53 protein-coding genes and 2 pseudogenes (2 of these 55 only partly in view) are annotated in these 57,671 nt (G+C 64.1%); 26 read left to right on the top strand and 29 right to left on the bottom strand.

Going from position 1 to position 57,671, the window contains the following annotated elements:
* A protein-coding gene (gene xylF, locus ACU8YE_RS13055; protein ID WP_232039918.1) for a D-xylose ABC transporter substrate-binding protein crosses the window boundary here: on the bottom strand, positions 1-128 show its 5' portion. It extends 901 nt beyond the left edge of the window; the window shows 128 of its 1,029 coding nt (coding positions 1-128); it begins with the start codon at positions 126-128; its stop codon lies beyond the left edge, outside the window.
* A gap of 279 nt (positions 129-407) precedes the next feature.
* Between xylF and ACU8YE_RS13050 the strand changes: the two genes are divergently transcribed.
* The gene (locus ACU8YE_RS13050) at positions 408-1,631 is read left to right on the top strand and encodes a XylR family transcriptional regulator (RefSeq protein WP_260801422.1); all 1,224 of its coding nucleotides are present in this window, start codon (positions 408-410) and stop codon (positions 1,629-1,631) included.
* Positions 1,628-2,710, top strand: coding sequence for an aldose epimerase family protein (locus ACU8YE_RS13045; protein WP_446928885.1), 1,083 nt, complete (start codon positions 1,628-1,630; stop codon positions 2,708-2,710). Before ACU8YE_RS13050 ends, ACU8YE_RS13045 begins: the two co-directional genes overlap by 4 nt.
* Positions 2,711-2,762: 52 nt before the next feature.
* Here ACU8YE_RS13045 and ACU8YE_RS13040 read toward each other — a convergent pair whose 3' ends face one another.
* The 7 genes from ACU8YE_RS13040 to ACU8YE_RS13010 all read right to left on the bottom strand — a co-directional run bounded on the left by ACU8YE_RS13040 (position 2,763) and on the right by ACU8YE_RS13010 (position 12,573).
* Positions 2,763-4,190, bottom strand: coding sequence for a nucleobase:cation symporter-2 family protein (locus ACU8YE_RS13040; RefSeq protein ID WP_322019061.1), 1,428 nt, complete (start codon positions 4,188-4,190; stop codon positions 2,763-2,765).
* Positions 4,191-4,568: 378 nt separating this feature from the next.
* Entirely contained in the window at positions 4,569-5,330 is a 762-nt protein-coding gene (locus ACU8YE_RS13035; protein WP_027679301.1) for an RNA polymerase sigma factor FliA, read from the bottom strand.
* 8 nt (positions 5,331-5,338) lie between these two features.
* Complete coding sequence (locus ACU8YE_RS13030) at positions 5,339-6,118, bottom strand: MinD/ParA family ATP-binding protein (RefSeq protein WP_232039922.1); 780 nt, start codon at positions 6,116-6,118, stop codon at positions 5,339-5,341.
* A 13-nt stretch (positions 6,119-6,131) separates the two neighbouring features.
* Positions 6,132-8,051, bottom strand: coding sequence for a flagellar biosynthesis protein FlhF (gene flhF, locus ACU8YE_RS13025; RefSeq protein WP_446928884.1), 1,920 nt, complete (start codon positions 8,049-8,051; stop codon positions 6,132-6,134).
* Complete coding sequence (gene flhA / locus ACU8YE_RS13020; RefSeq protein ID WP_260801417.1) at positions 8,048-10,174, bottom strand: flagellar biosynthesis protein FlhA; 2,127 nt, start codon at positions 10,172-10,174, stop codon at positions 8,048-8,050. The genes flhF and flhA overlap by 4 nt, the downstream gene beginning before the upstream one ends.
* 419 nt (positions 10,175-10,593) lie before the next feature.
* A complete protein-coding gene (gene flhB, locus ACU8YE_RS13015) occupies positions 10,594-11,757 on the bottom strand; it encodes a flagellar biosynthesis protein FlhB (RefSeq protein ID WP_232039925.1) in 1,164 nt (387 codons plus the stop codon).
* Positions 11,758-11,964: 207 nt separating this feature from the next.
* The gene (locus ACU8YE_RS13010; RefSeq protein WP_446928883.1) at positions 11,965-12,573 is read right to left on the bottom strand and encodes a nitrous oxide reductase accessory protein NosL; all 609 of its coding nucleotides are present in this window, start codon (positions 12,571-12,573) and stop codon (positions 11,965-11,967) included.
* A 481-nt stretch (positions 12,574-13,054) separates the two neighbouring features.
* Between ACU8YE_RS13010 and ACU8YE_RS13005 the strand changes: the two genes are divergently transcribed.
* From ACU8YE_RS13005 to ACU8YE_RS12965, 9 genes are all read left to right on the top strand, one after another.
* A complete protein-coding gene (locus tag ACU8YE_RS13005) occupies positions 13,055-14,140 on the top strand; it encodes an FAD:protein FMN transferase (RefSeq protein ID WP_446928882.1) in 1,086 nt (361 codons plus the stop codon).
* A 219-nt stretch (positions 14,141-14,359) separates the two neighbouring features.
* Positions 14,360-16,315, top strand: coding sequence for a TAT-dependent nitrous-oxide reductase (nosZ, locus tag ACU8YE_RS13000; RefSeq protein ID WP_433867809.1), 1,956 nt, complete (start codon positions 14,360-14,362; stop codon positions 16,313-16,315).
* Positions 16,316-16,331: 16 nt separating this feature from the next.
* Entirely contained in the window at positions 16,332-18,950 is a 2,619-nt protein-coding gene (locus ACU8YE_RS12995) for a 4Fe-4S binding protein (protein ID WP_446928881.1), read from the top strand.
* Positions 18,920-20,200 (top strand): nitrous oxide reductase family maturation protein NosD, encoded by a 1,281-nt coding sequence (locus ACU8YE_RS12990; RefSeq protein WP_446928905.1) that lies wholly within the window; start codon positions 18,920-18,922, stop codon positions 20,198-20,200. Before ACU8YE_RS12995 ends, ACU8YE_RS12990 begins: the two co-directional genes overlap by 31 nt.
* On the top strand, positions 20,193-21,101 hold the full coding sequence (locus ACU8YE_RS12985; protein ID WP_322017792.1) for an ABC transporter ATP-binding protein: 909 nt from the start codon (positions 20,193-20,195) through the stop codon (positions 21,099-21,101). Before ACU8YE_RS12990 ends, ACU8YE_RS12985 begins: the two co-directional genes overlap by 8 nt.
* 8 nt (positions 21,102-21,109) lie before the next feature.
* Entirely contained in the window at positions 21,110-21,937 is an 828-nt protein-coding gene (locus ACU8YE_RS12980; RefSeq protein WP_316657522.1) for an ABC transporter permease, read from the top strand.
* Positions 21,934-22,473, top strand: a complete 540-nt coding sequence (locus ACU8YE_RS12975) for a nitrous oxide reductase accessory protein NosL (protein ID WP_260801409.1) — start codon at positions 21,934-21,936, stop codon at positions 22,471-22,473. Before ACU8YE_RS12980 ends, ACU8YE_RS12975 begins: the two co-directional genes overlap by 4 nt.
* A gap of 20 nt (positions 22,474-22,493) precedes the next feature.
* Positions 22,494-22,763: a hypothetical protein gene (locus tag ACU8YE_RS12970; protein ID WP_024978422.1), complete on the top strand. Its 270-nt coding sequence runs from the start codon at positions 22,494-22,496 to the stop codon at positions 22,761-22,763.
* Between the two features lie 2 nt (positions 22,764-22,765).
* On the top strand, positions 22,766-23,116 hold the full coding sequence (locus ACU8YE_RS12965) for a hypothetical protein (RefSeq protein WP_232039934.1): 351 nt from the start codon (positions 22,766-22,768) through the stop codon (positions 23,114-23,116).
* 51 nt (positions 23,117-23,167) lie between these two features.
* Here ACU8YE_RS12965 and ACU8YE_RS12960 read toward each other — a convergent pair whose 3' ends face one another.
* Positions 23,168-23,587, bottom strand: coding sequence for a c-type cytochrome (locus ACU8YE_RS12960; RefSeq protein WP_392397737.1), 420 nt, complete (start codon positions 23,585-23,587; stop codon positions 23,168-23,170).
* Between the two features lie 368 nt (positions 23,588-23,955).
* On the opposite strand from ACU8YE_RS12960, the pseudogene ACU8YE_RS12955 reads away from it, so the two are divergent.
* A pseudogene (locus ACU8YE_RS12955) lies at positions 23,956-24,138 on the top strand (acyltransferase); the annotation flags it as partial.
* 90 nt (positions 24,139-24,228) lie between these two features.
* Here ACU8YE_RS12955 and cheZ read toward each other — a convergent pair.
* The 15 genes and pseudogenes from cheZ to ACU8YE_RS12880 form a co-directional block, all read right to left on the bottom strand.
* Positions 24,229-24,897 (bottom strand): protein phosphatase CheZ, encoded by a 669-nt coding sequence (gene cheZ, locus ACU8YE_RS12950; RefSeq protein ID WP_092972198.1) that lies wholly within the window; start codon positions 24,895-24,897, stop codon positions 24,229-24,231.
* Entirely contained in the window at positions 24,897-25,298 is a 402-nt protein-coding gene (gene cheY / locus ACU8YE_RS12945) for a chemotaxis response regulator CheY (protein ID WP_004627759.1), read from the bottom strand. The genes cheZ and cheY overlap by 1 nt, the downstream gene beginning before the upstream one ends.
* A 148-nt stretch (positions 25,299-25,446) precedes the next feature.
* Positions 25,447-26,583, bottom strand: coding sequence for a protein-glutamate methylesterase/protein-glutamine glutaminase (locus tag ACU8YE_RS12940; protein WP_316869632.1), 1,137 nt, complete (start codon positions 26,581-26,583; stop codon positions 25,447-25,449).
* 139 nt (positions 26,584-26,722) lie between these two features.
* Positions 26,723-27,340, bottom strand: coding sequence for a chemoreceptor glutamine deamidase CheD (cheD, locus tag ACU8YE_RS12935; protein ID WP_037026816.1), 618 nt, complete (start codon positions 27,338-27,340; stop codon positions 26,723-26,725).
* Positions 27,341-27,429: 89 nt separating this feature from the next.
* Positions 27,430-28,311 (bottom strand): CheR family methyltransferase, encoded by an 882-nt coding sequence (locus tag ACU8YE_RS12930; RefSeq protein ID WP_045201945.1) that lies wholly within the window; start codon positions 28,309-28,311, stop codon positions 27,430-27,432.
* A gap of 103 nt (positions 28,312-28,414) precedes the next feature.
* On the bottom strand, positions 28,415-30,325 hold the full coding sequence (locus ACU8YE_RS12925) for a methyl-accepting chemotaxis protein (RefSeq protein WP_446928880.1): 1,911 nt from the start codon (positions 30,323-30,325) through the stop codon (positions 28,415-28,417).
* A 225-nt stretch (positions 30,326-30,550) separates the two neighbouring features.
* Positions 30,551-32,395 carry a methyl-accepting chemotaxis protein gene (locus tag ACU8YE_RS12920; RefSeq protein ID WP_446928879.1) on the bottom strand — a complete coding sequence of 615 codons (1,845 nt, stop codon included), beginning with the start codon at positions 32,393-32,395 and terminating at the stop codon, positions 30,551-30,553.
* Between the two features lie 123 nt (positions 32,396-32,518).
* A complete protein-coding gene (locus ACU8YE_RS12915) occupies positions 32,519-33,010 on the bottom strand; it encodes a chemotaxis protein CheW (protein ID WP_232039940.1) in 492 nt (163 codons plus the stop codon).
* A gap of 79 nt (positions 33,011-33,089) precedes the next feature.
* Positions 33,090-35,267: a chemotaxis protein CheA gene (cheA, locus tag ACU8YE_RS12910; RefSeq protein WP_316869627.1), complete on the bottom strand. Its 2,178-nt coding sequence runs from the start codon at positions 35,265-35,267 to the stop codon at positions 33,090-33,092.
* An 18-nt stretch (positions 35,268-35,285) separates the two neighbouring features.
* Positions 35,286-35,699, bottom strand: a complete 414-nt coding sequence (locus ACU8YE_RS12905; RefSeq protein ID WP_024978410.1) for a response regulator — start codon at positions 35,697-35,699, stop codon at positions 35,286-35,288.
* 25 nt (positions 35,700-35,724) lie between these two features.
* Complete coding sequence (motB, locus tag ACU8YE_RS12900; RefSeq protein ID WP_304540972.1) at positions 35,725-36,672, bottom strand: flagellar motor protein MotB; 948 nt, start codon at positions 36,670-36,672, stop codon at positions 35,725-35,727.
* A 79-nt stretch (positions 36,673-36,751) separates the two neighbouring features.
* Positions 36,752-37,612 carry a flagellar motor stator protein MotA gene (motA, locus tag ACU8YE_RS12895; protein WP_004627779.1) on the bottom strand — a complete coding sequence of 287 codons (861 nt, stop codon included), beginning with the start codon at positions 37,610-37,612 and terminating at the stop codon, positions 36,752-36,754.
* A gap of 519 nt (positions 37,613-38,131) precedes the next feature.
* A complete protein-coding gene (gene flhC, locus ACU8YE_RS12890) occupies positions 38,132-38,692 on the bottom strand; it encodes a flagellar transcriptional regulator FlhC (RefSeq protein ID WP_027679319.1) in 561 nt (186 codons plus the stop codon).
* Between the two features lie 77 nt (positions 38,693-38,769).
* Positions 38,770-39,087 carry a flagellar transcriptional regulator FlhD gene (gene flhD, locus ACU8YE_RS12885; RefSeq protein WP_004627783.1) on the bottom strand — a complete coding sequence of 106 codons (318 nt, stop codon included), beginning with the start codon at positions 39,085-39,087 and terminating at the stop codon, positions 38,770-38,772.
* 860 nt (positions 39,088-39,947) lie between these two features.
* Positions 39,948-40,335: pseudogene (locus tag ACU8YE_RS12880) on the bottom strand (SMP-30/gluconolactonase/LRE family protein); the annotation flags it as partial.
* Between ACU8YE_RS12880 and ACU8YE_RS12875 the strand changes: the two are divergent.
* Complete coding sequence (locus tag ACU8YE_RS12875; RefSeq protein WP_446928904.1) at positions 40,322-40,939, top strand: FlxA-like family protein; 618 nt, start codon at positions 40,322-40,324, stop codon at positions 40,937-40,939. The pseudogene ACU8YE_RS12880 and the gene ACU8YE_RS12875 overlap by 14 nt on opposite strands.
* 153 nt (positions 40,940-41,092) lie before the next feature.
* On the top strand, positions 41,093-42,706 hold the full coding sequence (locus ACU8YE_RS12870; protein WP_232039944.1) for a COG3904 family protein: 1,614 nt from the start codon (positions 41,093-41,095) through the stop codon (positions 42,704-42,706).
* A gap of 9 nt (positions 42,707-42,715) precedes the next feature.
* Here the strand turns inward: ACU8YE_RS12870 and ACU8YE_RS12865 are convergent, their stop codons facing one another.
* Entirely contained in the window at positions 42,716-43,423 is a 708-nt protein-coding gene (locus ACU8YE_RS12865) for a GNAT family N-acetyltransferase (RefSeq protein ID WP_433867801.1), read from the bottom strand.
* A gap of 289 nt (positions 43,424-43,712) precedes the next feature.
* Between ACU8YE_RS12865 and ACU8YE_RS12860 the strand changes: the two genes are divergently transcribed.
* Complete coding sequence (locus ACU8YE_RS12860) at positions 43,713-44,396, top strand: hypothetical protein (protein WP_446928878.1); 684 nt, start codon at positions 43,713-43,715, stop codon at positions 44,394-44,396.
* A 411-nt stretch (positions 44,397-44,807) separates the two neighbouring features.
* On the opposite strand, the gene ACU8YE_RS12855 is transcribed toward ACU8YE_RS12860, so the two are convergent.
* The gene (locus ACU8YE_RS12855) at positions 44,808-45,362 is read right to left on the bottom strand and encodes an NADPH-dependent FMN reductase (RefSeq protein WP_446928877.1); all 555 of its coding nucleotides are present in this window, start codon (positions 45,360-45,362) and stop codon (positions 44,808-44,810) included.
* Between the two features lie 43 nt (positions 45,363-45,405).
* Positions 45,406-46,623 carry a cation:proton antiporter domain-containing protein gene (locus ACU8YE_RS12850; RefSeq protein WP_260801399.1) on the bottom strand — a complete coding sequence of 406 codons (1,218 nt, stop codon included), beginning with the start codon at positions 46,621-46,623 and terminating at the stop codon, positions 45,406-45,408.
* Positions 46,624-46,877: 254 nt separating this feature from the next.
* On the opposite strand from ACU8YE_RS12850, the gene ACU8YE_RS12845 reads away from it, so the two are divergent.
* The 11 genes from ACU8YE_RS12845 to ACU8YE_RS12795 all read left to right on the top strand — a co-directional run bounded on the left by ACU8YE_RS12845 (position 46,878) and on the right by ACU8YE_RS12795 (position 56,755).
* Positions 46,878-47,639 (top strand): CoA transferase subunit A, encoded by a 762-nt coding sequence (locus ACU8YE_RS12845; protein ID WP_446928876.1) that lies wholly within the window; start codon positions 46,878-46,880, stop codon positions 47,637-47,639.
* A gap of 29 nt (positions 47,640-47,668) precedes the next feature.
* A complete protein-coding gene (locus ACU8YE_RS12840) occupies positions 47,669-48,343 on the top strand; it encodes a 3-oxoacid CoA-transferase subunit B (RefSeq protein WP_446928875.1) in 675 nt (224 codons plus the stop codon).
* Positions 48,344-48,352: 9 nt separating this feature from the next.
* Entirely contained in the window at positions 48,353-48,988 is a 636-nt protein-coding gene (locus tag ACU8YE_RS12835; protein WP_446928874.1) for a DsbA family protein, read from the top strand.
* Positions 48,981-49,685: a Crp/Fnr family transcriptional regulator gene (locus tag ACU8YE_RS12830; protein WP_343621259.1), complete on the top strand. Its 705-nt coding sequence runs from the start codon at positions 48,981-48,983 to the stop codon at positions 49,683-49,685. The genes ACU8YE_RS12835 and ACU8YE_RS12830 overlap by 8 nt, the downstream gene beginning before the upstream one ends.
* Positions 49,686-49,845: 160 nt before the next feature.
* Positions 49,846-50,832, top strand: a complete 987-nt coding sequence (locus tag ACU8YE_RS12825; protein ID WP_446928873.1) for a 3-oxoacyl-[acyl-carrier-protein] synthase III C-terminal domain-containing protein — start codon at positions 49,846-49,848, stop codon at positions 50,830-50,832.
* Complete coding sequence (locus ACU8YE_RS12820; protein WP_446928872.1) at positions 50,829-51,842, top strand: NAD-dependent epimerase/dehydratase family protein; 1,014 nt, start codon at positions 50,829-50,831, stop codon at positions 51,840-51,842. Before ACU8YE_RS12825 ends, ACU8YE_RS12820 begins: the two co-directional genes overlap by 4 nt.
* Positions 51,820-52,626: an MBL fold metallo-hydrolase gene (locus tag ACU8YE_RS12815; RefSeq protein WP_446928871.1), complete on the top strand. Its 807-nt coding sequence runs from the start codon at positions 51,820-51,822 to the stop codon at positions 52,624-52,626. Before ACU8YE_RS12820 ends, ACU8YE_RS12815 begins: the two co-directional genes overlap by 23 nt.
* Entirely contained in the window at positions 52,623-53,933 is a 1,311-nt protein-coding gene (locus ACU8YE_RS12810) for a F390 synthetase-related protein (protein WP_446928870.1), read from the top strand. The genes ACU8YE_RS12815 and ACU8YE_RS12810 overlap by 4 nt, the downstream gene beginning before the upstream one ends.
* Complete coding sequence (locus ACU8YE_RS12805) at positions 53,930-54,553, top strand: phosphatase PAP2 family protein (RefSeq protein WP_446928869.1); 624 nt, start codon at positions 53,930-53,932, stop codon at positions 54,551-54,553. The genes ACU8YE_RS12810 and ACU8YE_RS12805 overlap by 4 nt, the downstream gene beginning before the upstream one ends.
* Positions 54,550-55,680 (top strand): sterol desaturase family protein, encoded by a 1,131-nt coding sequence (locus ACU8YE_RS12800; RefSeq protein ID WP_446928868.1) that lies wholly within the window; start codon positions 54,550-54,552, stop codon positions 55,678-55,680. The genes ACU8YE_RS12805 and ACU8YE_RS12800 overlap by 4 nt, the downstream gene beginning before the upstream one ends.
* A complete protein-coding gene (locus ACU8YE_RS12795) occupies positions 55,664-56,755 on the top strand; it encodes an acyl-CoA desaturase (protein WP_446928867.1) in 1,092 nt (363 codons plus the stop codon). Before ACU8YE_RS12800 ends, ACU8YE_RS12795 begins: the two co-directional genes overlap by 17 nt.
* A gap of 22 nt (positions 56,756-56,777) precedes the next feature.
* Here ACU8YE_RS12795 and ACU8YE_RS12790 read toward each other — a convergent pair whose 3' ends face one another.
* Both ACU8YE_RS12790 and ACU8YE_RS12785 read right to left on the bottom strand, forming a co-directional pair.
* Positions 56,778-57,560, bottom strand: a complete 783-nt coding sequence (locus tag ACU8YE_RS12790) for an alpha/beta fold hydrolase (protein WP_446928866.1) — start codon at positions 57,558-57,560, stop codon at positions 56,778-56,780.
* A gap of 60 nt (positions 57,561-57,620) precedes the next feature.
* Positions 57,621-57,671, bottom strand: partial view of a hypothetical protein gene (locus ACU8YE_RS12785; protein WP_027679343.1) — the end only. It continues 201 nt past the right edge of the window; the window shows 51 of its 252 coding nt (coding positions 202-252); its start codon lies off the right edge, out of view; its stop codon occupies positions 57,621-57,623.

The following is a 57,671-nucleotide window of genomic DNA, read 5'->3' as shown; positions in this document are numbered from 1 at the left end:
TCGATACAAAAGCCGATTTCCGGATGCGCCTTGCTGGCGTGCGCCAGCGGCGCTGCAATCGACAGGCTGGCGAGCATTGCACCGCAAAAGGCGGCCCTCAGAACACTACGGCGTTGGTTCGATTTCATGTCTCACTCCATCTTCTATTGTTGGTGGATACCCCTAGGCCGACGGTGCGCGTGGTGCGCCGCAATAGTGATCTCGCCCGGCTCGACGGCCATCGCATGGTGATGCGGCCGCTCAGCACGGGCAATTACGAAATTGCCCAACCGCCCTAACATTTCTTGCCACCCCGCTGCGATCGTCTGACAGCGCCCCACGCAGCCAATAGAATGTGCAAGCGCGCTGCACGCCCCAGCGCTGCAGCCGTTTGGCAACCCCTGCCACCGCGAGCGGCCCGAGCCACCATGCACCGTCAACCGTCCGATCCATCGCAGCACGCGCGCATTCATCGCATTGCGCTGCTGTTCAATGCCAACAAGGTGTATGACCGCGAGATCATCGCGGGCATTGGCGACTACATGCGCTCCACCCGCGTGACGTGGGACTTGTTTCTGGAAGAGGATTTCCGCTGCCGCCTACCCGGCATCGAGCGCTTTGACGGCGACGGCATCATTGCGGATTTCGACGACCCCGCCGTCGCCGAAGCGCTGCGCGGTTGCCCGCTACCGGTGGTGGCCGTCGGCTCATCGTATGAAGATGCAACGCAATACCCGGCAAAGGAGCCGTATGTCGCAACGGACAACGGCAAGCTGGTCGCGCTGGCCTACCGGCACCTGATCGAAGCCGGCCTGCAGCACTTTGCGCTGTACAGCCTGCCCCAGGCGCCAGAGAACCGCTGGGCACAGCAGCGCGAACTCGCCTTTACACGCTTGCGCCGGCAGGACAATCCCACCGCCCCGATCGAGCAGGAGATTTACCGGGGCCTCTCGACCAGCGCGCCGACCTGGCATCAGGCGATCGGTCAGTTGATTGAATGGCTGCGCGCCTTGCCCAAGCCCATCGGCATCATCGCCGTGACGGATGCGCGAGCCCGGCACCTGCTGCAGGCCTGCATGACGGCAGGCTTGGCCGTGCCGGAGGAAGTCGCCATCATCGGCATCGACAACGATCCGCTCACACGCACGCTGAGCCGCATCCCGTTGTCGTCCGTCATTCAGGGCACCGTGGAGATGGGGCGCACGGCCGCACACCTGCTGCATCAGATGCTGGGCGGCGCCCGCCTGGCAGGCCGGCAGATTCTCGTGCCGCCGGTTGGCATCAATGTGCTGGCGTCGTCGCGGCACCAGCCGCTTGCCAGCCCGTATGTCATGCGCGCGCGACATTTCATCCGGCAGTACGCCTGCCAGGGAATCAAGACCGAGCAGGTCGCGGACTACGTCGGTATCTCGCGGTCATCGCTCGAAGAACACTTTCGTCGTGAATTGAATTGCACCGTGCACCAGGAAATCCTTCGCCATAAGCTCGACGCCGCCAAGCACATGCTGGCCAGCCGTGATGTCGCCACCGCCGAGGTGGCGGTGCGCTGCGGCTTTACCTCCCCGCAATACATGCACGCCGTATTCCGACGCGAGCTGGATTGCACGCCACGCGAATACCAGGAACGCACCATCACAGAGGGCCAATCATGAGCATCGCGTCAGCGCTGTCCGCACACGCGCCGCTCGACGGCGCCATCTCGTCAGCAACATGGGGACAACTGCCGGGCGGTGAACCGGTTCGGCTGTTCACGCTGCGCAATGCCTTGGGCATGCGCGTTTCGATCAGCGACCTGGGGGCGACGCTCGTCTCCTGGCAAGCGCCTGACCGCGGCGGGCGCCTGGGCGAGATTCTCCTGAACCACGCGACGCCAGCCGCCTACCTTGAATCACCAGGCTATCTGGGCGGATTGATCGGACGCTGGGCGAACCGGATTGCGGGCGCGCGGTTCACGCTCGACGGCATCGACTACGCCCTCGATCGCAATGAAGGCGGCAATCTGCTCCATGGGGGGGCGAGCGGGTTTCATCGGGCGCTATGGCACGCCGAGGATCACGACGGCGCATTGGTCATGCGGCTCAACTCCCCGGAAGGCGATGCGGGATTCCCCGGCAACGTCGCCGTCCAGGTTCGCTATGCGCTTGACGACGATGGCACGCTGTCGATCGACTACGAAGCCCGGACCGATGCGCCCACGCCGATCAACCTGACAAGCCACGGGTATTTCAACCTGAGCGGCAAGCCCGGCACCGACATCAAGGGCCACATCCTGTCGATCGATGCCGACGCGTATCTGGAAGTCGATGCCAAGCTGATCCCGACACGAACAGCCAGCGTTGCGGGCACGGCGTTCGATTTTCGCCAGGGTGCGCCCATCGGGGTACGGCTGGACTGGCCTAACGCGCAACTCGCGCAGGCCGGCGGGTTCGACCACTGCTTTGTGCTGCGCAATACGGCGCCGGAGGGGCGCTCGCAGGTGCGCCCGGTCGCCCGGCTGTATGACCCCGGCAGCGGGCGCGAATTGACAGTGCTCACCGATCAGCGCGGGCTGCAGTTCTATTCGGGCCACAAGCTGGCCGGCACGCACGCGCTACGCAGCGGCTTATGCCTGGAAGCGAGCGCGTTCCCGAACCAGGTCAACATGCCCGATGCGGAAACGGTCATGTTCCGCCCGGGCCAGGTCTACCGGCAGCACACCGCATACCGCGTGTCGGTTGCTGAAGAAGCCTGAGCGAGACCTGATCCGCAGACCTAAGCCGAGCTGAGGCACGCGGCTTGGATGTTCAATGCGCAGCTGCGGCCGCGCCGTGCATGACTTCGTGCGAACCGCGAATGCCGTTGAACCATGCGTTGAGCACCACGGCCACCAGCGTGCCCATCACGATGCCGCTGTGGGTGATCGGGTGCGTCCAGTCCGGAAAGTGGTGGAAGAACGCCGGCGCCAGCGTCGGCATCATGCCAAAGCCGACCGATACGGCGATGATCAACAGGTTGTGGCGCTGTTGCTGGAAGTCGACCATGCCCAGCATGCGGATGCCGGCTGCGGCCACCATCCCGAACATCACGATGCCTGCGCCGCCCAGCACGTATTGCGGCACGGAAGCCACCACGTAAGACAGCTTCGGAAACAGCCCCAGCACGATCAACAGCAACCCGCCGGCGGCCGCCACATAGCGCGAACGCACGCCCGTGATCGACACCAGCCCGATGTTCTGCGAGAACGACGTATGCGGAAACGTGTTGAACACCCCCGCCACCACCGTCGCCAGACCGTCGGCACGCAGGCCGTTGGTGAGTTCGTTGCGCGAGATGGGCTTGCCCACCACGTGCGACAGCGCGAGGAACATGCCGGTTGATTCCACCAGCGTGATCACGATCACGATGCACATCGACATGATGGCCGACAGCTCGAACTTCGGCATGCCAAAGTGGAACGGCGTCACCAGCGTCATCAGCGGCGCGACGCTGGCGTCGGCCAGCGACACCTTGCCAAACGCCGCCGCCACCAGCGTGCCCGTCACGATGCCAAGCAGCACCGCGATATTGCACAGCAGTGCGTTGCCGAACTTGGTCAGCAACAGAATCGTCACCAGCACGAGCGCTGCAATGGCCAGGCCGAATGGATCGCCGAACGCCGGGTTCGGCACCATGTGCTTCACGCCGTCGACCACCTGCGGAATCATCTGCTGACCGCCCGCGGCCCAGTTGATGCCTACGCTCAGCAGCGAAAAGCCGATCAGCATGATGACCGTGCCCGTCACCACGCGCGGGAACAGGCCCAGCAACCGGCCCATCAGCGGCGCAATGGCAATGCCGAACACACCAGAAACGATGGACGCCCCAAAAATGCCGGGCAGCCCCATGCCGGGCTCTACGCCAATGGCGATCATCGGTGCCACCGCAGCAAATGTGACACCCATCATCACCGGCAGGCGGATCCCGAAGATCAGGAAACCGAGCGATTGGATGAGCGTGCCGATCCCAGCCGCAAACAGGTCGCAATTGACGAGGTACGAGAGATCGCTCTTCGACAGGCCAAGCGCATTGCCGACAATCAGCGGCACGGCAATCGCCCCGGCGTACATCACCAACAGGTGTTGCAGGCCAAGTGCGAACAGACGGGGCAGCGGTAGGAACTCGTTGACGGGATCGGCAACGGTGTCGGCGATTGTCGACGAAGAAGGCGAGGGTTGGCCGGGGGATTGGCGCATTGTCTGTCTCCTGGGGCCGCTCTCGTGTCAATGCCGGGAGCGTGCTTTAGGCGGATGGGGCGGATTCCATCCGCCGGCATTCATGCGGCGTGATGCCGCGTATTTGCCGGAATCTTGGAGGGGCGCCATTTTTCTGTCAACAATTCCATACGTTTTTTGTGTACATATTTTGCGTTCTTAAACGTATGTGCGTCGTCATCCACCTCTTCACGCCTCCACGCGTGCCCGCGTGAACGACGCCCCAAAGAAAAAGCGCGGCCGCGACATGAGTCGCTGGCCGCGCAGTAGAAATACCTGGCAGGTAAAGCTGGAACCGGGAGCCGCCAACAAACCCAGTGAAGCAGAAGGTCTTGTCAGTGGCGCTCAGCAGACCTCAGTTCAGGTCGGCGTCGGCAGCCATGCGCGATCACGTAGGCGCGAGCGGATGCGGGCGATGGCCTGGCTGTGGATCTGGCACACGCGCGATTCCGACACGCCCATCACGGCGCCGATTTCGCGCAGGTTCAGATCCTGCTCGTAGTAGAGGCTCATCATGAGCTTTTCGCGCTCGGGCAGTGCCTCGATGGCGGCGACAACCGATTCGCGCAGGTCGTGGTCCAGCAGCTGGTCCAGCGGCGTGGCGTCGTTCTCGGGCGCGCGGTTCTCGATGAAGGCGTCGGCGTCTTCGCGGTCGAAATCTTCGTAATACAGCAGCTGGCTGCCTTGCAGGTCGACCAGTTGCTTCTGGTATTCGGCCAGCGACATGCCCAGCGCCGCGGCAATCTCGGTCTCGGTGGGCGCGCGGCCCTTCTGCTGCTGCAGCTTCTGGATCGCCTGCTCGATCGTGCGTGCGTTGCGGCGCAGGCCGCGCGGCAGCCAGTCCGAGCCGCGCAGTTCGTCCAGGATCGCGCCGCGAATACGCTGGGCCGCGTAGAACTCGAACTGCACGCCCTGCGTTTCCTCATAGCGCGACAGCGCATCGAGCAAGCCCATCATGCCAGCCTGGATCAGGTCGTCCAGCTCAACGCTGGCCGGCAACTTGACCATCATCTGGTTGGCAATGCGGCGCACCAGTGGTGCGTACGTGGCCATCTCGTCGGACTTGGTCTTGCGACCGGTTGCGGTGTACATATCCATGCCTGCCTTTGACGCTTCGTTCATGCTGCGCCTCAATAAACCAATTCGGCCGCGCGTGCGGTGGCGCCAAGCGTCGGAGTCGCTGTCGACATTGACGTTGCTTGCGCCGATTCATCTGCCGGCTGTGCCGGTGCCCGCGCCGACATGACCACCCGCGACGGCGCATTGCCATCACCGGCTTGGGCCTCGGCGCTGGCCCAGCTCAACATTTCTTCGGCAAGCTGGCGGAAGGCCATGGCCGAAGGCGATGCGGGAAACGCACTCGCCACGGGCTTGCCGAGCGAGAGCGCAAGTTCTACGTGCCGGTCCTCCGGGAGGTAGCCGGCGAAATCGATACGGGTGTTCAGGTACTGGCCCACGGTATTGGCCAGGTTGCCGAACACGCGCACGGCGGAATCCACCGAATGCGCGCCGCACACCACGGTGCGGATGCCAGCGCTGCCTTGCAGCACGGCGGTTTTCTTGAGCAGCGTGTACGCGCTCTTGATGCCTTCCGGACCATCGGAGAAGGTCAGCAGCACGTCGTCGCAGGCTTCGGCCACGGTGCTCAGCGCCCGGGTGCCGAAATGCGCGGCCACGAGCGTCACATCCGCCGTCTCGTCGTACTGCTCGAGCACGCCGGGCATGGCGAGCATGGTCTGGGCGTTCACCACGGCCGTGTCGCGGCCCATGGCGGACAGCGCGATGCGCAGGTTGTCGACAAAGTCATCGACCTGCTCTTCCGCACCGATCACCAGCACACGGCGGGCAGCAGCATGACCGAGCATGCGCCGCAGCCCTGCGGCTTGATCCTTGGCGAATGGCGTCGTCATGGTCGCCCCCTTGTCAGGCGAAATCGAAAGCGGCCAGGCCAGGTTCGCGGTTACCTGAGTTACGCAACACCGCGCCCTGCGCCACCAGCAACGATTCATCCGAATCCAGCGTGAACGACGACTGCTCCGCACCGGCCCGGAACGAGCGATGGATCAGCAGCTTCTTGTTCGGCACCGCAATGTCTTCCGGCACACGCTGGCCGTACGACACGTAGTGCAGCGGCAGGCGGCGGCGGATCATCACGTCCATCGCGTGGCCCACAGAGGCGGCCTCGTCGATCTTGGTCAGGATGCAGCCGGCCAGGTTGGCGTCGCGGTAGGCACCCACCACTTCATCGAGCGTCTTGCCGTTGCTGGCAGCGTTGAGCAGCAGCAGGCGCTTGATCGACGGGCCCACGGCATGCAGCATCGCCATCTGCTCGGACACGGCGCGGTCGCGCTGGCTCATGCCGATGGTGTCGATCAGCACCACGTGCTTCTCGCGCAGGTCGTTCAGCGCCAGGCTCAGGTCTTGCGCGTCTTTCACGGCATGCACCGAGACGCCCAGGATCTTGCCGTAGATGCGCAGTTGTTCATGGCCGCCGATCCGGTAGCTGTCGGTCGAGAGCAGCGCCACGCGCGATGCGCCATGGCGCAGCACGAAGCGCGCGGCCAGCTTGGCGGTCGTGGTGGTCTTGCCCACGCCGGTCGGGCCCATCAGGGCAAACACGCCACCCTGGTCGAGCAGACTGTTTTCATCCGACACGGTGCTCAGGTTCTTTTCAATCGCGCGCTGCACGAAGTCCAGCGCCCCCTCATACGAGTCGTGCTGCGGCATGTTCTCCAGCACGTAGCGCGTGAGCTGTGCCGAGAACCCTGCGTTGAGCATGGTCTGGAACAGGCGCGTACGCACCGGGTCGCCCAGCTTCACGCCCAGCGAGGCCAGGCTCGACATGGCGTCGTTCAGGGTGCTCTTGAGCGTTTCGATCTCGCCGACCATGCGGCGGGTCATCACGTCGGTCTCGGCACGGATGCTTTCCTTCACGTCGGCCTGGATGGCCGAACGCTGCAGGCTCACGTCATCACGCGCGGCTTCGGGCTTGGCCATTGTGTCCTCCACGCGGACGAAAATGTCGGACGCCTTGTCTGCGTCGGCTTGCGCCTCGATGCGCGCCTTCACGGGCGCTTCGGCCTTCTGCTGCTCGGCGCGAAGATTACGGGCCTGGGCTTCCACGCGCTCGGCAAAGCTGCGCAGCGAAACCGGGCGGTCATCCTGCTCGCGTGCCTGTTCACGTGCCTGCTCGCGACGTGCGGCAAAGCGGGCGGTCGATTCCACCTCCGGCTCATCGTCTTCCACCGCGGTGCGGCGGGCGATGAACTGTGCGGTGCTCGCCAGGGCCTGCGCTGCGGATTGGGCAACCTCGGCATTGGCACGGTCCAGCGACAGGCCGGCCAGCATGCGGGTCGACGCAGCCAGCGCATCTTCTTCGCCGAACGCCACGTCGTCGTCAACACGCGTTTGCAGCGTACGGCCGGCAGGCTTGGCTGCCGGAGCGACTTGAGCGACCGGCGCTGCCGGTGCGTCTTCCTGTGCGGGGGCGCGGCGCGAAGCAATGAAGCGGTTGCGCAGACGGGCCAGCGCGTTCGGTGCCGGGGCCTCGGCCTGCGGGGCCTCTTCAGCGGGTGCCTGAGCGGCAACGACGGCTGCGGTTGCCGCGGCAATCGGGGCGGGCTCGGGAATCGGGGCCGGCGCCATCGGACGGCGCTGCGCCGTCTTGGGTGCCGACGATTGCGTGTCGACCAGCGCATCCACGTGCGAGTCGCATGCCGCGATGATCTCGATGCCACCCGGAATGGCGCGGTTCGACAGGATCAGAGCGCCATCGCCCAGTTGGTCGCGGACTTTGCGCAAGACGTCACGCGACGTCAGTCCGGTAAATCGATGCATTTTCATGCGCGGCCTCCAAGCATGGCGACAACCTTAATCGTTCGGTGATCTGGAATTTCTGCGTGCGACAGCACGCGCAGGCTCGGTGCGGCACGCTTGAACAGGCGGGCAAGCATCGGGCGCAGTGCGGGCGGTACGAGCAGGACGCCCGTCTGACCCATCTGTTCGTGTTGCCGCGACGAGTCCGCAGCCGCTTGCATGAGCGAGTCAGCCAGTTGCGGTTCGATCGGGCCGGCGTTCGAGCCAACGACGCTTTGCAGCAAGATGTTCTCCAGATTCGGGTCAAGCGTGACGACCTGCATTTCGGTCTTGTTCGGGAAGAGCTGCTGGGCAATCGCCCGGCCCAGCGCCACACGCACGGCGGCGGTGAGTTCGGCGGGGTCTTGCGTCCTGCCTCCGTGTTCCGCCAGCGTCTCGACGATGGTGCGGATGTCGCGGATATGCAGGCCTTCGTCCAGCAGGTTCTGCAGCACCTTCTGCACGGTCGCGACGGGCAACAGCTTCGGCACAACGTCTTCGACCAGCTTCGGTGCTTCCTTGCCCAAATGATCGAGCAATTGCTGGACTTCCAAACGGCCGAGAAGCTCGGTGCTATGGGTGTAAATCAACTGATTGACGTGGGTGGCGATGACCGTGCTGCAATCGACCACGGTGTAGCCCTCGGCCTGCGCGCGATCGCGCACATCGGCGTTGATCCACATGGCCGGCAGGCCAAAGGTCGGGTCCACGGTGGGCGTGCCGGGCAGTTGCGTGCCCAGGCGACCACCCAGGCCGCCCATGCCACCGTGGCCGCCCAGGCCGTCCTGGCCACCCGGGTTGATGGCGAGGAACTTGCCCTGCTGCACCTCACCGTGACCGATCTCCACGCCCTTGAGCGTGATGCGGTACGACGACGGGCCCAGTTCCAGGTTGTCGCGGATATGCACCACCGGCGCCAGGAAGCCCATGTCCTGCGTGAACTTCTTGCGGATGCCCTTGATGCGGCGCAGCAGCTCGCCGTCCTGGCTCTTGTCGACCAGCGGGATCAGGCGGTAACCGATTTCCAGACCCAGCACGTCGACCCACGACACGTCGTCCCAGCTCGCCTCGGGCGTATCCACCGGGGCAATGGCCTGCAGCACGGGTTCGACCTCGGGCACTTCGCGCTTCTTCTTCAGGTACCAGCCCAGGTAGCCCAGGCCGCCGCCAAACAGCACGAACGGGATGTGGGGCATGCCCGGCACCAGGCCCAGCAGGCCCAGCACGCCGGCGGTCGTCATCAGCACCATCGGCATGGCAAACAGCTCGCTCGACAGTTGCTGGCCGACGTCCTTGTCGGTGGAGACGCGGCTGACCATGATGCCCGCCGCGGTGGAGATCACCAGGGCGGGAATCTGTGCGACCAGGCCGTCGCCGATGGTCAGCAGCGTGTAGTTGGTGGCCGCGTGGCCCACGTCCATGCCGTGCTGCAGCACGCCCACGGCCAGGCCGCCGACGATGTTGATCAGCAGGATGGCGATACCCGCCACCGAATCGCCCCGCACGAACTTGCTGGCACCGTCCATGGAGCCGAAGAATTCGGCTTCCTGGGCGATCTCCGTGCGGCGCCTGCGGGCTTCGTCTTCGCGGATCAGGCCGGCGTTCAGGTCGGCGTCGATCGCCATCTGCTTGCCGGGCATTGCATCCAGCGTGAAGCGCGCGCTGACCTCGGCAATACGGCCCGCGCCCTTGCTGATCACCATGAAGTTGATGATCACCAGGATGATGAATAGCACGATGCCGACGGTGTAGTTGCCGCCCACCAGGAAGTGGCCGAAGGCTTCGATCACCTTGCCGGCGGCGTCGGGGCCGGTGTGGCCTTCCATCAGCACCACGCGCGTGGACGCCACGTTCAGCGACAGCCGCATCAGCGTGGTGATCAGCAGGATGCTCGGAAACGACGAGAAATCCAGCGGCTTGAGCGTGTGCATGCTGATCAGCAGCACGATGATCGACAGCGCGATGTTGAACGTGAACAGCAGGTCGAGGATGAATGGCGGCAATGGCAGCACCATCATCGCCAGGATCAGGATGATGAGCACCGGGCCCGCGGCGGAGCGGTAGTCGCCCTTGCGCAGGATGTCGGTGACTCGGAGCAGTGCGGCGTTCATTGGCGGGGCGTGCAGCGGGGGGCTTTTCGATGGATGCCATCTTGCCCGGTGAGCCGCCAAATCGAAGACGTGAGAAAGCCGCCCAAAAGGCGGCTTTTCTTTGAAATACCCTCCCACCGGGGGGTGCGGAAGCGGCCATTGGCGCCGATTGGCCGGCATTGCATGCCAAGCGCCCCATGCGCGAGCCTCAAACGGCCGTTCGCGGAGCTAAAAGTGTCGAGCACGAGGCTTTTTGCTCGGCAGCCCGAGTTCTGAACTCGATGCTTGGAGCTTTTTGCTCGGCGATCCGAGCTCGGAGCTCGACGCGTGAGGCTTTTTGCTCGGCCATCCGAGCTCGGAGCTCGACGCGTGAGGTTTTTTGCTCGGCGATCCGAGCTCAGAGCTCGACGCGTGAGGCTTTTTGCTCGGCCGGCGGCGGTTTAAGCGTCTTCGGGCTCGTCGTCCGGGCCGGGCTGTGGCCCCGGGTCCATATCGGCGGGCACCGGCAGGTCGGTCGGGCGCACCGGCACACGGCCGCCCACCTGGTGCAGGCGGCGCAGCTGGTAGACATAGGCGAGCACTTCAGCCACGGCGGCGTACAGCGCTTCGGGAATCTGGTGGCCGATCTCGGTATGGCGGTACAGCGCACGGGCCAGCGGGGGCGCTTCCAGAATGGGAATCTTGTGCTCCGTCCCCAGCTCGCGAATCTTGGCCGCCACCATGTCAGCGCCCTTGGCCAGCACGCGCGGCGCTCCGCCTTCCTTTTCGGAATAGCGCAGCGCCACGGCGTAGTGCGTCGGGTTGGTGACGATCACGTCGGCCTTGGGCACATCGGCCATCATGCGGCGCTGGGCCGCCTGGCGCTGGAGGTTGCGGATGCGGCCCTTGACGTGCGGATCGCCTTCGGACTCGCGGTGCTCCTTGCGCACTTCTTCCTTGGTCATGCGGTGTTTGCGCGCGTATTGCCACAACGACAGCGGCACATCCACGGCCGCCACCAGCATCATAACCGCCGCCATGCAGAGGAAGGCCACGCCGGCCACGTGCAGGGTGTCGCGCATGGCCACGCCCAGGTCCTGCTGCGGCAGTTCGATCAGGTCACCCCGGTAATACCGGACCAGCAACCAGCCCACGCCGGCAATCAGGAACAGCTTGATCAGCAGGCGGGGCAGCTCCATCAGCCCCTCCAGCGAGAACATGCGCGTCAGGCCCTGCAGCTTGAACAGGCGCGAAATATCGGGGGCCAGCGGCTTGAACGAGATGGCCCCGCGCGTGAGCGCCAGCGGCGACAGCGCGGCAATCACCAGCATCAGCATCAGCCCGCCCAGCGCCATGGCCAGCGGCATGAACTGGCCGGTCACGTAGTTCCACTGGTCCTGCCCGCTGGTGTAGTTGTAGCGGTGGAACTCCAGGCAGCGCGCCAGAAAAGATGACGCAGCCCGCACAATCGAATCGCCCATCACCCACAAACCGCCCGCGGACACCGCCGTGAGGGCGAACGAAGCCAGTTCCCGTGATCTGGGAACGTCGCCTTCCTCGCGCGCCTGCTCGAGGCGCCTCGGAGAGGCTGGTTCGGTTTTTTCGAGATCGCTTTCTTCGGACATGCCGGGCGTGCGAGGGGTGGACGGACGCTCGCATTATCCCGCCCCGGTCTGGCCATCGAAGCGCAAAGAAGACGCCTTGAAAGCACGCTTATCGGCAAAAAGCCGTCCCGCGCGGTGGCGATGGCCCCTCTCGAACCCGATCCGCTCGCATGAGCAAGCCGCCCGGTTTGCGGTCGTGCCCCCTGGCTGCGCAAATACACCGCACCCCTATGTGGGGTCTGCTGCGCGATGCATGCGGTGCGGCTCGACATCCTCCAGCCGGTCTGCCGTGATATCCGCCGGATGCACCACCACGCCACCATTTCGCGCGATGAACTGTTGCGCATCCGCCAGATTCCGGAATGCGGGAAGATTGCCGCGCCGCATCGGTCCCAGAGCGGTCGACCCCGACACATAAACGGCCTGCAGTGCCGGAAGCCATCCACCCTCTCCCATGGCATGCACGTAGCTGGCGGCAACTTCCGAGGCCTGTCGCCCGGGTGCATAGCGCTGCAGGTTTCGCAGGTAGATGAACAGGGTCAGCGGTGAATCAAAGAAGTACGCATCGCCATTGGCAAAGATGAGCTGCGCCGCCCACCCGGGAACGCGAGATGGAAACGCCCCACAGACGGGGCAACGCGCGTTGGCTGGAACCGGACGAGGGGCATGTGGCTGCAATCCGGACCGCGGATCGTACGGCACGGCCGGCGCGACAAAGCAGATCTCGTCAGGCAACTTCGGTTCCGCCCGCAGGGCTGCACGTCCCACAAACCACCAGAGAGACCAGAGCGTCCCAAGCAATACAGCCAGTGCCAACAGCGGACGGCGCATCGTCATGACCCGCTCCATCCGCTCGCGCTGGTGCCACAGGCAATGACGGCCCTGAACAGAAGAGGACTGCGGCGAATCACAACTGAAAGCTCCTCCGAAGGTAAGCGGGCGCTGCTTCCCCGCCCACAAAAGACAGATCGACGGCACCGCGGGAGAGGCATTGCCGCATCCCATCGACAATCGCGTCGCCAGCCAACGCCAGGATGACGAGCATATCGACTCTGCCCACCTTCTAAATTGATCGAGGGCATGAATGACTTCTATCTAATTTAAATAGACCCTTCTTACGGCATTGGCATTTCCAATTCCTGCATAGCAAAAAATTATCCAAAAAAAATACCCGACATTGCATTGCGGATAAAAATGCATCTCCAATACTTGATTTGTATCAATTCTAGCCACGGGTATTTCGGCCAATTGATGCGAATCAATCTGTGTCGCAGGCGTAGCGCTACCATCGGCCGCTTCTGACACATGCGGTGAAATCTTGAACCGTTGCACTCCGCCCCTCCGTGGAACCCTGCCGAATATCGGGCTCGCCGGACTGACGCACACGCTGCGCTGGACTGCCAGTCCGGCCGCGAGCGCACCGGCGGCCCAGTACCGATATGCCTTCGACGGCGACACGATGGGCACGACATATCACGTCCGGCTCGCGCTTGCATCGCTTGATGACACGGCATTGCTCGATGCGGCGCGCGCAGCCGTGGATGCGGCTGTACAGGGAGTTGACCAACGCATGTCAACGTATCGGGCGGACTCGGAACTGTCGCAACTGAACCGGTATGCGGGCGGGCGCCCCTTCGCGTTGTCCGCCGACACGATCAGCGTATTGCAGATGGCGAAATCAGTGAGCCTCGCAACGGATGGCGCGTTCGATATCACAGCCGGGAGCTTCGTCAACCTGTGGGGCTTCGGGCCGGAAAAGGCTCAACGTGTGGTAACGCCGTACGAGCTGGCAATGCTCAAGAGCGCAGTCGGCACCGGCGCACTGGAAATCGACCCGCGCACGCGTACCGCCACGAAAGCCGACCCTCGCGTTTATGCCGATCTATCGGCCATCGCAAAGGGTTTTGGTGTCGACCAGGCGGCCATCGCGCTCGACGCGCTTGGCATCTCCGATTACATGGTCGAGGTGGGTGGAGAGGTGCGCGCCAAGGGCCGGCGCCATGACGGGCGCGCGTGGCAAATCGGTATTGAAGAGCCTCAGCGGACGCTACCGCGCCGTGCCCGATTCGTCGTGCCATTGCGCGATATGGCAATGGCAACGTCGGGCGATTACCGCATCTGCTTCGAGCAGGATGGGCAACATTACTCACACGAGATCGATCCACGTACAGGCCGCCCAATCGCCAATGGCCTGACTTCCGTCACCGTGGCCGCGTCGCAGTGTGCGATTGCCGACGCATACGCTACGGCGCTGATTGTGTTGGGCCCCGAGCGCGGCGTCGAGGTTGCCGAGCAACTCGGGCTGGCCGCCTATTTCGTCCTGCGCGATGTGGATGGCCGCCATCAAGACCGGTTGACGACCGCGTTTGCTGCGCTGGGCGGCCGCCCTGCCACAACCACCTGATCCACACCGCAACCCGCACAAAGCGCAACGGCATCGTCACATTCATTCATATCCGAATAGCCTCAATAAAAATAGGTTATTCAAATTTCCAATGGTCAATCGAATAGGGCTCATTTCAATTCATCTCGAATTGATGGGTTTCCCCTGACTTTGATGGCTATCAATAGCAAATTCCTGCGGTTTGTTAATGTGGTTTCCAATTCTGAGGGAGCGTAAGAGATGAGCCAATCCAACAATGATTTTGAGAATCCGATTCCGGTGAGCCCGACACGACGCAGCTTTCTGAACCGGACGGCAGCGGGCCTGGTCGGCGTGGGCCTGTCCGCCGGACTGGCAGCCTGCAACAAAGGCTCGGACAAGGATGCACCTGCGGCGGCGGCTCCGGCCGATGGCAAACCGGGCGCAGCCGGCGGCGTCGACTACAGCAAGTACGAAGTGCCGCCCGGCCAGTTGGACACGTACTACGCGTTCTCCAGCGGCGGCCACTCGGGTGAGGTTCGCATCTACGGTCTGCCTTCGGGGCGCTGCTTCAAGCGCATCCCCGTCTTCAACATCGATTGCCTGGTGGGCTGGGGTATCACCAACGAATCGAAGAAGATCATGGGCACCAACCCGGACGGCACGCTCAAGTACTGGACCGGCGATACCCATCACGTGCATCCGTCCTATACCGACGGCACGTACGACGGGAAATACATCTTCGTCAACGACAAGATCCACAGCCGGCTCGCCCGGGTGCGCATGGACACGATGGAATGCGACAAGATCGTCGAATTGCCGAACGTCCAGGGCTTCCATGGCGTCTTCCCGGACAAGCGGGACCCGGTGGATGACAAGATCAACCACACCACCCGCGTGTTCTGCGGCAACGAGTTCCATATTCCACAGCCCAATGACGGCCGCGACCTGAACGACCCGAAGAAGTATTTCTGCCTGTTCACCTGCGTGGACGCGGAGACGATGGAGCCCCGCTGGCAGGTCAAGGTCGACGGCAACATGGACCTGGTGGCCACGTCGTATGACGGCAAGCTCGCTGCTTCCAACCAGTACAACACCGAAGGCGGCGTGCATTACGAAGAGATGATGTCCGCCGAGCGCGACGCGTGCGTGTTCTTCAACGTGGCACGGATCGAAGCCGCGGTCAAAGCCGGCAAGACCTTCACCATCGGCACCTCGAAAGTCCCTGTCGTGGATGGCACCAAAGCCGCCAACACGGACCCGAAGACCGCGCTGACCTGCTATGTGCCCGTGCCCAAGAACCCGCACGGCGTGAATGCCAGCCCGGACGGCAAGTACTACGCGTGTTCAGGCAAGCTGTCGCCGACGGCAACCCTGATCGAGCACGACCTCGTCTTGAAGTGGTTCAGCGGCGAGCTCAAGGAGCCGCGCGACTGCGTCGTTGCCGAACCCGAGATCGGCCTCGGCCCGCTGCACACCGGTTTTGACAACCGCGGCAACGCCTATACCACGCTGTTCCTCGACAGCCAGATCGTCAAATGGAACCTTGAAGCGGCGATCAAGGCGTTCAAGGGCGACAAGACCGCCGTGCCGGTGGTGGACCGCATCGACGTCAATTACCAGCCGGGCCACGGTTTCACCTCGATGGGCGAAACCAAGGAGCCGGATGGCAAGTTCTTCATCTCGGACAACAAGTTCTCGAAAGACCGCTTTCTGCCGGTCGGCCCGCTGCACCCGGAAACAGCGCAGCTCATCGACATCTCCGGCGACAAGATGAAGCTCGTGGCAGACCATGCGGTCTATTCCGAGCCGCACGACTCGATCGTCATCCGCCGCGACATCATCAAGACGCGTCAGGTCTACAACATCGATGAGTTCCCGCACGCGGTGAAAGACCCGAAGGAGTGCCGCGTCGAGCGCAAGGGCAAGCAGGTGACGGTCTACCTGACCTCGCAGGCACCTGCCTTTGGCTTGCGCGAGTTCACTGTGAAGAAGGGCGATGAGGTGACGATCATCCTCACCAACCTCGACAAGGTGGAGGACTTGACCCACGGCTTCGCCATCCCGAAGTACAACATCAACTTCATCGTGAACCCGCAGGAAACCAAGTCGGTCACCTTCAAGGTCGACAAGCCCGGGGTCTACTGGTGCTACTGCACCAACTTCTGCCACGCGCTGCACCTGGAAATGCGCTCGCGCATGCTTGTTGAGGCGTAAGGGAGAAGGCGGACGTATGAAACACCTGTTCTCACGATTGGCGGTGATTGCCGCCACTTGTGCGATGGACACGTCCGCGCTGGCGGGCATCAGCGGCATGGCTTATGAGGCGCCGCTGCCCGCCGGTTTATCGACCGACCCGAACCTGTGCGCAATGGTGCCCTGCACGGACGTGCTGCCAGGCGCCAACAGCTTCTCCCCGCGCAAGGGGCACCCCCCTTACGTAGAGGGCTATCGCGACGTTGCGGGCAAGCGCCAGCTGGTCGGCTATGCGTTCCTGTCGACCGACATCGTGGACATGCCCGGCTATTCGGGCAAACCCATCATTACCCTGATGGGTATGGATGCGCACGGCGTGATCACGGGCGTCAAGGTCCTGCGACATTCCGAGCCGATCCTTCTGCTGGGCATTCCAGAAACCCAACTGACGCACTTCACCTCGCAATACGTCGGCAAGTTCGTCGGGGGAAGCATCGAGATCGGCAAATCCCACGCCGTGAGCGAGGGCGCCGTCGAACTCGACGCGATCAGTGGCGCGACCGTGACGGTGATGTCCGAGAATCAGGTCATTCTGCGCAGCGGCAAGGCCGTGGCAGAACAGGCCGGCATCATCGCGCCCAAGCGGCGCGCCCAGGCGAAATTCACGCCGGCAAATCAACCGCTGAGCTGGAAGGCACTGCTCGACCAGGGCGCTGTGCAGCGCCTGACCGTTCACCCTGAAGACGTTGGACTCCAAGCCAGCGGCCAGCCTTACGTGGATATGGTGTTCGGTGACATCAGTGCGCCTGTCGTAGGGCGCAGCATCCTGGGCGACGCGAATTACGCATCGCTCATGTCGAGCCTGAGGCCCGGCGAACACGCGATCTTCATCGCGTCGAACGGCACGGAGAGTTTCAAAGGTTCCGGCTTCGTGCGCGGGGGCATCTTCGACCGCATCCAGGTCGCCCAGGATACCGACACCTTCACCTTCCGGGACCTCGATTACCAGAACCTCTACGGCATCCGCGCAACCGGTGCGCCTGAGTATCGCGAATCTGGCATCTTCATCATCCGCAGCCCGGGGTTTTCGTCGGCGTATCCGTGGAAGTTGGTGTTCCTGGCCAACAAGTTGGACGCGGAAACCGGCGCAAAGACATTCACAAGCTTCGACCAGGAATACTGGCTCCCGGCGGATGAGCTGGTTGGCGGGCGGCCGCAGTACGACCGCCCCGCTCCGCCCTGGCTGCAAATCTGGAAGGCGCGCGCCGTCGAGATCGGCCTGTTCGCCCTCCTGTTGATTGGCGCGGGCGCGGTATACGCGTCGCGCGACACGCTGGTGCGCCGCTCCAGGCGCAAGGACAAGCGCTGGGTCTCCTGGCCCAAGTACGCGCTGTGGACCACGAGCATCGGCTTCGCTGGATTCCATCTCATGGCGCAGCCGTCCATCACGCAGGTGCTGACATGGTTCCACGCCATTCTCTTCAAGTGGCGGTGGGATCTGTTCCTGTCCGATCCGTTCATCTTCCTGTTCTGGTGGTTCATCATCATCAGCGTGTTCTTCTGGGGCCGCGGCATGTTCTGCGGTTGGCTGTGCCCCTACGGCTCGCTGAGTGAGATCCTTTACAAGGTGGGGGGCAAACTTGGTCTTGCGCGCTTCCAGTTCCAGTTGCCCAAGGCGCTGCACGACAAGCTCAAGTGGATCAAGTACGGCGTGTTTGCCGGCCTGCTCGGGATGTCGTTCTACTCGATGGGCACCGCCGAGAAGCTGGCGGAGATCGAGCCGTTCAAGACCACGTTCCTGGTCGGCGTCTGGAACCGGACGTGGCCCTTCGTCACGTTCTGGAGCGTGCTGGCTGTCGCCGCCCTGTTCATCGAGCGGCCATTCTGCAAATACCTGTGCCCGCTGGGCGCTTCGCTCGCTATCCCGTCGACGTTCCGGTGGTGGGGTCTGAAACGCAAGCAGGAATGCGGCCCGTGCCGCGCCTGCGAGGCGGGCTGCGGATCGCAAGCCATCGGACGCGACGGCAAGATCGACCAGCGCGAATGCCTGCTGTGCCTGGATTGCATGGTCATGTATTACGACGATCATGCGTGCCCTCCGCTGGTCAAGGAGCGCAAGCACCGCACGAGTGCCGGCTTGAAACTGACACCGATCGGCGCCGACGGCTACTACATCCCGATCCAGCCAGTGCCAAGCGCGCCGCCCAAACCCGCTGCACCGGCGCCCGCTTCGCTGCCGCTGCCTCCGGTAGGCACGCTCGCCCGGTTGCGTCGTGAACTGACTGATCACCTCTTCCCGTGGAACCGGCAATTCCTCAGCCACCCGTTGTTCTTCCGTGCCGCCGGCATTGGCCTGGCCGTGCTGGTCACCTGGGCGTGGCTGCTCGGTGCGGGCGGCAGGCTTGGCGCCGGCATCGTACTGGGCTGGTGGTTGGCGTGGTCCGCCTACGAATGGGTCATGCGCATGGCGTGCAAGCCCTATGTGAAGGAAGGCGCCTGGTGGGGTTACAAGTTGCGTACAGCCTCCTGGGCCGACATGGCTGCCTATGTCGGCATGAAGAACCTGCTGATTGGCGCAGGCCTCTTCCTTGCCATGAAGGGCGTGGGCGTGCTGCCGGCGCTGCAATCCCTGCCCCAACTGAAATGGCTGTACTGACCCGGCTCCTCTGCGCGATCTCGGCACTGCTGGTCTGCACTGCGGCCTGCGGTGCGGAGATTCGCGTGCATGCCGGCAGTTCGATTGCGCAGGCGGTCACGCTCGCGCATGCAGGGGACACCCTCATCATCGAGCGCGGGCGGTATCAAGGCCCGGTCCGGATCGACAAGCCCTTGACCCTGGTGGGCATCGACCGCCCCACCATCAGCGGTGGCCTTGCCGGCGATGTAATCCGCGTCGCGTCGCCGGACGTCACGATGGATGGCCTGATTGTCAGCGACAGCGGCGACGACCTCGGCGCGCAGAACGCCGGCATCTACATCCAGCCCGGCGCCGATCGCGCCACGGTCAGACACTGCGAGCTCACCTACAACCTGTTCGGCCTGTGGATTGAAGGCGTGAAGGATGTGCACGTCGTGGGCAACGTGATTGCCGGCAAGCGCGATTACCCCTCCGCGCAACGCGGCAACGGCATCCAGCTCTACAACACGACGGGTGCGCAGCTCGACGGCAACGAGATCAGTTTTTCGCGTGACGGCATCTATGTCGATGTCTCGCACCACGCGCTGTTTCGTGCCAACCGCATCCACAACGTGCGCTATGGCACGCACTACATGAACTCCAACGACAACGTGTGGGAGGGCAACGAGTCCTACCACAACCGCGGTGGCCTGGCGCTCATGATGACGCGCCGCCAGATCGTGCGCGGCAACCGCGCCTGGGGCAACACCGACCACGGCATCATGCTGCGCACCATCCAGGATTCGGTCATTGAAGACAACGTGGTGTCCGGAAACCTGCGCGGCTTCTTCGTCTACGACGCCGAATACAACGTGCTGAGCAACAACCTCGTCATCGGCAATACGGTCGGCATGCACGTCTGGGCAGGGTCCATTCACAACAAGGTGGACGGTAACGATTTCATCGATAACCAGGAGCAGGTGCGCTACGTTGCCACGCACGACGAGCCCTGGGGCGGGCGCAGCGGCAATTACTGGAGCAACTATGCCGGATGGGACCGCAACGGCGACGGCCGCGGCGACGTGCCCTATCGCGCAAGCGATCTGATGGACCGGCTGTTGTGGCGCTTCCCGAGCGCCAAGCTGCTGCTCAATAGCCCCGCGGTACAGACGTTGAGGCTGATCTCGGAGCAATTCCCGCTGCTGCGCTCACCCAGTGTGGTCGACGCCAGCCCCCGCATGCGTCCACGGGGCAATGATTGGCGCGCGTGGGTGAACAAACATGATTGAAGCGCGGCAACTGGTGAAGCGCTACGGCGAGATCGAAGCCGTAGCGGACGTGAGCCTGACGGTGCATCCCGGCGAGCTATTCGGCCTGATCGGCCACAACGGCGCGGGCAAAAGCACGCTGTTCAAGATGCTCCTTGGGCTGGAGGCGCCCACCGCGGGTGAAGTGCGCATTGGAGGCCAGCCCATGAGCAGTGGGGCCTTCCGATCGGTGCGGCGCAACCTTGGCTATCTGCCGGAAAACGTGGTGTTCTATGACAACCTGACTGGCCAGGAAACGCTGGAATTCTTCGCTGCGCTCAAGCGTGCGCCGCGAACGGATTGCGCGCGCGTGCTGGAACGCGTGGGGTTGTCCCATGCCGCAGACCGCCGCGTGCGCGGCTATTCCAAGGGCATGCGCCAGCGCCTCGGTTTCGCCCAGGCCCTGCTCGGCCAGCCCACACTCCTGTTTCTCGACGAGCCCACCAACGGCCTGGACCCGCAGGGGATTCGCGACTTCTATCGCACCCTGGGCGAACTGCAGGCACAGGGCGTGACCATCGTGCTGACCTCGCACATCCTGTCGGAAATCCAGGAGCGCGTGGGCCGCCTGGCGATCATGAAAAACGGACGCGTGCATGCGCAGGGCACGGTGCAATCATTGCGCGAATCGATGGCCCTGCCGCTGTGGTTCGACCTGCGGCTGACGGGCGGCCCTGAACATGCCGAGCCCGCCCTGCGGCGCGCGCTCGCGGCCGCGCCAGGATGCGAACTGCACATCGATGGATCGCGCGCCACCGTGCTGTGCCCGCGGCCGGCGAAGATGCCATTGCTGCAATCGCTATCCACGCTCGGCGCGACACTTGCCGATCTGCAACTGCGCGAACCCTCGCTCGAGGACGTGCTCCTCGGCCAACCTGCTTGAGGCCGGACATGCAATTGACACTCGAACCCCGGCAGATCGGTATCGTCGTCGCCAAGGAATTCCACGACCGCATCCGCAACCGGTGGGTGCTGGCGGTGACCACCGTATTGACAGCCTTTGCGCTGGTGATCGCCTACTTCGGTGCTGCACAGCAAGGCGAAGTCGGGCTGCGCGGCATGGAAGTCACGATCGCCAGCCTGGTCAGCCTGGTGATCTATCTCGTACCGCTGATTGCGTTGATTCTCGGCTTTGATGCGATCGTGGGTGAGCGCGAGCGCGGCTCGCTGGACCTGCTGCTTTCCATGCCGATCACCCGAGTCGAGCTGCTGCTCGGCAAATACCTCGGCTTAGCGGCCGCGCTGGCGTGCTCCACGATCGTCGGCTTTGGGCTGGTCGGGATACTGTTGGCCGTGAAGCTGCCGCTCGCGGCCATGTATCACTACGCTGGCTTCATGCTCAGTTCAGTGCTGCTGGGCATGGCCTTCCTGAGCCTGGCCCTGTTGGTGTCCGTCGTTGCCGCCGATCGCACGCGCGCAAGCGGTGTCGCCATCGCGTTGTGGTTCTTCTTCGTGCTGGTATTCGATCTGCTGCTGCTCGGCGCGCTGATCGCCACGGGCGGAAAGCTGGGATCTGACGCCCTGCCCTACCTGATGCTGCTCAACCCGGCAGACATCTTCCGCATCCTCAACATCTTCAGCTTTGACGAAGTCCGAACACTCTACGGTCTAGCGACCGTATTCCCCGAGCGCATGGCCGACCCGCTCGTGCTCGGCTCCCTCATGACCGCCTGGATCGTCGCTCCGCTCGCCGTGGCCGCATGGAAATTCCGCAAATGAAACGCACACTGCAACCTCCTCTATCCGCCCTGCGCCGCCGTGCGCGCACGGCCCTGTTCGCCACCGCAATCGTCCTGGCCGGCTGCCAAGGCGCCACCTCTACACCTGATCCGATCGAACTCACGCGGGATACGCCCTGCAGCCTCGACGGCATGACGGTGGCTGACTTCCCCGGCCCGAAGGCGCAGATTTTGTATGACAAGGGCGCCCCTGACGTCTTCTGCGACACCATCGAGCTGTTCTCGATCGTGCTGCGCCCTGAACAACAGCGGCACATGCGCGCCATGTACGTGCAAGACATGGCCAAGACAGACTGGAATACGCCGCAGGGCCACTGGATCGATGCCCGCACCGCGTTCTACGTCGTGGGATCGAAGGCGCGCGGATCGATGGGCGCCACGTTTGCATCCTTTGCCACGCAGGCCAATGCGGACGCCTTCGCTACACGTCAAGGCGGCAAGGTTTACAAGTTCAATGAAATAACGCCCCAAATGGCACAGCTCGACGGTGGCGTACTGAAAGACCACCAGATGTAACCGGCCCCAGAGAACCCGAAATGATCGATTACTTTGCCAATCTACCGCCCGACGATGCCGTTCAGATGGAGCAGCTCAGCCGCTTGTCCTACGAGCTGCGGGAAAGCCGGCGCAAGCTGCTCGAACCCTATGGGGTGAACGACGAGGGGGATCTGCTCGCGCGTATCGCGGCAGCGGACTTGCCGGAGCATCCGGCCTATGAGCATTACCTCGGCTCACTCGCGCTTGCCACCGCCAAACAAGACGTCACCGCTGAACTGAAGGCGCTGCTGGCGCGCATGGGAGGCTGATCATGCACCATCTCGAACTCAAAGAGGCACTGGAGGCGCACTACGGTGCGGTGTTGGCAGAACCTCCGACGCTGTGCCAGGACGCCTTACTGGTCTCGCTCAACAACGGCGTTCTGCTCGAACTGCGTTACCCCGCTGCGTCGGAATACGCAATCGCGTGGCGCTGGGGGGATGCGCAATTGCGCATCGACACCGCGCCGCTGCATCGCACCCTCGCCACCTTCCCGAACCATTTGCACGATGCGTCGGACGTGCTGCGCGAAGATCGCCTGACCCACCCGAGCGCGGAACCCTGGGCCAACGTGCGCGCCGTGATCGATGCCGTGCTGGTCGACCCGCTGTTGCAAGCATAAGCAAACGGCGCTCACCCGGAGCGCCGCCAACCCTGCCCGAGGGCGATGTCGTTACGTCGCCTTCGACGTCATGTAATCCACCCCGGCTTTCACGTCTTCATCGCCGAGCGATGCGTTGCCGCCTTTTGCGGGCATCGTACCCTTGCTGCCCGAGAAGCCGTGCAGCGCATGGTCGTAGAGGGTGTCCTTGCCCTGCGCGATGCGAGGGGCCCAATCGTCCTTCGATTTGAACATCGGCGCGCCGCCGGCACCGGTGCCGTGACACATCGCACAGGTGGACTTGTAGACCTTCTCTCCTTTCTCGACATCGCCGGCGCTGGCCTGGGTTGCCTGCGGCGCAGCGGCTGCTGCAGCCACAGTTGCGGGAGCCGCAGTGGCGGAGGCAGCGGAAGCAGCCTCCTCATTCTTGCTGCATGCCGTCAGCAAGGTGAACCCCACCAGGGCAGCAATGGTTATAGGTCGAATGAGCACGTCGATACCTCGAATCAAAAGGAGTGAGAACAGTGGCCCAAATAGGCCATGACCATGATAAGAATGAATACCGGCTCAGGCCTTGACGCCAATCAGCGCAAGGCTTTGTGGGGCGTTGTAACGTGTCAACTCCCCTACGGCGGTCATGGAAATACCGGCGGGATACCGCTGCACCCGGCACCTTCCTGACGCGCACGTAGCGCGGTCTGGGAATGCCATCGCCGCAGACGGTCACGGCGCCGCACACGTCGTCGTCATCGACGTGTCGCGAGCCATCGGACAAGGCAGCGTATTTGGCGCAGAGGCTGCGATGCATCATGTTCTCAGATGCAGGCCAAGGCTTCGTTCCTACGTCTGCAGGACACTCTCGGGCCGGGCGGGTGATGGTGCACGTGCGGGAACTGCCGATCCCGGCAGGACTCTGCGCGGGCGACAACACCGCCGATGCGGCATTGCGCAGCGAATTTCATCGCTGGCTTGCACAGCTTTGGGAGAGGAAGGACGCGCAGATCGACGCCATGCTGGCGCGCGCTGCGCTGAAGAACCAATGAGGCGATTCGCTCCGTCGCAACTGTCAACGCGAGGCTGACAACACGGAGAAACAGCGCCCCCGCATCCTGCGAGGGGCTGGCAATGCAGGTTCAGAACCCGAGGCTTTCCAGCAGGTCGTCCACCTGTTCCTGGTTGGCGACCACATCCGGATGGTCCGGATTGATCTGCGGGCCGTTGAGCAGCGTCGTGGCAACTTGCGCGGCTTCCACGCGCAGGTGTTCCGGCGCGTTGTCGAGCAGGATGCCGACGAGCTGGCTCTCGATGAGCTGGACAACGTCCAGCACCTTCTTGATCACCTGGCCGGTCAAGTCCTGGAAGTCCTGGGCCATCAGGATTTCCATGAGCTGCTGGTTCGTGTCGCGCGTCTTTTCCGGAACGCTGCGCAGGAAGCCGTTGGTCTGGCCGACGAGCGCGCGAATCTCTTCGTCGCCCAGTTGGCGGTCCATCCACGACTGCCAGCGGTTGACCAGCGCCTCGGCGTCGGACTCCAGCGCGTCTTGCACGGGCCGCGCGGCGTCGATGGCGTTGAGCACGCGGGTGGCCGCCTGCTCGGTCATGTTGGCGATGTAGTTCAGGCGGTCGCGTGCGTCGGGAATGGCCGATGCGGCCTTCTCAACGCCCTTGTCCAGACCCAGCTCGCGCATGCTTTCGCGCAGCATGCGAGTGAGGTGGCCGATGCGCTGGAGCATTTCCGGCATGTCACCGTGGTCTGCGCCTTCTGCGGCAGGTGCCTGGGCGCCATCGTGCATCTCGCTCATCACGCCCCCTTTTCGAGCTTCTCGAAAATCTTGCCCAGCTTTTCGTCCAGCGTGGCAGCCGTGAAGGGCTTGACCACGTAGCCGTTGGCTCCTGCCTGGGCAGCGGCGATGATGTTTTCCTTCTTGGCCTCGGCCGTCACCATCAGCACCGGCAGCTTGCTGATGGCGGTGTTGGCGTCAGCACGGATGCTCTGCAGCATCTGCAGGCCATCCATGTTGGGCATGTTCCAGTCCGAGATCACGAAATCGAACCGGCCTTCCTTGACCTTGGCCAGGCCGGCGGCGCCGTCTTCGGCCTCGTCGACGTTGGCAAAACCGAGTTCCTTGAGCAGGTTACGCACGATCCGGCGCATCGTCGGGAAATCGTCGACGACGAGGAATCGGTACTGGCTCTTGTCCATGGACACAATCTCCGCAAACTAACTGAATTGGGGGGTTTCGGGCTTCCTTGGCAATCTTATCGGCGCCTGGGGCCGATTCTTGAGCGCCGGAATGGTGCGGGGCGCCTGACTGCTGCGCCCCGCAACCAATGTACCCGCAAATATTGCGTTATACCCGCGTCACACGGCCGTGTGCCGACAGCTTGGCCAGCACGTGCGGGCCGATCTGCGACAGCGGCAGGACTTCATGCACGCCGCCGTGTGCCACGGCCTCTTTGGGCATGCCGTAGACCACGCAGGACGCCTCGTCCTGGGCAACGTTATAGGCACCCGCGTTGCGCATTTCCAGCATGCCGACCGCGCCGTCCTTGCCCATGCCGGTGAGGATGACGCCCAGGGCGTTGGCCCCGGCGTTGCGCGCGGCAGAGCGGAACAGCACATCCACGGCCGGGCGATGGCGGTTGACCGGCGGGCCCTGGTCCAGCTCGGTGACATAGTTGGCGCCGCTGCGGCCCAGCGACAGATGCATGTCGCCCGGGGCAATGTAGGCGTGGCCGGGCAGCACACGCTCGCCGTGCACGGCTTCTTTCACGCGGATGCGGCACAGGCCGTCCAGCCGCTTGGCGAACGACGTGGTGAAACCCGCCGGCATGTGCTGCACGATGAGGATGCCCGGGCAATCGGGCGGCATTTCCAGCAGGAAATCCTTGATGGCCTCGGTGCCGCCGGTGGAAGCGCCCACGATGATGAGCTTTTCCGTCGACGAGAAATGGGTACGCGCAGGTGCCGGGGTGGCCGGTGCGTGGTCCGCGCGAACGTGTGCGCCAGGTGCGGATGCAGTTGCTGATCCGGGCATCGCAGCCACGGCAACCGGTGCGACAGTACGCGGACGCAGCTTTGCCCGGGCCGCCGTGCGGATCTTGTCGGCAATCTGGTCGGCGTATTCGTTCATGCCGTCGCGCATGCCCAGCTTGGGCTTGGCGACAAAATCCACTGCGCCCAGCTCCAGCGCGCGCAGGGTGGCTTCAGAGCCGCGCTCGGTCAGCGACGAGATCATGACCACCGGCGTCGGGCGCAGGCGCATGAGCTTTTCCAGGAAGTCGAGGCCGTCCATCTTCGGCATTTCGACGTCGAGCGTGAGCACGTCCGGATTGGTCTGCTTGATGAGGTCGCGCGCGATGATCGGATCGGGCGCCACACCCACCACTTCCATGTCCGGCTGGCTGTTGATGATCTCCTTCAGGATGCTGCGGATCAGTGCGGAATCGTCGATGCACAGCACCTGAATCTTGCGTTTGTCGTTCATGTTCGGGAGCAAGTCTTCTGAATGTTGAGACCGTTGCAAAACGAAGCGAAGCGGTTCTGATGGATCAGCGCCGACGCAGACAGTACAAGTCGTACGGCAAGGCGGCGCGGGGCCGTCAGAATCGTTTTTCAGCGGTCTCCTAGGTAAAGAGTTGGAGGCGGGAGGCTGGCTTTGTCGTGATGGACTTCGACAGCTTGCTGGCGTATTGCGCCTCGCTGTCCAGCTCGGCCGCCGAGTTTTGCGAGCGCAGCTTGCGCACCATGATCTGGCCGGTGGACGGTACGAAATACACCTTGCGCGGGTGCACGTCAAAGAGGTCTTTGGCGGCCACGGTCAGGCCTTCGTTGCGCAGGAATTCGAGCACGAACTTGCCGTTGCGCTCGCCCACGTCGAGCGTGCTCATGCCGGCAAGGACGGCGGCGCCGCCAAACACCTTGATCTCCAGGCGCTCGCGCTTGGCGCCGGCCTTGTAGAGCTGGTTCAGCAGCACTTCCATGGCGTGCGTGCCATAGCGCATGGAGGGCGACAGGATCGATTCGCCTTCGTTGCGCGAGGGCAGCATGAAGTGGTTCATGCCGCCAATGCCGAGGGTCTTGTCGCGCACGCAGGCGGACACGCACGAGCCGAGCACCGTAACCAGCATCAGGTCTTCGGTGGTGACGGAATACTCGCCAGGCAGCACTTTCATGGCGCGCCGCCCGAAGGTGGTGTCGTAATACGCGTGCGTGCTGGCGGACGATTGCGCGAGCGTGGCCATGGCGCCAGCGCTCATGCCGCTGTTCATGCCGCTGTCAGTGCGTACGGCGTCGGCCGCCGATTGCGGGGTCGCGCGTTTGCCGAATTCGATCATCGTGCCCCCATCTTGGCGCGCACCTCGGGCGCGATTTCGTACACGGTCTTGCCGCGCAGCGACCACGCCTTGGTGACCTGCAGGAAGCTCTCCGAATGGCCGGCAAACAGCAGGCCATCGGGTTTCATCACGTCGATGAAATGCTCAAGAATCTTGGCCTGCGTGGGCTTGTCGAAATAGATCATCACGTTGCGGCAGAAGATCACGTCGAACTTCTGCTGCAGCGGCCAATCGCGGTCGAGCAGGTTGATCTGGCGAAAGTCGATCATGGCCTGCAGCTCGGGCCGCACGCGGGCATAGCCCTCCTGCTTGCCGGTGCCGCGCAGAAAATACTTCTTCAGGCGCTCGGGCGACAGGGCCGCGACCCGCTCCATCGGATAAATGCCGGCACGCGCACGGGCCAGCGCGTTGGTATCCACATCAGAGGCAACCACGCTCACCTGGCTGGGCGACATCGAACCAAAGGCTTCGGCCAGCGTGATGGCGATCGAGTATGGCTCTTCGCCCGTCGACGATGCCGAGCACCACACGGTGAACGGCGTGCGCTTGGCCTTGGCGTGCTCGTGCAGGATCGGGAAGTGATGCTGCTCGCGGAAGAACGCGGTCAGGTTGGTGGTCAGCGCGTTGGTAAAGGCTTCCCACTCGTCGGGCAGGTGGCCTTTTTCCAGCGCATCCAGATAGTCGCGGAACGAGCCGAGGTTGACCACGCGCAAGCGGCGGGCCAGCCGGCTGTAGACCATTTCACTCTTGCGGTCGGACAGTGAAATACCGACGCGGCGGTAGATCAGGTCGCGGATGCGGCCGAAATCTTCGGCGGTGAATGAAAACTCACGCGACGCGAGCGTCGGCGAAACTGGCGCCAAATTTTGTGCTGCCATGGATAACTAACCCCGTGTTTGGCGAGTCTTGATGCCCGCTCTCAGTCGTTGGCGGGCACCGTTTCCGCGGGCCGCGCCAAGTTTGCTGTTGGCGAGGCTGGCGTCAGAAGGTGCTCCAGTCATCTTCATCGGCAGAACCGGCGGCGAGCTTGAGGGTCGGGGCAATGGCGGCCTCGGAAATGGCAGCCGAAACGACGGCGGCGGCCACAGGTGCAACCGGTACGTGTGCCTCTTGAGGCGCTTTTTCTTCTTGCGCGGCGGGAGCCTCCAGGGCAGCCTCGGGCGCCGCTGCCGGCTTGGCCGACTTGCGCGACGCCATGGCGCGTGCCACGGAAGGCACCACTTCGGTCTTCTCTGGGCGGATCTCGCTGCGGACGGCCGGTGCCGAAATGGCAGAAACTGCAGAGAGGGCACTCGGCGCCGCCACGGCCAACTCCACCGAGGCATCGGTGCGGAATGTCGCCACGGCATTGCGCAGCAGTTGCGCCTGTTCTTCCAGCGACAGGGCGGCAGCGGCGGCTTGCTCCACCAGCGCGGCGTTCTGCTGCGTGACCTCGTCCATCTGGTTCACGGCCTGGTTGACCTGTTCAATACCGGAGCTTTGCTCGTCCGACGCGGCGGAAATCTCGCCCATGATGTCCGTCACGCGGCGCACGGCCACCACGACCTCTTCGATGACCGTGCCGGCTTCGGCCACCAGGGCCGACCCGTTGCGCACACGGCCGACGGAATCGCCGATCAGCTCCTTGATCTCCTTGGCCGCCGTGGCCGAGCGTTGCGCCAAGCTGCGCACCTCGCCCGCCACCACGGCAAAACCACGGCCCTGCTCGCCCGCGCGCGCGGCTTCCACCGCCGCATTCAGCGCCAGGATGTTGGTCTGGAACGCAATGCCCTCGATCACGCCGATGATGTCGGCGATCTTCTTGCTGCTGGCGTTGATGCCGGCCATGGTTTCGACCACGCGGCCCACCACTTCGCCGCCCTTGACGGCGATGTCCGACGCGCTGCCGGCCAGTTGGCTGGCCTGGCGCGCGTTGTCGGCGTTCTGCTTCACGATGCTGGTGAGTTCTTCCATGCTGGAAGCGGTTTCCTCCAGCGACGAGGCCTGCTCTTCCGTGCGCTGCGACAGGTCTGCATTGCCGGCCGCGATCTGCTTGGTGGCACTGGCAATGGAGTCGGCAGAACTCTTGATGTTGGTGATCGTGCCGGTCAGTTGCTGCTGCATCTGCGCCATGGCGAAAAGCATGCTGTCGTGGTCGCCGGGGCGCGTCTGCACGTGCACGGCCAAGTCTCCGGCGGCAATGCGGCGGGCAATCTCGGCCGCGTACGAAGGCTCGCCACCCAACTGGCGCGACAGCCGGCGTGCAATGACCAGGCCCAGCACGATGCCGAGCAGCGCGCCCGCGCAGGCCATCACAATCATGACCAGGCGCGAGCGCTCCGCGTCGTCACGAGCCTTGACGGTGGATGCGGCAGAGACCTCCTCCACACGCTTGACCATCTTGTCGAGCGTCTTTTCAAACGCGGCGGTGTCATCCAGCAAGCCGACGTTCTCGGCCGTGACGCGGCTGTCGAACTGGGTCGGGTCCAGGCCCTGCTTGTCCATCAGCGCCACGAAGTCGGTCATGCGCTTGCTCCAGACCGGGTAGATCGCATCGACCTCGCGGATCATCTTCTTGCCTTCGTCCGACGTGAACAGCGGGCGCACGTTCTCCACACCGTCTTTCAGGTGCTGCATGCTGTCGGCAATCTGCGTGCTGAGCGTCTTGCGCTCCGTGAGCGTGGTGGCAATCAGCAGCGCCGTCTGCGCACGGCTGGCATGCGCCAGGCTGTTGGCCGCGCTGCCCATCTGCGTGATGGCGCGCATCTGCTTTTGCGCCAGTTCTTCGCTTGCCTTGGTCAACTGCGTGATCGTGTAGATGCCCAACCCGCCAATGGCCGCGCCCATGGCCGCCACGATCAGGAAACCACCGGTAAGTACCGTGGACACCGGCAACCGCTTGATCCAACCCATGTTGTCTACCTCTTCCTGTTTTTTATATGCCCCCTAACCGCTATCGGCCTGTGGGGGACGGCTCTTTAGAACCGCCGTGGGGTCATGCCACTTCAGTGGGGGGTCACCCCGGTTTCAGCAGGCACTAGCCCAGGCAAAAAAAAACCTGCCCCGGAGGGCAGGCTGCACACCACAAACACACACGAGAGAGCTTTCGCGAGCAGCGAAGATCCCGTGCATACATGGTCAAAAGGTTTCCCAGTCGCTATCGTCGCCGCCTGCGGCAACGAGCTTGGGTACGGGCAACTTGGGCGCTGACGCAGCCGCTTTGGTGACGGCAGCGGCGGCGGTGCGCTCGCGTTGTTGTTCTTTGGCGCTGGCCGGCGCTGCAGTTGCAGCCACGGCCTGCGCGATGGGTTCAGCAGTATTGCGTGCGGCGGCCTTCGGCTTGGCGGCACGGCGCGGCACGGCCTTGGCTTTGGGCGCCGGCTTGGCAGCCGCGCGTGCGGCCACCGGCACGGTGGACACTGCGTTTGCCTGTGCACCGGCCGGCGTCCGGAACGCCGCCACAGCCTGGCGCAGACCGCTGGCCTGTTCCTGCAGCGACATCGCGGCGGCGGCGGCTTGCTCCACCAGCGCGGCGTTCTGCTGCGTGCCTTCGTCCATTTGCGTGACAGCCTGGTTGATCTGCTCGATGCCGGCGCTTTGTTCGTCCGATGCGGAGCTGATCTCGCCCATGATGTCGGTCACGCGTTTCACGGCAACGACCACTTCGTCGATGACGCTGCCCGCTTCGGCCACCAGCGTGGTGCCGTTTTCAACGCGGCCAACCGAATCGCTGATCAGCTCTTTGATTTCCTTGGCTGCCGTGGCCGAGCGCTGCGCCAGGCTGCGCACCTCACCGGCCACCACCGCAAAGCCCCTGCCCTGCTCGCCTGCGCGTGCGGCTTCCACCGCCGCATTCAGCGCCAGGATGTTCGTCTGGAAGGCAATGCCTTCAATTACGCCGATGATGTCGGCAATCTTCTTGCTGCTGTCGTTGATGCCGGCCATGGTGTCCACCACGCGCCCCACCACTTCGCCGCCCTTGACGGCAATATCCGAGGCGTTGCCCGCCAGCGTGCTGGCCTGGCGCGCGTTGTCGGCGTTCTGCCGCACGATGCTCGTCAGCTCTTCCATGCTCGACGCGGTTTCTTCCAGCGCCGAAGCCTGCTGCTCGGTGCGCTGCGACAGATCGGCATTCCCGGCGGCAATCTGCTGCGTGGCACTGGCAATCGAGTCGGAGCCGGAGCGCACCTGCCCCACCATCTTCTGCAGGCTTTCCTGCATGCGTTGAAGCGCCTGCAGCAGGCGGCCGGTTTCATCGGCACGGTCCACATGAATGGTGTGCGTAAGGTCGCCCTGCGTGATGTGCTCGGCCTGTTCAATGGCGCGCATCAACGGCAGCGTGATCGAACGGCGCAGCGCCCACGTCAGCAGCCCGCCCACCAGAATGCCGCCCAGCAGCAGGCCGGTGGTAAGAGCGCTCAGCGCGTGGTGCTCGGCCTGGCTGGCTTCGTAGCTGGCTTTGGCCGCGTCCATCTGCAGGCGGTTGAGCGCCGTCACCTTGTCGCCAAGGGGACGGTACAGGGCGGGCATGACGTCCATGACGGTCTTGTTGATGCGCGCTTCGTCGTGCGTCTGCACGGCTTGCATCAACACCTGTGCGCCGTCACGCACGAAGACGTCGCGCAGACCCTGGGCCTCGTCGGCCAGCTTGCGTTCCTCCGCCGTGGTGGGCAGCGCGCGGTAGCGCTTCCAGGCGGCGTCGGACTTGTCGAGGAACATCTTGGCGCGCTCGACCGTTTTCTCCGTGCCGGGCGCATTGGGCGCCATGGCTGCACGATCGAGCACGATGCGGAAGCTCAGGAGGTTGGAATCGGATTCGGCCAATGCCACGGTGCCCGCCAGCTGCACGGCATAGCCGTCCTGCACGCGGGTGTTGGCGTGCTGCATGCCGATGAGGCCCGACACGCCCACGATAACGGCGAGCACACCAATGCCCGCCATCATCAGCCCCAAGCGGAGCCGGATGGTCATTTTGCTGAACATGCTTCCCTCCCCTAACGGCGCCGCACCTGTTGTTACGGTGTCTTGTCGCCCGCCGGGCCCCTTCGGCCCGGCCTCAATCGCTGTGGGCACGTACGCCGCGCCCCAGCCGGATTCATGTCGCGATCAGGCGGCTTCCGCTTCGTCGCACAGTGCCATGTCGGCCGACATCAGCAGGCGCTCGATGTCTACCAGGATCAGCATGCGCTCGTCGATCGAACCCAGACCACGGATGTATTCCGTATCCAGCGCGCCCGAGAACTCCGGCGCCGGCTTGATCTGCTGGCTTTGCAGCGTCAGCACGTCAGACACACCATCCACGACGATGCCGACCACGCGGTCCATCAGGTTCAGGATGATGACGACGGTGTACTGGTTGTACTCGACGCGCTCGAGCTGGAACTTGATGCGCAGATCAACGATCGGCACGATGATGCCGCGCAGGTTGATCACACCCTTGATGAAATCGGGCGCATTGGCAATGCGCGTGACGGTCTCGTAGCCGCGGATCTCCTGCACCTTCAGGATGTCGATGCCGTATTCCTCGCGGCCCAGCGTGAAGGCCAGATACTCTTCCCCGCCGGTGTCTTCGCCGACCACGTGTTTCTTGACTTCCATTGCGGCTCCCCTCGGCCCCGTCGGGCCACTAGATTGAATTCGTTGTGGTGGTGGATCCCACCCTGCCAGGCGTGAACGCTTATGCCGCGGCCATCGCCTCGGTCGAGAAACGACCACCCTGTGCTTCGCCCACCTCGTGCTTTTCGGCACTAACGGCACGCATCGCGTTTTCTGAATGGCCCGCGCGGGTCTCGCGCATCAGCGCCGACACGTCGACGATCAGCGCTACGCTGCCATCGCCCAGGATGGTCGCGCCCGAGATGCCCGGCACGCGGCGGTAGTTCGTCTCCAGGTTCTTGACCACCACCTGTTGCTGGCCGACCAGCTCGTCGACCTGCAGCGCGATCTTCTTGCCCTCCGAATCCAGGATCACGACGATGCCTTCCGACGGATCGGGCAGCGACGGCGTGATGCGGAAGCGTTCGTACATAGGCACCAGCGTCAGGTATTCGTTGCGCACCTTGAGCAGGCGACCGCCGCCCGGCACAGCCTTGATGTCTTCCGGACGCGGTTGCAGCGATTCGGCCACGCACGACAGCGGGAGGATGAACACTTCTTCACCGGTCTTGACCGACATGCCGTCAAGGATCGCCAGCGTGAGCGGCAGCACGATGCGGATCGTCGTGCCCTTGCCCTTCTGCGACTGGATCTCGACGTAGCCGCCCATCGACTGGATGTTCTGCTTGACCACGTCCATGCCCACGCCGCGGCCGGACACGTCCGTCACCTGGTCGGCGGTGGAGAAGCCCGGCGCGAAGATGAGCTGGTTGATCTCGTCGTCGGTCATGTTGTCCGACACGGGCAGGCCGCGCTCGCGAGCCTTCTTGAGGATCTTGTCGCGGTTCAGGCCCTGGCCGTCGTCGCTCACTTCGATGACGATGTTGCCGCCCTGGTGGGCAGCAGAGAGCAGCAGTTGGCCGGTGGCGTCCTTGCCGGCGGCCACGCGGGCCTCGGGCAATTCGATGCCGTGGTCCAGGCTGTTGCGCACCAGGTGCGTGAGCGGATCGATGATCCGTTCGATCAGGCCCTTGTCCAGTTCGGTTGATTTGCCGAACGTCGACAGCTCGACCTGCTTACCAAGCTTGTGTGCCAGGTCGCGCACCAGGCGCGGGAAGCGGTTGAACACGTAATCCATCGGCATCATGCGGATGGACATGGCGGCCTCTTGCAGGTCGCGTGCATTGCGCGTGAGCTGCGACAGGCCGGCAAACAGGCGCTCGTTGAGCACCGGGTCGAAGGCCTGCGCGGTTTGAGCCAGCATGGCCTGCGTAATGACGAGTTCACCCACCAGGTTGATGAGCTGGTCGACCTTTTCCACGCCGACGCGAATCGACGTTTCCGCAGCCACGGCGGGCTTGTGGTCGGCAGCGGCCGGGCGGGCCGGCATGGGGGCGGCGACAGCGGCAACGGCCTGCGCCGGCGCAGCTTCGTTGGCGGCCGGGGCGTGCACTTCCGTCTGCGCGGCGGCGGGCGTCGGTGCAGCAACAACCGGCACAGCGGCTTCGGCCACCGCCGGCGCCGCACCACCCGCGTGCGGCGTGATGACGATCTGATCCGCATCGATGATGAAACAGCTCACCGCGATGATGTCGTCAGCCGTGCAGGTGGTCTGCAGCACGATGTCGCTGTTGCGGCCGGTGCGCGCGTGGCGCAACACGGTGCCCAGATGCTTGAGTTCGGTGACGATCAGCTCGCAGTCTTCGTTCGAGACATTGATGAGCTTGATGTCCAGGCCGCCGTCAATGTCGCCCACGGCGTCGGCCGCAGGCGCTTCAGCCACCACCGGCTCGGGTTCCGGTGCAGCCACCGGTTCGGGCGTCGCCACCACGGGCGCCGCAGCCACCGGCGCGGCGGCAACAGGGGCGCCTTCCTCGGCGGTCAGGCTGTTGAGCTTGGCCACCATGTATTCGAGCGTGGCCGTATCGATTGGGTGCTCTTGCCGGTAGGCATCAAGTTGGCTTTTCAACACGTCTTTCGTTTCCAGGAAAGCATCCACCATGTTTTCGCGCAGCTGCAGGGTACCGGTGCGAGCGCGGTCCAGAATCGACTCCGCCACATGCGTGAGTTCCGTCATGTGCGTGAAACCGAAGGTCGCAGCACCACCCTTGATGGAGTGCGCGCAGCGGAAGATGGCGTTCAGATCATCAGAAGAAGGGTTGGCGACATCGAGGTTGAGCAGCAGCCGCTCCATGTCGACGAGCAGCTCTTCCGCCTCTTCGAAGAAGGCGCCGAAAAACTGGCTAAGGTCGAGGTTCATATCTGTCGTCTCGGTCGTTTAATGCGTCGAAGCAGACCCGTGGGTCTGCGCGTGCCATTCGAGCAACTGCATCACCGAATCGGTCAGCCCATCCGGGTCGAACGGCTTGGGCAGAAAGCCCGTCGCGCCTGCAGCGCGTGCCTGGTCGCGGATGGTGCTGTCAGCCTCGGTGGTCAGCATGAGGATCGGGGTGTCGGCGTAGGCCGGCAGTGTGCGCAGCGCGCGAATGAGGGTCAGGCCGTCCATCGACGGCATCACCTGGTCGGTGATCACAAGGTGGTGGCTGCCCTGGGCGAGCGTGCGTGCGGCTTCCAGCGCGGCGGTGCCGTCGCCGGCTTCCGTCACGACAAAGCCGCACTCGCGCAGGCACGTGGCAATCATGCGGCGGATCGACGTGGAATCGTCCACCACCAGGATGTGTTTCTCGCTCATCGACTGTTTCTCCCCTCGGCGCTCTTTATGGCTTGGCCGCGCTCACTGCATCGGCCACACCCGTGGCACGTGCGGCAGCATCGGTCAGCGTGTCTTTGCCGTCATTGCGCAGGTCGGCCACCGGCTCGACCCCACCCGAGCGCACGGCTTCAGCGGCGCGTGCATTGAGCACGACGATGCTGATGCGGCGGTTGATCGGGTTGTAGATGTTCGTCTTGTCCAGCGGCACCGATGCCTCCAGGCCCACCACGCGGCTGACCTTCTCGGGCTTCATGCCGCCGGCCACCAGTTCGCGTCGCGATGCGTTGGCGCGGTCGGCCGACAGTTCCCAGTTGCTGTAGCCGTGCTGCGTGGCGTATTGCGTGGCGTCGGTGTGGCCCGACAGGCTGATCGGATTGGGCACGTCGTTCAGCGCCGAGCCCAGCTCACGCAGGATCGTGCGCATGTACGGCTGCACCTCGGCGCTGGCGTTGGCGAACATCGGACGGTTCTGCTGGTCGACGATCTGGATGCGCAGGCCTTCGGTGGTCATGTCGATCAGCAACTGGTGCTTGAACTGGCTCATCACCGGGTTCGTCTCGACCATCTCGGCAATCTTCTGCTTGAGCTTGTTCAGCGCCGCATCGTCCGACTCATCGCGGATGTTGCGCTGTCGCTGCACCGTCGGGCTCGGGCTCGGGTTCGGCTGCGGCATGTTCTGCTTGAGCGCGGGGCTGCCCTGCAGGATGCTGGACTGGTCGCCAGAACCGGCGCCACCAAACAGCGCCACCTTCAGCGGCGTGCGGAAGTAAGTTTCAACCGACGAAAGCTCGGCCTTGGTCACCGAGCTGAGCAGCCACATCAAGAGGAAGAACGCCATCATGGCGGTCACGAAGTCGGCGTAGGCGATCTTCCACGCGCCACCGTGGTGGCCGTGTCCGCCTTTCTTGTTGCGCCGAATGACAATGAAGGTCGGCGTGCTGGACTTGCTCATGGTCCGTTCCCGTCGGTGTGTGCTGCGTCGTTAATGGCACGGCTCGGTGGCCATGCTCTGTCTCATATAGGGTTCAGCGCTACGCTGTCTTGGCACCGCGCACGTGGTCTTCCAGTTCGGCAAAGGATGGGCGCTCGGTCGAGAACAGCACCTTGCGGCCGAATTCCACGGCAATGGCCGGGGCGTAGCCGTTCATGCTGGCCAGCAGCGTCACCTTGATGCACTGGAACAACTTGGTCGATTCTTCGGCGCGCTGCTCCAGCAGCGAACCCAGCGGCCCGATGAAGCCGTACGCCAGCAAGATCCCGAGGAACGTGCCGACCAGCGCGGATGCGATCAGCTTGCCCAGCTCTGCCGGCGGCAGGCCGACCGAGCCCATGGTGTGCACCACGCCCATCACGGCGGCCACGATGCCGAAGGCCGGCATGGCGTCGCCCACCTTGGTGATGATGCGGGCCGGTTGTTCGGCTTCGTGGTGGTGGGTGTCGATTTCCTGATCCATCAGCGCTTCGATCTGGAACGGATTCAGGTTGCCGCCCACCATCAGGCGCAGGTAATCGCAGATGAAATCCAGCGCGTGGTGATCGGCCTGGATAGCGGGGTAATTGGCGAACAGCGTGCTTTCGTGCGGGGCTTCGATGTCGGCTTCGATCGACATCATCCCTTCGCGGCGGATCTTGGACAGCACCACGTACAGCAGCGCCATCACTTCCATATAGAGGGCCTTGGTGTACTTCGAACCCTTGAACAGGCCCGGCAGCGCTTTGACGGTGGCGTTGATGGCCTTCTTGTCGTTACCGACCACGAAGGCGCCAATGCCGGCGCCGAAGATGATCAGCAGTTCGGTCGGCTGGAACAAGGGCCCGAGGTGTCCTCCGGCCAGCATGTAGCCGCCGAACACCGACGCGAGAATCACGATGTAACCGATGGCAACTAACACGGGGCGAACTCCTGAATGGGCGATCCTTCGATCAATACAAGAGGGAATAACGGCATCCCCCCGGTTAACTGAAGGCTTGAGCGCCGGGTTTTGCTGCTGCGCGGTGCTCGAAAAACCTGCCGCCGCGCCCTTCTTCACCAAGAACGGCAACAAAACGGGCGGCTTGAGCACCACCTGGCCCAAAGAGCGCTTCCCGGTAGGCCGATCCAAAGAAAAAGGGACGGAAATCGCTTTCCGTCCCCACTTTTTCGTCCGTTTTCTGCGCCCAGCGGCAAAAAAAATGCCGGTCCGCAGTTTCCCGCGACCGGCCTACCCCCTTCCCCTTTTGTCCTGCCTGAGCCCCTGTGCTTTTCCTGCTCTGTGTTCCTTGCTCTTTTGTTCTTTGTATTGTTATCTGCCGATCTTGCCGGCTATTCCCGTATTTCCCGTACTGCTACCCGTATTTCCCGTCCGCCCTTTTTTGACCATCCCCCGGCGGTTCTACAAGTCCCGTATTCCCGTGTTCCTGCAATGCCGTTATCAGGCGTCGATCGTCTTTTCCGCGATCGCATCAACCGGAGCAGCGACGCGCTTTTTCTTTCCTGCGCGTGACGGCGGCTGGCATACACCGCACACGAAATCATGGTGCAGGTCATCTGCGTGGGCCACGAAATGGCCGGTGCAGCGCTTGCACTTCACGGTGTGCAGCATCTTCCCCTCGAAGAACTTCAGCATCATCCACGCACGGGTGATCGAAAGCACCTCTTCCTGTTCGTGGACGTGAATATGTTCCTGGTACAGCTTGTAGGCCGAGATCAGGCGGCGCACACCCGTGCTGCGGCTGTTCTCACCCAGAAAACGATAGATGTTCAGGAAGATCGACGAATGGATGTTCGGCGACCACGTCAGGAACCAGTCTGCCGAGAAGGGCAGCATGCCCTTGGGCGGCGATTCCCCACGGATTTCCTTGTACAGCTTGACCAGACGCTCACGGCTGAGCGTGGTTTCCTGTTCCAGCAGTTGCAGGCGCGCACCGAGCGAAATCAATTCCGCTGCGAGGTGGATCTGCTGAACTTCGTTCATGACGCTGGTGTGACGCATGGCACTGCTCCCGCTTTCGCTTGCTACTCATCCAAAGTGCAATCTCTGAACCCGGCGAAAAGACCGCCGCAAATGGCTCAGCTGATCTGCTCAACCGCCTGACGTGCCAGCAGGATCGACATTTGCGATTGCTGCAGACCCTTGTCACGGTGCGGCTGGGTCACCAGACCCAGGATGGCGTGATCGTCGAAGCGGAAGCGGCACAGCATCATGTTCGTGCTGGCCAGCTTGACGATCTGCGCGGGCGACATCGTCAGCAGGATGTCAGCCAATTCTTCAGAGATGCCGAGGCGAAACAGTGCGGCATCGCGATCCTTGGCCAGCATCTGCTGAGCAAGCATCAAGTAGGTGAGATTCAGTTCGCTGATCTCGGAAACAATGTCTTGCGTGTCCATGTATGTCCCGTCGTGTGCAGTAAAAGTACAACTTGCATCCGATCTCGCATGGTGATGTCCGGTGGCGCTATTTTTTTGCGCCTACCCTCGCCGGGCTGTTCACCAATCCCCACAGATCGGATGTTCCTGCAGTCGGCGCCGTTGCCGGCACTTCCTGCTCCTTCTTACTCACGTCGCTAAAGACATGGCGAAGTTGTTTTCTGTTGAACACATTGTGGGTTTACGTCTGGGCTAAGTAAAGAAGGGGGGACCCCTACGTCAGGGGGGTGAGGTAGTCCGTTCTCTTGTAGGCAATTTTCCTACAAATCTGTTAATAAACGTTGCAAATGAAGCCTTTGCCGACGCAGCGGCCCTGGGTAGACGATGCGCTAAAGCGGGTGTTTGACACGTATTTACCCCAATGAACGGCGAAAGATAGCAATTAAATTGCCTAAAGTTGTCAGAAATCGACAAAGAAGGCGTCGCACTTCTGCGACTGTGAGCATCGGATGCCGGGTTAACCGCTTGTAGGACACTTCTGACCCACTCCTACACGTCGTGTAGGACAGTTCCGACCCATTTTTGGCTGGTTTTGTAGGAACGTTCCTACAGTCAAATGGCGATTTTGTAGGACACCTCCTACCAGTTTGTTTTACTAAAAAAGACACGTCTACTTAAAAAATACAAAAACCAGCGGTGCCACAGGGTTGCCCGAGCTGGAAAGGAAGGGGGCGCCACTTCTTTTGATGCGGAGCAGCAAAAGGTGCTGCATGGCCCTCTGCAGAGCGAAAAAATGCGGGAATTTTGACGATTGGACGGCCACCCTCTTTGTAGGACAGGTGTAGGACAACGTGAGCTGCGGCAACAGCTCACGTGTGTCGTCAATCGTGATGCGGCGCGGTCCAGCGGGCGCGCAATACGGTGCCCGCGGCGGATTCGGTGACGACGAGTGACTGCTCGTCCAGCGCGAATGCAACGCTGGTGGTGGTGCGCCCCCGGCACGACGCGATGCGCGCCAGCGGTTCGCCATCCGGCGAGACGACGGGCGTTGTCGCGCGTCATGGCAACGAACAACGCGGATTCGTCGGGCGTCAGCGCCAAACCGTTCGGGCTCGGGCCATTGGCGAGCAGGTAATCGAGCCGGCCATCCGTGCACAGGCGATACACACGGCCGGTCGGGTCATGCAGGCCGGTCTGGCCTTGGTCGGTGAAATACACATCGCCGTTGCGGGCGACGATCAGATCGTTGAGGCCTGTGTTCTTTCTGGAGAAATCACGTTCTCATACACAGAACATTGAAGATTTTCGAGAATTGTTCGCACGAACGCTAAAGTTTTCCGCCGGCCTTCCGATGAAGGGCGTACTGATCAGCGAGACGGCCATGCAACTTTCTTCCCCTTCCGTATCTACTGCGACCGCCGGCGCATCGGGCAGCGGGAGCAGTTCGGCCGGCGACATCGAGCGCCTGCAGCGCCAGCTCAAGAACCTGCAGAAGTCGATGCAGGATCTGCCCGCGCAGAATCTGCCACCGGATCAGGCCCGCGAGCAGGCACAGTTGCTCAGCCAGCAGATTCAGATCGTGCAGGCGCAAATCGCTCGCCTTCAGGCGCAGAACGGCCTGGAGCAGGCGCAAACCCGGTTGGAAAACCGACACAACGCATCGAAAAGCGCTTCTGGCACAGGCAATACCGACGCAGCGGCCAAGGCCCGCACGACGGACAAAGTGACCGCCTCGTCCACGGCGAGCGATGCCCGTCTGCATACCCGCGAAGCAACGCAGGCTCAGTCCGAGCAGTCAGCGCAGTCAGCGCACCCCGCCAGCGCAGAGGCCATCACGCCGGCCAAGCCACCGCTGGTTTCCGTCAGGGCCTGAAGGCGGCAACGCGGCGACCTGTCCTTGATGGCGCCAGTTGCCGATGCCTGACCACCTCCTTTTCCACCCCCTCCCATCGGGGGGACGCCAGCTTGCGGTGCCGACAGCGACAATCGCCGCGCCGCCATCCTGTGTGCGGCATCGAGAACACGCATGACCTCCGCCGCCAGCGACGCCCTGCCCCCAACCGCCCCCGCCGATCCGCATCCGGAACGCACGCTCTCGCGCAATTTCTTTGCACGCCACTGGCGCGGTGATTACAACCTCGCCCGCTCGTATTGGTTGCACACCGCGCTGATGCAATTTGGCGTGGTGGCGCTCAGCGCCGGCGTCACGCATGCGCTGGCGCATAACGCACCGGCGCGCGCGGCATCGTCGGCGTTGCTCGTGATTTACGTGATGGGGCTGGCGCTGTGGATCTGGGCGGTAGTCGGCACCTGGCGTTCGGCCGATCGAGAACAGGCGCGCAACCGGCGTGCCGGCATGTCGAACCTGTGGCCCTTGATCGCCAAGGTGATGATCGTGCTTGGCGCCGTGGGCACCAGCTCGCGCCTCATCAACGATGGGCCGCGGCTGAGCGCGCATCTGCGCACCGCGTTGGGTGAGCAAGCGGCATCGCCCTTTACGGTGACACCGCAACGCGACGGGCGCGCCGTCCTCTTCAACGGCGGCATGAACGACGGCGCCGCCGATGCACTGGAAGCCGCGCTGCGCAAGGCGCCGAACGCCGTGGCCGTCGTGCTGCGCTCGGAAGGCGGCTGGCTGCGCGAAGGGACGCTGGTGGCGGACGTCATCCGCCGGCACCATCTGCGCACGTATGTTGAACGCACCTGTGCCTCGGCGTGCACGATCGCCTTCCTGGCAGGCGTTGACCGCGCTGCGGCACCGGGCGCACGCATCGGCTTCCACCGCCCGCGCGCGGTAGGCGCCGATCACGACCAGACCCCCGGCGCCACCGACAGCGAACTCTGGCGCGCGTATTCAGACGCGGGCCTGCCCGACGCCTTCGTGCGCCGCGTGCAGGACACGCCGTTCGACCAGATGTGGTTTCCCACCGCGCAGGAACTGCTGGCCGACCACGTCGTCACCCGCCCGTCGCCCGGGGGCGAATACGCGACCATGGCCACGCAGTTGAATACCCGCGAAGCCCTGGCCGCTGAACTGCGCAGCGCGCCGTTGTATGCAACGCTGGAGCGCAAATACCCGGCACACTTCAGCCGCCTGATCGATACGCTGTGGCCAGAACTGCGGCGCAACGTTACCGATGCGCAGGTGATGGCACTGCTGCGCGAGCAGACGGGCAAGCTGTACCGCGCGCTGATTCCGACCGCGCCCAACGCCCTGCTCTTTGCCAACGCGGAACTCACGCTTGAACAGGCCCAGGCCCTGCAGCGTATGAGCCCCGAAGCCTGCGTGGCTTATCTCGAAGGCACCTCCGGGGCAAGCGCTGCTGCGGCTCGATTGCCGCGCGCGCTGGTCACCCGCGAGCAGGCCTTGTTCTCAGACCTGATGCAGGCCGCCGACCCGGACCACGCGCCCGTTGTGACGCGCGCACAAACCCTGCCGGTGCTGCAACTGGCCGTGGCCGCGCTTCCCCTCAATGAACAACGCGTGCTGACCGTCCCGGCGCTGCGCCACTCCGCACCACCGGCCGAACGCTGCCAGGCGCTGATCGGTTTTTCGCGCTCCATCCTGGCCCTGCCCGAAACCGAACGTGCGCTGGCACTGCGCGGCATGTTTGCCGATACGTCAGCGCCCGATTCGTAGCAAGACGCATCAGGCCGGACGCAATGCAGCCAGTGACGCCCGCTGGCGCCCTTCTTCGTCAAAGTTCCCCGGTGACAGCCATTGCTCGAAAGCGGCCCGCACCTGCGGCCAATCCGCATCGATGATGGAGAACCACGCGGTATCGCGGCTGCGGCCCTTGTAGACCACCGCTTGGCGGAAGATGCCCTCGAACTGAAAGCCCAGCCGCTGCGCGGTCTGCCGCGACGGCGCGTTCAGGCTGTCGCATTTCCACTCATAGCGCCGGTAGCCGAGGTCTTCAAAGACGTGCTTCATCAGCAGGAACTGCGCTTCGGTCGATGCCGACGTGCGTTGCAGCAACGGCGAAAACGTAACCGCCCCCACCTCCACCACGCCATGATCGGGCGTGATGCGCATCAGCGCCAGCGTGCCGACCGGACGATCGGTGCGCGCGTCGATCACCGCGTATTGCAGCGGATCGCGCTTGGCCGCAATGCGCTCGATATAGGCGCGGTGCGCTGCCGTATCGGCAAACGGGCCTTCCACCATGTACGTCCAGACGCGGTCGTCCTGCGCTTGGCTGAACGCCTCGAACAACGCGTCGGCATGGCGGGCAGCGTCAAGCGGCTCAAGCCGACAGTAGCGGCCAGCGAGGGGCGTGTGCGGCGGCAGAGGCCGGGCCGTCCAGTCGGGCAGCGGTGCACCAATGGGTTGCTGATAAGCGTTGAGGGTGGGCATGCGTCGAACCTGGATCGAGAACAACAAGAAGCCTTCACCCTACCGAACGTTCTGGCTCCATGGAAAGAGCCATGGAATCGCATTGTGATGGAGCCACGCCAACAACCCCACGCCCGGATTAATCCGTTCGATGCCCCGCCACACGCCGATAGCGCGGGTGCGTACAAATCGATATGTTGGCAGCGGGGGAAGACGGCGCCACACATAGGCGCGGGCATAGCCATTGCTGTGCAGGGGTATGCACGCGCCCTCGGAATCGTCCGTCATCTTTTCTGCCAGGAGCCCGCGAGTGGCGCCGTTCATTGCAGAGTGGTACCGCCGCTGGAGCCGAGGCGCCCGATACGCATGCGCGGCCGCATGGCTTGCCCTGGCCGGCATGGCACCTTGGTGCCCGACCCTGGCGGCGCCCCGCTTTGCCTACCCAGTCACGCAACGCATTGACGCGGGCGCGAGCGTCGCCCTGCCCCGCACGTGGGGCCCATTGCGGCTGAACACAGAAACGCCCATTCCTTCCGTTGCGGCGACCATCAACTCGCCATTCGGCCCATCGCGGCTGGTGTTTGCGCAGCAGACCGTAGCGCCGGAGAGCTTCGCGCTGGTGACGGTGCGTAAGTCCGATTTCGACAAAGGCACGCCGGATTATCTTGAAACCCTGCGCCCGCGCGATCTGGCAATCCTGCTCAACCACATGGAATCGCGCGTGCATGGCGATCGCCCGGCCTGGGCTGCCCGCCTCGTGCGCGGCAAGGCGCCGTCGCAGCAGGTGCTGGCAGGGCGCCGGTTGATCTACTGGGAGGGCGAATGGCGCACCTCCACGGCACGGACAGTCGTGGTGCGCGGCTATGCGTTCTTTGGCAACGGCGCGGTCTACTTGCTCCGAATATTCGGCACCGCGGCGCACGACAACGCTGCCGAGTTTGCCGAAGAGGCACGTTTTGCCGATTTGGTGGCCGCGACCTTCCGGACGAAATAGCCGCCGAGCTTTCGCCGTAATTGTTGCAACGCAACAACAAGTGTAGCGCGCGTGACGGCCCTGGCTCCTGAGCGCAGGCCCGTCCACGCAAGGGCTGAAATCTGTTGTTACTCTTGGAACAGTCTGTTCACCCGACGCCGTATTGTTCTTCCGCATTGCAACACCTACACTTCGTGACAGTTGTTCAGACATCGATTGCCTGAACAAGCAATGCAAGTGTTGTAAGGAGAACAATGATGAAATGGTTGGATATTGGCGCCGTCATGGCCGCCTGGATTGCGAGCTGCGTGGCAGCAGGCTGGCTCATCAGCGCCGCCGCTTTCCTGGCTTAACGCCCCCGCCCTAAAGGCAAAACGGCCGAGCGGGAACCCCTTTCCCGCCCGGCCCTGAACACCCCGGTTGATCCATTCGTCAGGCTGGCTTCTGACCGGCCCACTCAACGAATCGGTCGACAAACCCCTGCAAGAACTGGCGCGTCCGCGCATCCGTCACCCCGCCCTGGGCATCAAAGGGCTCTCCCGCAAAGTGGAAGAACACCTCCGGCAGCGGCAAGACCTTCACGCCGACCGCCGCGAGCACATTGCGCAATTGCGCCTGTGACAGCGCCGTCCCGATGGCGCCCGGCGAAGCGCCCGCAATGCCAGCCGGCTTGCCGCCCCACACGCTCTGGCCGTACGGCCGAGAACCCCAGTCAATCGCATTCTTCAGCACGCCCGGCATGCCGCGGTTGTATTCCGGCGTGACGAACAGCACGGAATCCACGCCCGCCACCGCTGCCTTGAAGCGCTGCACGGGCTCGGGCAGGCTGGCATCCAGATCCTGGTTGTAGAGCGGCAGCTCGCCAATCTCGATGAACTGCGCCGTCGCGCCCGACGGCAGCAAACCTGCCAGCGCCTGCGCCAGCTGGCGGTTAAACGACGCCTTGCGCAGGCTGCCGACGATCATGCCGATAGTCAGATTGCTCATGAACACTCCTTCCTTGCAAAACAGTTCGGGCCGGCGCTGACGCTCAATCCGCCGTCGCCGGCTCGGGGGCCACCTCGCGCTTGAGGCGGTTGATCAAGGCAAACATCAGCGGGTTCAGCAGAATCGACAGGATCGCCGCCGACAACAGCAGCCCCCGCGCACGGTCGGGCAGGATTTCCAGGCTGATCCCCAGCCCGATCAGGATGAACGAAAATTCGCCGATCTGCGCGAGGCTGGCGGAAATCGTGAGCGCCGTGCGGTTGCCGTGACCAAACGCGCGTACCACCGCAAAGGCTGCCAACGACTTGCCCACCACCACGATCAGCACCGTGCCGAGCACCGCCCAGGGGTCTTCGATCAGCACGCTCGGGTCGAACAGCATGCCCACCGACACGAAGAACAGCACCGCAAAGGCATCGCGCAGCGGCAGCGATTCTTCCGCCGCGCGCTGGCTGAATTCGGACTCGGCCAGCACCATCCCCGCAAAGAACGCGCCGAGCGCGAACGACACCCCAAACAGCACCGTCGCGCCATAGGCGACGCCCAGCGCGGTGGCCAGCACGCCCAGGCGGAACAGCTCCCGGCTGCCCGTCATGACGATGCGCTCGAGCATCCACGGGATCACGCGGCGGCCCACCACCAGCATCAGCGCGGCAAACGCCACCACCTTCGAGAGCGTGACCGCCAGCACCTTGACGATGTCCCACGTGCTGACCGTTGTGCTGCCGGCGCCGCCCAGCGCGCCGGCCAAGGCCGGCAGCAACACGAGCGTCACCACCATCACGAGGTCTTCCACGATCAGCCAGCCGACGGCGATATGGCCTTCGTGCGAGTTGTCGATGCCGCGATCTTCCAGCGCCTTGAGGAGCACCACCGTGCTCGCTACCGAGAGCGCCAGGCCGAACACCAGGCCCGGCCCCCAATCCCACCCGAGCAGCCACGCCAGACCCATGCCCATGAGCGTGGCCAACGCAATCTGCCCGATCGCCCCCGGAATGGCGATGGCCTTGACCGCCAGCAACTCCTTCATCGAGAAGTGCAGCCCCACGCCGAACATCAGGAGGATTACGCCCAGTTCGGCCAGTTGCGGCGCAAGGCTTTGATCGGCCACGAAACCGGGCGTGAACGGCCCGGCCACCACGCCCGCCATCAGGTAGCCCACCAGCGGCGGCAGCCGCAGGCGCTGGGCGATGGTGCCGAAGATGAAGGCCAGCACGATGCCACCGATGATGGTGGAGATGAGCGGGGTGTCTACGTGCATGCGGTCCTGGAATGGGAATGGCGCGGGTTCAAAGACTGGAGGAGCGGAACAGCAGGGAAAGGGCCGGGCGGCCCTTGTGCGACAACCGCGGCGCGGATTTGTTCTTGGCGCGTCACAACTATAAGGATTGCCCTTTGCGAAACCTTACGAAGCAAATGTCATGCAGAAGACATCGCGCCGAAAACACCGCTCCTACACTGCGCCGCAGACCGCTCCCCCAGGGCGGCCAGGCGCCCCCCCCCAGGAGACAACACATGCGCTACGCCAACAAAGTCCTTTCCGTGGACGAGGCCATCGCCCACGTCCGCAACGGCAGCCGCCTGATGCTGGGCGAATTCGTGGGCGCCGGCGAGCCGGCCTGCTGCATCGAGGCGCTGCTCGCCAGCGGCATCGGCCAGCTCACGCTCATCACCAACACGCCGGGGCTGCGCGGCGGCTTTCTCAAAGCCCGGCTGTTCAGCTCGGGCCAACTGGCCGAGTTCATCGGCACGCACGTCGGCACGACCGATGAATCGACGCAGGCTTACCTGACCGACTCCGTGCGCGTGGCCGAGTTCTTTCCGATGGGCACCTGGGCCGAGAAAGTGCGCGCGGGTGCGCTGGGCCTGGGCGGCGCGCTGGTGCCGGTGGGCGTGGGCATCCTCGACCAGCCCGGGATGTTTCCCAAGCTCGGTACGCCCAAGCCGACGATCACCGTCGACGGAATGACCTGCTTCGTGGAGCCGCCCCTGCGCGCCGACGTGTCGATCATCAAAGGCTGGCGCGCCGATACCTTTGGCAACGTGGAATTTCGCGGCACGGCGCTGCAGAACCAGCGCGACATTGCCATGGCCGGCGACTACACCATCGTCGAGGTGAACGAGATCGTCGAAGTGGGCGCGATTCCGCCCGAGCGCGTCGGCTGCCCGGGCGTATTCGTCAATGCGGTGGTGCAAGGGCTGTCGCTGCAAGACCAGCACGCGCTTTACAAGCACCACTGGACGAAGCTCGGCCGCCTGCCTGCTGCCGAAGCCTGATCGTCGATCGACACCACCAGGAGACCGCCATGCAAGCTCTGCCCGAAACGCCCAAGCAACGCATTGCCGCCCGCTGCGCGCAAGAACTGCGCGCGGGCGAAGTCGTCAACCTTGGCCTGGGTATCCCCACGCTCACGGCCAACTACCTGGACACCGATGCGGGCGTCATCTTCCATACCGAAAACGGCGCCTTCGGCTTTGGCGGACGCCCTGTGCTGGACACCATCGACAGCGACTTCACCAACGCCGGGTGCGAGCCCATCACCCTGCTGCCCGGCGCTGCGCTCATGGACCTCGCCACGTCGCTGGGCGCGATGCGCAACGGCTACATCGACGTGACGATCCTCGGCGCATTGCAGGTGGATGCGCTGGGCAACCTCGCCAACTGGGCGTGCGATCGCAACGGCAAATGGTGGCCCGGCATTGGCGGGGCAATGGACCTTTGCTACGGCACGCGCAAGGTGATTGCCGCGCTGGCACACACCGACAAGCACGGCAACTCCAAGATCCTGCCGCGCTGCACGCTGCCGCTCACAGGCCGGGGCTGCGTGAAAGTCATCGTGACCGAGCACGCTGTCTTTGACGTGACCGACGCCGGGCTGGTGCTGCGTGAAATCCTCTCGCATGCGACACTCAACGACATTCGCGCCATGACGGCAGCGCCCTTTACGCTGGCGCCGCTGCTGCAGATGCGCGCAGCCTGAGGAGACTGCATGGCCACCACCGTCGATTGGTTCTTCGATGTCATCTCGCCGTTTGCCTACCTGCAGCTGGAGCAGTTCGATGCGCTGCAGGAGGCCAATGACATCGTCATCCGCCCGCGCCCGCTGGTGCTGGGTGCGATCCTGCATCACTGGGGGCAGAAGGGCCCGGCAGAGATCACCTCCAAGCGCGTGTTCACGTACCGGCACGCGCTGTTTCGCGCGCAGCAGCTCGGCATTCCGTTTCGCATGCCGCCCGCGCACCCGTTCAACCCGATCAAGGCATTGCGGCTGACGATTGCGATGGGCGGATCGCTCGATGCCGTGCGGGCGGTGTTCCGGCATATCTGGCGCGACGGCAACGATGTGGCATCGCCCGAGGGCTTTGCCGCGCTGTGCGAGGCGGTCAGCTTTGCAGAAGGCGCCGCCGCTGTCGAACAGCCCGCCGTGAAAGACGCGCTGCGTGCACACACCGACGCGGCCATCGCGCTTGGCGTGTTCGGGGTGCCCACGCTGGTGCACGACGGCGAACTGTTCTGGGGGGAAGACGCGACCGACATGTTCCTGCACAGCCTGCGCACCGGCTGGCTCTCCACGCCCGAAGCCCAGCGCGTGAGCACGCTGCCGGTGGGCATTCAGCGTGGCTGAACACGACACCAATTCGCGCCCCGGCATCAGCCGCGCACGGCTGGCGCATATCGCGGCGTGGTCCATCGATCTGCCCACGGAAGAAGCCGACCGCGCCTGCGCCGGCATCGTTGAGAAAACCTATGCGCGTGGCGCCTGCATCTGCCCGAAAAACACGTTGCTGGAGAGCTGGACGGGCGTGGTGACGGGCCTCATCAAGATCGGCACGGTGTCGCCCGAAGGGCGCAGCGTCACGTTTACGGGCGTGCCGGCCGGCGGCTGGTTTGGCGAAGGCACGGTGCTCAAGAACGAGCCGCGCCGCTACGACATCGTTGCGCTGCGCGACACGCGCATGGCCTTCATGGACCGCGCCACCTTCATGTGGCTGGTGGAAAACAGCGTGGCGTTCAACCGCTTCCTGGTGAAGCAGCTCAACGAGCGGCTTGGGCACTTCATGGCGCTGCTGGAATACGACCGGATGCTGGATGTCACGCCACGGCTGGCGCGTTGCATTGCATCGTTGTTCAACCCGGTGCTCTACCCGGGCGCGGGCGACCACCTCGAGATCACGCAGGAAGAACTTGGCCTGCTTTCCGGCATGACGCGGCAGGTAGCCAACCAGTCGCTCAAGGCCCTGGAGAAGGACGGCGTGGTGCGGCTGGAATACGGCGGCGTGACGGTCGTCGACCTCGATCGGCTGCGTAGCTACGGCGCCTGAAGACGGCGCCATTATTAACGAATCTTCATCCGGCAGAGCAGGCCGCACCCGCTAGAATCGCGGCACAACAAGACAAGATCATTACGCTGCGGCATGCGCCTCGCGCGCTCAGCAGCCGGAAGAGGGAACAGGGCAACGTACGCCGTGCGTGCCTGCATCTATGCTGCCGATTCATCTGCTTTCCACCGGCAAGGCACTGCCGGAACAACAAGTCACGTCCGCTGAACTGGATGCCCGCCTGGGCCATCGGGCAGGCTACGTACGCAAGAAATCCGGTATCGACGTTCGCCACCATGCCACGCTGGGCGAGCACCAGTCGGAACTCGCCGGTGCTGCCGTGCGCGATGCGCTGTGCCGCGCCGATGTTCCGGCCGCGTCCATCGACCTGTTGATCTCCGCCTCGGGCGTGCAGGAACAGGCGCTGCCTAACACGGCCGCGCGCATCTTGGAGCACGCCGGGCTGCCCGCCGGCACGCCCGCGTTTGACGTCAACGCCAGTTGCCTGAGCTTCCTCACGGCGCTGCATGTGGCAAGTAGCCTGCTGACCACGGGCGCGTACAAGCGCATCGCCGTGGTGGCGTCCGACCTGGCCTCACGCGGCATCGACTGGGACGATGCCGAGACCGCGTTGATCTTCGGCGACGGCGCAGCGGCGGTCATCGTTGAAGCGGCGCCTACGGTGTCCGGCACGGGCATCCACGCCTACCGCATGGAGACCTACCCCGCCGGCAAAGCCTATTGCGAAATCCGCGCGGGCGGCACGCGCCGCAACCCGCGCACCGGTGCGCAACCCACCGATTACCTGTTCCACATGGATGGCAAGCGCGTATTCAAGCTCGCCTCGCAATTGATGGACGGGTTCCTCGATCGCCTCTTCGCGGGCAGCCATTACACGCTGCACGACATGCATGTCGTCGTGCCGCATCAGGCGAGCCACCTTGGGATGCAGCATCTACGCAAACGGCTGGGCGTGCCGGAAGCCAGCGTGATCGATATCTACGCGCAGCACGGCAACCAAGTGGCCGCGTCGATTCCCACGGCGCTGCATGAAGCCGTGACGACCCAACGCATCGAGCCTGGCAAGCCGGTTCTGCTGGTCGGCACGGCAGCCGGCCTGACGCTCGGCGGCATGGTGCTGACGCTATGACGACGCTGGTGACAGGCGCTACGGGTGGGCTCGGCCGCAACGCAGTCGATGCACTGCTCGCGCAAGGCGCCCGCGTGCGCGCGACGGGGCGCAATGCGGCGCAGCGTGAGGCTTTCATCGCACGTGGCGCCGACTATGTGCCCGCCGATTTGGCACAACTGACACCGGCCACGCTCGATGCGCTGCTCGATGGTGTCGATACGGTCTGGCATTGCGCGGCGCTGTCATCGCCCTGGGGCGCGTATGAGGACTTCTACGCGGCCAATGTGCGCGCAACGGCCGCTCTGGCCGAAGGTGCCGTCAAGCGTGGCGTCCGCCGCTTCGTGCATATCTCCACGCCATCGATCTATTTCGACTACCAGCATCACGCCGATCTGCCGGAGAGCTATCGCCCTGCGCGCTTCCCCAATCATTACGCGGCGACGAAGATGCTGGCAGAGGCGGCCATCCAGCAGCAGACCGCCACGCAGCACCGCACGCACTTCGTCATCCTGCGGCCGCGCGGGCTGTTCGGCCCGCATGACCGCGTGGTGCTGCCGCGCATCCTGCATCTTCTGGAACTGCGCGGCGGCGTGCTGCCGCTGCCTCGTGGCGGCGCGGCGCGCATGGACCTGACGTACCTGGAAAACGTGGTGCATGCCATGCAATGCGCCACCACAGCGAGCGTGCCTTCCGGCGCCGCCTACAACATCACCAACCACGCACCGGCTACGCTGCGCGATCTGCTCGATCAATTGCTGGGGCAACAGCTCGGCCTGCGTTACCGCATCCGCGCTGTGCCGTATCCGGCGATGGCATTGGCCGCACGCGTCATGGAAGCCGGCAGCGCTCTCACGCGTCGCGAGCCGCTGCTCACACGCTACAGCGCCGCCGCCCTGCACTACGACATGACGCTCGCCAACGACCGCGCGCGCATCGAACTCGGCTACGTGCCGCCCATCGACATGGCCGAAGGCATCCGCCGCACGGCCCATTGGTTACGTGAACATGGCAACGTTGTCCGTTTTTGAAGCCGGCTACTGCACGCACACCGCGTGCGTGGCACTGCGCGGTGCGGGCTTGCGTACCTGCGCCTTCCCTGCACGCGCATGGCTGATCGAAGCGGCAGGCCGCCGCTGGCTGTGGGACACGGGCTATGCCTCGCATTTTCATGACCACACGCGCAGCGGCCTGTTTGCGATCTATCGCAAGGTCACGCCGGTGTATTTCGATACGTCGGAATCCATGGCGGCGCAGCTTGCGCAACAGGGCGTGCGCCCGGCTGACCTGGATGGATTGATCGTCTCGCATTTCCACGGTGACCACGTTGCCGGTCTGCGCGACTTTCCGAGCGTGCCCGTCATCTGCTCCGGCGAGGGATGGATGCACCTGCGTGCGCTGCGTGGTGTTTCCGCGTTGCGGCGCGCTTTCGTGCCGGGTCTGATTCCCGAAGATTTTGAAACGCGCACGCGCTTTGTCGAACAGTTCGAGCAGGTTGCGCTGCCGCCGGAGCTGGCGCCGTTCACATCGGCCTGGGCCTTGCCCAACAGCAACGGCGACGTGCTCATCGTGCCGCTGCCTGGCCACGCCGCCGGACACCTCGGCGCGTTCGTGCGCACGCAGGAAGGCTGGGTGTTGCTGGCCGCCGACGCCGCCTGGTCGCCGCTGAGCTATCGCGAGCTGCGCGGGCCGTCGGTGCTCGCGTATTCGATCATGGAAGACCGCCACGCCTACTTCGACACGCTGCGCAAGCTGCACGCGCTCGATGCGGGCGGCCATGTGCGCATCCTGCTCACACACGAGGGGGCGTTGTGACGGCGTTGCACCGCCTGCTGTGGTCGTACTGGCAAACGCGCCGGTTGCGGCTGGCTGATCGCGCTGCGCTGGAAGCGCATCAGCAGCGGCAAATCAAGCGCTTCACGCAACGCGTGCTGACCCGCAGCCCGTATTTCCGCACGTTCGCATCGAAGCCGATGCACGAGTGGCCGTTGATGGACAAGGCCACGATGATGGCCAATTTCGACGCCATGAACACCGCCGGCCTGCGTCTGGCCGACGTGCTCGCGTGCGCGCAGCAGGCCGAGCAGTCGCGCGATTTCCGGCCGACGGTCGGTGCGTATTCGGTGGGCTTGTCGTCTGGCACATCGGGCGGACGCGGCGTATTTGTCGTCAGCCCGACCGAGCGCGCGCAGTGGGCCGGCATCCTGCTCGCCAAGCTGCTGCCGCGCGGCCTGTTGCATGGCGAACGCGTCGCGCTGTTCCTGCGTGCCAACAGCAATCTGTACACGGCCGTGCGCAACCCGTGGCTGACGTTCTCGTTCTTCGATCTGTTTGCGCCGTTCGATTCGCACCGCGCGCCGCTGGAAGCATTGCAGCCGACCATCATCGTGGGGCCCGCGCAGGTGCTGCGTGCGCTCGCCATGGAGAAGCTGGCAGGGAGGCTCGACATCGCGCCTGTGCAGGTGCTGTCCGGCGCCGAAGTGCTGGAGCCGATGGACCGCGCACTGCTTGCGCAGGCCTTTGGTAACGTCGGCGAGGTCTATCAGGCCACCGAAGGGTTCCTGGGCGCAACCTGCCCGCACGGCGCGCTGCACCTGAACGAAGCGCACGTGCACATCGAGCCGCAATGGCTGGACGCGCACCGCTTCGTCCCCGTCATTACCGATTTCACACGCAGCACACAGCCCATCGTGCGCTACCGGCTGGATGACATCCTTATCCGCCGCGACCCAGCGCTGGGCGCTTGCCCCTGCGGCAATCCGGCGATGGCCATCGAGCGCATCGAAGGCCGCTGCGACGACACACTCGTCCTGCCCGCGCTGGGCGGCGGTACCGTCACGCTGTTTGCGGACGTGTGTTCGCGGGCGCTGGCACAGGCGCTGCCGCTGCATGCGGATTACCGCCTGGTCCAAACCGATGCGAGCACGCTCGCGTTGTCCATTCATCCGGCCGACGCCGACATTGCGCGCACGTGCAAAGCGCATCTGGCCGATGTCTTCGTCTGCCAGGGCGTCGATGCATCGCGCGTGACGTGGCACGCCACGCCCGAGCGCATCGCCACGGACTTCACCACCAAGCGCCGCCGCATCGTTCGACTCAAAGTGTCAGGAGCGGCACGATGAGCCCGCTTGCCACGCGCCTGCGTCATATGGCCCTGGGCTGGTGTTCAGTGGGCTTCGTCTATGGCATCTGCGGGGCGCTGCAAGGCGTTGGCACGGTCGTGCTGGAAACCGCGTTGGACCGCGCGATTCCGTTCAGCACGTCAGGCATCTGGCTGTACGTGTCGTTCTTCGCGTTGATTCCGCTGGCGTATCTGCGGGCCGACATGTCGCGCCTGCCCTGGCTGGAACGCACCATGCAGATGAGTGCGCTCGTGAGCGGCGCGGTGTTTCTGCTGTGGCCGACCACGCTGCACTACCCGCCGCTGACGGACGCATCGCTGCCCGGCAGCGTGCAGCGCATGCTGATCGCCATGGACTCGAGCCAGAACTGCCTGCCCTCGCTGCATGGGGCGCTCACACTGCTCTCGGTGTGGGCGCTGGCCGATTCGCGCAGGCCGATGCGCACGGCGCTCGCCACAGCCTGGGGCCTCGGCATTCTGTACGCCACGATCCAGACGCGCCGGCACGTTGCCCTCGATCTGTCTGCAGGCGTGGCCGTGGGCGTGCTGTGCGGCGCGGCTGTCCGTCTATGGTTGGCGCGACGCGCGTCAACGCTCTCCATCGAACCGGTGTCCACATGAATGCCTTTGCCCTGCCGCTTGCATTGATGCTCGGCTGCGTGTTGCTGGAACTGGCTGCGCTCAAGTGGTGGCGCGGCCAGCCGGTGCCGTGGCGCGACGTCATCCTCAATCTGAACTCGGGCCACGTGCTGATGTGGCTGTGCCGCGGCGTGGAAGTCGCTGGCTTTACGTGGCTGTATGCCCATGCCAGCCTGCATTGGGTGGATGGCTGGCACCCGATTGCGGGCTGGGCCTTTGCCTTTGTCGCGTGGGATCTCGGCTTCTACTGGCTCCACCGCACGCATCACAAGCTGGGCTTTCTGTGGGCGATCCACGCGGTGCATCACGAGGGCGAGCATTTCAACCTGTCGCTGGGCGTGCGAAACGCGTGGCTGTCGTCGCTGACATCGCTGCCCTTTTTCGTGCCGCTGGCGCTGCTGGGTGTTACGCCGGAGATGTTCGTGGCGGTGTCGGGCCTGCATTACTCGGTGCAGTTCTACAACCACTGTGGACTGGTCGGCCGCTCGGGCGTGCTGGACCGCTTCATGGTCACGCCCGCCAACCACCGCGTGCATCACGGCTGCAACCCCGAGTACATCGACCGCAACTTCGGCGGCACGCTGCTCCTCTGGGACAAGCTGTTCGGCACGTATCAGCGCGCGTTGCCCGACGTACCCATCCGCTATGGCGTGCACAGGCCCACCTACAGCGACAACCCGTTCTGGGCCAACGTGGTGCCGGCATTGCAATGGCTGGGGCTGCGTACGCCGCATTTGCAACGCGATACGCGTGCCACGCCGGCCGGCTGGATCGCCACCGGCGGTGTGCTGCTGTTTGGCGTGGTGATCGACTATGTGCGCACCGATGGCCTGTGGCCCGAACACTGGCAAGCGGTCTGGTTCACCCTCATCCTGCTGCTCACGTTGGCGCTGGGCGGTTTGTCCGACGGGCGCGGTTGGGGCCGCTGGCTTTGGCCGCTGCTGGCGCTTGCGCTGCCCGTGCTGATGATCGGCATATGCGGCGCGGGCGATGCATTGTCCGACACGTTGGCCGTTGCGCTCGGGTTGCATGGTCTTGCTTGTGGACTGTGGCATGCGCTGCGGACCGAATCGCCGCTCTCTTCGTCGCCGCATGCCGAATCTCGCTAAGCTCCGCTACGCTTCACCGCGCTCGTCATCACTCGTCGACGATTTGCGCCGTGTCGCGCACGACCATCTGCGGGCATGCAGCGACCATCGCTTTGCCGATGCGCAGTTCATTGCCAAGGGCGCCTTCCTCGTTGTGGTATCCGCGCTGCTGTATGGCGCCATGGTCACGGCCACGAATGCGACGGCTTTCGTGCTCGCCTACATGGCCTTTCCATTCATCGCGATGCTGCTGGCCATGAACGTGCTGCACGACGGCGCACACCGGGCGCTCTCCCCCTGGGCATGGCTGGACCGCCTCATGACGCGCGTGACCGCCATCCCGCTCGGCATCGAACCCGCCTACTGGACGGTGCGCCACGTGCACTATCACCACGCGCATGCCAACGTAGAACACTACGACCTCGACACCGCTCCAAACCGGTTCCTGCGGCAGACGCCCTTTCAGCCGTGGTATCCGCAGTTTCGCTATCAGCATCGCTACTGGCCGCTGATTGCCGCGCTGTCGTTGCCGTACATCAACTGGATCTACGACTGGTCGGATCGCCTTGGCCTCACGCCGCTGGCGGCGGATCGCGTGTTGCCCGGCCTGCGCGGCTGGGCGACGTTCCTGTCTGCGAAGGCGTTGCACTTGCTCATTGCGGTGGCGGTGCCCGCCTGGGTGGCACATCGGCTCGGCCTCGGCTGGGGCTGGGTGGCGCTTGGCTACTTCGCAGGGCAGATGCTGGCTTCATGCGTGCTGGTCGCGCTGATCCTGGGCACGCACTGGGCGGACGTGACGTTCTATCTGCCGCCCGAATCTGGCCAGTTACCGCACACGTGGCACGAGCATGCATTCCACACCGCGTGCGACTGGCAACCGCAACCGGCGTGGATCGGCTATTGGCTCGGCGGCTTGAACTGGCACCTGACGCATCACCTCTTCCCGACCTATAGCCACCGGCACTATCCGGCACTGGCAGCGCGCGTGGCGGAGGTGGCGCGCACCCATGCGCTCGACTACCGCGCGCTCACCTACGGGGAGTTGCTGACCGCGCAGCAGAACTTCCTGCGCGCCATGGGCCAACGCCCAAACTGACGCGCAGACAACACGCGCGGCCTCAGTTGCGCGCCTGGACCGCGTGCACTACTTCGAGAATCACCTTGGCCACATCCTGCGGCCGCGACTGCTGCGGCACGTGGCTCGTCGGCAGCGTCGTCACCTTGGCGCCAATGTTCCGGGCCATGGCACGCTCCAGATCCGGCTGGATCATCCTGTCGTGTGCGCTGACGATGAACCACGACGGCCTGCTCTGCCATGCCGCAACCGTGGTGCGCTCGGCAAATGCCGTCGCCTTGATGGGCCCTTGCGTGGCGGCCATCACGCGCGCCTGGGCAGCGGGCACATCCTGGGCAAAGTCGCTCGCCAGCGCCTCGGCAGGCAGTGACAGATAGCCGTTGGCATCAGCGACGAGCTTGCTGATGCCCGGCGCGGGCGCGTAGTCCTTGCCCACCTCTTCCGTCGACTGGCCGACGTCCGGCGCAAACGCCGCCACATACACGAGGCCGGCAACCTTGCTGTCCGCACCGGCTTCGGTGATGACCGTGCCGCCCCATGAATGCCCCACCAGCACGACCTTGCCCGGCTGGTTGCCGATGGCGCGGCGCGTGGCAGCCACGTCATCGGCCAGTGAGTTCAGTCCGTTCTGCACTGCCTGCACCTTCACGCCCTTGGCCTGCAGCAGCGGAATCACCTTGGCCCAGTCGGACCCATCGGCAAACGCGCCGTGCACGATCACGACGGAAGGTTGATCGGCATCGGCTGCCGTGGCGGCCAACAGGGGCGCACTGGCAGCCATGCCAAGTGCCAACGCTGCGATGGAGACGGCTTTGCGGTTGAACATGTCGGGTCCTTGTTGTCTGTTCGGTTCTTAGTGGGATGGGGCGTACGCGAGGCTGCCGGTTCAGGCGTGTGCACCGTCGTAGTACGGGTTCGCGCTGCGGGCACCGTCGGT

The organism is Ralstonia sp. VS2407 (assembly GCF_052950655.1).
Note: the sequence above shows the minus strand (reverse complement) of the source record. Positions and strands in the feature narration are given on the sequence as shown.

Coding starts and splice junctions, on each gene's coding strand:
- ACU8YE_RS13050 (WP_260801422.1), top strand. CDS start 408: ATGCACCGTCAACCGTCCGATCCATCGCAGCACGCGCGCATTCATCGC.
- ACU8YE_RS13045 (WP_446928885.1), top strand. CDS start 1,628: ATGAGCATCGCGTCAGCGCTGTCCGCACACGCGCCGCTCGACGGCGCC.
- ACU8YE_RS13040 (WP_322019061.1), bottom strand. CDS start 4,190: ATGCGCCAATCCCCCGGCCAACCCTCGCCTTCTTCGTCGACAATCGCC.
- ACU8YE_RS13035 (WP_027679301.1), bottom strand. CDS start 5,330: ATGAACGAAGCGTCAAAGGCAGGCATGGATATGTACACCGCAACCGGT.
- ACU8YE_RS13030 (WP_232039922.1), bottom strand. CDS start 6,118: ATGACGACGCCATTCGCCAAGGATCAAGCCGCAGGGCTGCGGCGCATG.
- flhF (WP_446928884.1), bottom strand. CDS start 8,051: ATGAAAATGCATCGATTTACCGGACTGACGTCGCGTGACGTCTTGCGC.
- flhA (WP_260801417.1), bottom strand. CDS start 10,174: ATGAACGCCGCACTGCTCCGAGTCACCGACATCCTGCGCAAGGGCGAC.
- flhB (WP_232039925.1), bottom strand. CDS start 11,757: ATGTCCGAAGAAAGCGATCTCGAAAAAACCGAACCAGCCTCTCCGAGG.
- ACU8YE_RS13010 (WP_446928883.1), bottom strand. CDS start 12,573: ATGACGATGCGCCGTCCGCTGTTGGCACTGGCTGTATTGCTTGGGACG.
- nosZ (WP_433867809.1), top strand. CDS start 14,360: ATGAGCCAATCCAACAATGATTTTGAGAATCCGATTCCGGTGAGCCCG.
- ACU8YE_RS12995 (WP_446928881.1), top strand. CDS start 16,332: ATGAAACACCTGTTCTCACGATTGGCGGTGATTGCCGCCACTTGTGCG.
- ACU8YE_RS12985 (WP_322017792.1), top strand. CDS start 20,193: ATGATTGAAGCGCGGCAACTGGTGAAGCGCTACGGCGAGATCGAAGCC.
- ACU8YE_RS12980 (WP_316657522.1), top strand. CDS start 21,110: ATGCAATTGACACTCGAACCCCGGCAGATCGGTATCGTCGTCGCCAAG.
- ACU8YE_RS12975 (WP_260801409.1), top strand. CDS start 21,934: ATGAAACGCACACTGCAACCTCCTCTATCCGCCCTGCGCCGCCGTGCG.
- ACU8YE_RS12970 (WP_024978422.1), top strand. CDS start 22,494: ATGATCGATTACTTTGCCAATCTACCGCCCGACGATGCCGTTCAGATG.
- ACU8YE_RS12965 (WP_232039934.1), top strand. CDS start 22,766: ATGCACCATCTCGAACTCAAAGAGGCACTGGAGGCGCACTACGGTGCG.
- cheZ (WP_092972198.1), bottom strand. CDS start 24,897: ATGAGCGAGATGCACGATGGCGCCCAGGCACCTGCCGCAGAAGGCGCA.
- cheY (WP_004627759.1), bottom strand. CDS start 25,298: ATGGACAAGAGCCAGTACCGATTCCTCGTCGTCGACGATTTCCCGACG.
- ACU8YE_RS12940 (WP_316869632.1), bottom strand. CDS start 26,583: ATGAACGACAAACGCAAGATTCAGGTGCTGTGCATCGACGATTCCGCA.
- cheD (WP_037026816.1), bottom strand. CDS start 27,340: ATGGCCACGCTCGCGCAATCGTCCGCCAGCACGCACGCGTATTACGAC.
- ACU8YE_RS12930 (WP_045201945.1), bottom strand. CDS start 28,311: ATGGCAGCACAAAATTTGGCGCCAGTTTCGCCGACGCTCGCGTCGCGT.
- ACU8YE_RS12925 (WP_446928880.1), bottom strand. CDS start 30,325: ATGGGTTGGATCAAGCGGTTGCCGGTGTCCACGGTACTTACCGGTGGT.
- ACU8YE_RS12920 (WP_446928879.1), bottom strand. CDS start 32,395: ATGTTCAGCAAAATGACCATCCGGCTCCGCTTGGGGCTGATGATGGCG.
- ACU8YE_RS12915 (WP_232039940.1), bottom strand. CDS start 33,010: ATGGAAGTCAAGAAACACGTGGTCGGCGAAGACACCGGCGGGGAAGAG.
- cheA (WP_316869627.1), bottom strand. CDS start 35,267: ATGAACCTCGACCTTAGCCAGTTTTTCGGCGCCTTCTTCGAAGAGGCG.
- ACU8YE_RS12905 (WP_024978410.1), bottom strand. CDS start 35,699: ATGAGCGAGAAACACATCCTGGTGGTGGACGATTCCACGTCGATCCGC.
- motB (WP_304540972.1), bottom strand. CDS start 36,672: ATGAGCAAGTCCAGCACGCCGACCTTCATTGTCATTCGGCGCAACAAG.
- flhC (WP_027679319.1), bottom strand. CDS start 38,692: ATGCGTCACACCAGCGTCATGAACGAAGTTCAGCAGATCCACCTCGCA.
- flhD (WP_004627783.1), bottom strand. CDS start 39,087: ATGGACACGCAAGACATTGTTTCCGAGATCAGCGAACTGAATCTCACC.
- ACU8YE_RS12870 (WP_232039944.1), top strand. CDS start 41,093: ATGACCTCCGCCGCCAGCGACGCCCTGCCCCCAACCGCCCCCGCCGAT.
- ACU8YE_RS12865 (WP_433867801.1), bottom strand. CDS start 43,423: ATGCCCACCCTCAACGCTTATCAGCAACCCATTGGTGCACCGCTGCCC.
- ACU8YE_RS12855 (WP_446928877.1), bottom strand. CDS start 45,362: ATGAGCAATCTGACTATCGGCATGATCGTCGGCAGCCTGCGCAAGGCG.
- ACU8YE_RS12850 (WP_260801399.1), bottom strand. CDS start 46,623: ATGCACGTAGACACCCCGCTCATCTCCACCATCATCGGTGGCATCGTG.
- ACU8YE_RS12845 (WP_446928876.1), top strand. CDS start 46,878: ATGCGCTACGCCAACAAAGTCCTTTCCGTGGACGAGGCCATCGCCCAC.
- ACU8YE_RS12840 (WP_446928875.1), top strand. CDS start 47,669: ATGCAAGCTCTGCCCGAAACGCCCAAGCAACGCATTGCCGCCCGCTGC.
- ACU8YE_RS12835 (WP_446928874.1), top strand. CDS start 48,353: ATGGCCACCACCGTCGATTGGTTCTTCGATGTCATCTCGCCGTTTGCC.
- ACU8YE_RS12825 (WP_446928873.1), top strand. CDS start 49,846: ATGCTGCCGATTCATCTGCTTTCCACCGGCAAGGCACTGCCGGAACAA.
- ACU8YE_RS12820 (WP_446928872.1), top strand. CDS start 50,829: ATGACGACGCTGGTGACAGGCGCTACGGGTGGGCTCGGCCGCAACGCA.
- ACU8YE_RS12815 (WP_446928871.1), top strand. CDS start 51,820: ATGGCAACGTTGTCCGTTTTTGAAGCCGGCTACTGCACGCACACCGCG.
- ACU8YE_RS12805 (WP_446928869.1), top strand. CDS start 53,930: ATGAGCCCGCTTGCCACGCGCCTGCGTCATATGGCCCTGGGCTGGTGT.
- ACU8YE_RS12800 (WP_446928868.1), top strand. CDS start 54,550: ATGAATGCCTTTGCCCTGCCGCTTGCATTGATGCTCGGCTGCGTGTTG.
- ACU8YE_RS12795 (WP_446928867.1), top strand. CDS start 55,664: ATGCCGAATCTCGCTAAGCTCCGCTACGCTTCACCGCGCTCGTCATCA.
- ACU8YE_RS12790 (WP_446928866.1), bottom strand. CDS start 57,560: ATGTTCAACCGCAAAGCCGTCTCCATCGCAGCGTTGGCACTTGGCATG.